Origin of the sequence: Streptomyces bambusae (assembly GCF_020532645.1) — a bacterium.
Lineage (GTDB): Bacteria > Actinomycetota > Actinomycetes > Streptomycetales > Streptomycetaceae > Streptomyces > Streptomyces bambusae.
In genome coordinates this window covers 1-41,167 of the sequence record NZ_JAJAUZ010000062.1, presented here as the reverse complement: position 1 = coordinate 41,167, position 41,167 = coordinate 1, and the positions used below count along the sequence as shown (strand labels likewise).

The window sequence follows — 41,167 nt, the reverse complement described above, 5'->3', positions numbered from 1 at the left end:
GGGGGTGGGGGGGGGGGGTGGGGGGCGCCCCCCCAAGAACGGCAACCCGGCCGGCGCCGGGCACCGGGCTCCGCCCGGACCCGCTCCTCAAACGCCGGAGGGGCTTGGGGTTACGGCGCCGGGCGCCGGCCTCTGCCCGGACCCGCCAAGCGCCAGAGGGGCTGGAATACCCCCGGCCCCGGAGGGGGCCGAAGGGGCCGGCCGGGTGTCCCTCGCCCACCTCGGCGGCCGCCCCGACGTCCCCGCCCTGATCACCCCGGCCGAGGGGGCGGCGGCATGACGCTCCTCGATCTGCGCGGTCCCGTACACGTCACCGTCGGACTGCACCGCCGCGCCCTGTGGGCCGCGCTCGTGCTCGTCCTGCTCGCCGCCTCCGCCTTGCCCGCCGGACGCTGGTACGTCCAGTACCTGGCCGAGGACCTCGCCGCGAGCGGGTGCCGGGTGGAGCACACGGTGCAGGGCTGCGGCATCCCGGTGCGCGGGTTCCTCTCCCGCAGCCTGTACGTCAAGAAGGCGTTCCACTTGATCGCGCTCGCCGTGAGCGCACTGCCCCTGCTCCTCGGGGCGTTCGTCGCGGGCCCGCTGACCGGGCGCGAACTGGAATCCGGCACCTACCGCCTCCAGTGGACCCTGTCGTCCGGTCCGGCACAATGGCTCGCCGCCCGGCTCGCGGTGCCGGCGGCCGCCGCCCTCCTCGTGCTGCCCGCCTTCGCGGCCGTGGCCGCCTGGTTCCGGCGGGGCACGCTGGACACCTGGTACCCGGTCGAGTGGTACGCCGCTCCCGTGTACGCGGCGGTCGGCCCGGTGGCGGTCGCCGGCGCCCTGCTCGGGATCGCCGTCGGTGCACTGGCCGGCCTGCTGATCGGACGCACCGTGCCCGCGATGGCCGCAGCCGTGACGGCCGTCGGGATCGTGCAGGCGACCGCCGTCCTGCTCCGCCCCCGGCTCTGGCCCGCCGCCGACGGGCCGGCCCCCGGCGCAGGGAGCTGGGAATTCACCGGCACGGTCGACCGCCTCGCGGCCCGGCACCATCCCCCGTCCCACTTCTGGCCGCTCCAACTCGTCGAGAGCGCCGTCCTGCTGGCCCTGGCCGCCGCGGCAGTCGGTGCGGCGTTCGCGGTCCTGCGCAGACGGCACGGCTGACCGGAGACCGCGTCAGTGCTCGTGCCCGTGACGCGGGGTGAGGTCCGCGGTGTCGAAGTAGAGGTCGGACCCGACGTCGAGGGTGATCGGGGTGGGACGGCCGTTCAGATCCGCCACCGTGCGCACCGTTTCGCCCTCCTTCAGCCGCCCGTCCGGGTCGTTGGGCCGGCCGGTCACGGTCAGGGGGATGCCCTTGCCGAGGGCGTCGGCGGAGAGCTGCGTGCCCTGGATCCCGACCGTCAGCAGGTGGTCGAACTCCTGCGGGTCGCCCGGGCGGAAGGGCCCGGTGATGCGGTGCGCCACGAACAGCTCCGTCCCGTGGCCGAACAGGACGTACGGCAGTTCCTCGGGCCGCTCGGCGTCGGGCACGAACCGGTGGTGCCAGACCACGTCCTCGACCTCGACCCGGACGCCGGTCAGGATCTCCACCGGCGGCGGGTCGGCGTGGGCGGGCGGCGCCTCGAAGTGGTTGCGGTGCAGGTTCGCCTTGAAGGACGTCCGTTTCGGGGGTGTGCCGTCGTCCCCGGGGAACAGGTCGGGCAGCAGGAACTTCTCGGGCTCGACCGTGTAGATCCGGGACTCCGGGTGCGCCTGCTTGTCGGAGAAGTAGGCGCCGTCGGACGCTCCGAAGGATCCGCGCAGGATCACCTGGTAGTCGTGCGGGGTGTGGGTCATCGGCAGGTGGGAGAGGAAGACGCACTTCTCCCCCACGACCGCCATGCCGTGGAAGCCCTCGGGGTCGGCTGCCGGGGCTCCGCCGCCGTGCGAGGTGTGCTCACCGTGCTCGGTCATGTCACCGCTCCCTGGCCGTGCTGGATGCCGCTCGTGGTCGGCCGTACCGGGTCCAGCGTCACCGCGGTGCGGCGGCCCCGCAAGCCGCCGCAGACGCGTTCGTACCCGGTTCCGCCGGATGCCGTCCGGGCATACCCGAATGGGGGCGGGGAGACGAGGGGGCGGATGCATGGGCGTGCTGCTGTGGGTGTGCGCGGGGGTGATGGCGGTCTCGTGTGCGTACCGGGCCGGCTTCTGGCTGTGGGCCCAGTGCCCGCCGGTGACGGCGGCGAGACCGGAGGGCGTTCCGCTGTCCCTCTACGAGGTCGCGGCGCTGAAGGCCGACGAGGAGGATCCGCGGCACCTGGCCACGACGCTGGTGGAGGCCATGGTCGAGTCGGGGATCCTGGGCCTCTCGGACGGCGGACGGCTGCGGGCCGGCACCCGGCCGGCGGGCGGGGACCCGCTCCACGCGGCGGTCCTCGCCGACCTGCCCGCACAGGGCGGCCTCCGGCCGTGGGAGCTGCGCGAGCGGGTGGCGCAGCTGGCCGAGGTACGGGCACTGGAGCGGGAGCTGGCCGCGGCGGGCCTGGTCACGCGCAGCCGCAACGAGCGTTCGTTCAACGTGCACCTGACCGTCGTGGTGGCCGTCGCGGCCGTGGGCGCCCTGGTCCTCATCTCCACCCGGTCGCCGCTGGGCACCGGTGTCCTCGCCGGGCTGGTCGCCCTGGGCAGTGCGGTCGTACGGCTCTGCCCGGAGCGCCGCGGCAACGCATCCCGCCGCGGTCGCCGGCTGCTGGCCGGCCTGAACGCCGTGGCGCCGCGGCCCACGCTCGGACCGGGCCTGGTCCTGTACGACCGACAGCACGCCGCCTTCACCCTGATGGCCCTGTACAAAATGCCGGTCACGGGCCTTTTCCGCTCCGGCGGCAGCTCGACCAGCGGGGCAGGCGGGGCAGGCGGGGCAGGCGGCGGCACCGTCCACGAAGGCCCCGGCCTCGGCGGCCTGTGAGCCCGGGACCCGCCGCCCACCCGCTCCGGGCCCCGGCTCCTAAGGGACGCGCCACACGTTCGCGAACGCCGCCGCCTCGATGGAACGCCGCTGCCGTACGGCTTCCAGCTCCATCACCGCGTCGTTGACCGCGGCCAGCACGGTCGTGACCGGCCCGTCCCCGAGGTCCGTCCCCTCGTCCGGCCCGTCCCCGTCCGGGTCGATGCCGATCGCCGAGGCGAGCGCGCAGAGCACCGGCTCCGCCACCGCCAGCCGGCCCTCGGCCCGCTCGCGCGCCGGCGAGTCCACCGGTTCCACCCGTACGGCGCCCAGGCCCAGGCGGCCCCGGCGCTGCGGGGACAGTGCTCCGTCCGCCTCCAGGGTGCGCTGGTAGACCGCCGCGAGATCCCGCCCCCGCCGCCACAGCCACTCCTGCACCTCCTCGTACGGTGCCTGCCGCAGCAGCGCGGCCGCCGCCTCGTCCAGGAGGCCGTCCTGCTGGCCGGCCGGTGCGCCCGGCACCACGCGGTCGCCGTCCAGTGCGACGGCCTGCGTGCCGATGAGGTCGACCAGTTCCGCGCCCGCCAGGGCCAGGGACAGGTCGCCCTGCCCGACGGCCTCGGCGAACCGCGGGTCCAGGGCGATGATGAACAGGTCCTTCGCCGTCGACATCCGTTTCTCCTCTCGTGTACGCCCAGTGTGGCCGCCGGCGGCCCGTTCGCGCAGCCGTCCGGCGGATCTTCCGGGCGGCCGGGACGCGCTCCCCCTGACCGCGGACGCGCACGTGCCGACCGGCAGAATCGTCGGCATGGAGATCCGAGAGGTCCGATCCGAGGAACTGCCCCTGCTCCAGGACATCGAGCGGGCCGCCGGCCGGTGCTTCCGGGACGTCGGCATGCCCGAGATCGCCGACGACGAGCCGCTGCCGCTCGACGAACTCGCCCGCTACCGGCAGTCGGGGCTGGCCTGGGCGGCCGTGGGCGCGGACGGTGCCCCCGTCGCCTACCTCATCGCCCAGCACGTCGACGGGAACCTCCACGTCGAGCAGGTCTCGGTGCACCCGGACAGCGCCCGCCGCGGCATCGGGCGCGCCCTCCTCGACCACCTCGCCCGGCGGGCGGCGGCCCACGGCATCCCGGCGCTGACCCTCACCACCTTCGCCGACGTGCCGTGGAACGCCCCCTACTACGCCCGCTGCGGGTTCACCCCGCTCGACGACGCCGGCCTCGGACCGGAGCTGCGGGAGATCCGCGCCCGGGAGGCGGCCCACGGCCTGGACCGGTGGCCGCGGCTGGCCATGTACCGGGCCGTGTGACCCCACCCCTCCCCGCGCAGGCCCGTCGATCAGGTCCGCAGGGGGCCCGCGTACGGGTTGGACAGCGGCAGCCCGGTGTCGGCCGGCGTGCTCCGCGGGTCGGCGGGGCGCGGGACGTAGACCGGGGAGTCCGACTGGTAGAAGAGGTCGATGTCGGCTTCCTCGCCGCCGACGATGAGGGTGTCCCAGGCCCCGCTCTCCCGGAGGGTGCGGAGGGTGGCGGGGGCGATCGTGGCGAGGTGGGCGCGCAGTTCGGCGTCCGTCGGCATGCCGGGCAGCCGGGGCGCGAGCCGTTCGCGGATGGCGGCCATGCGGTCGAGCAGGGCGGCCGCGTCGTCGGACGGGCCGGCGCCGGGCGGCGTCTGCGCGCTGTGGGCGATGATGTCCTTGATCGCGCGGGTGACGCCCTGGTCGTCGGTGGTGACCATGGCGTTCCAGGCGCGGCTCTTGTGCCGGTACTGGAGCATGGACATCGCCGCCTCGTGCCGGATGAAGTCGGCGTCGCGCAGCGGCCTGCCGCGCCAGGTGCGCCCGAGCGAGCGGGCCAGGGAGGTGGCGGAGGCGAGGCCGCTGTTGAGGCCGCGGCCCGGCCAGAAGTGGATGGCGTTGGCCGCGTCGCCGAGCAGGAAGCCGTACGTGCCCGGGGTGGTCGCGGTGCGGCGGCTCAACTGGGCGGTGAACCGCGGGCGCTGGACCATGTCCAGGCGGAACGAGGTGATCGCGGTCAGGTCGTCGTCGGCCACGCCGAACAGGCGCAGGCCCTGCCGGATGTCCTTCCACAGCGGTGAGCTGCGCAGCAGCGCGGGCAGGAACAGGGTGCCGTGGGTGGGGCAGCGGAACTCGTGGTCCTCTTCGCGGCTCATCAGGCAGGGGCGGGAGGCGATGCACTCCTCGAAGACCTGCCGGACGGGGTCGATGCCGATCACGTTCCGGGCTTCCTCGCGGGTGAGGCGCATGTTCAGGAAGCCTTCGCCGCGCAGCGAGTTGAGCAGGAACCGGTTCTGGGAGACGGTCAGCAGGACGCTCATCGGGTCCGGCAGCTTCGACTTGACGCGCAGCCCGAGGACGACGTCCTGAAGGTGTTCGCCGTCGAGGGAGTAGACGGAGGTGTCGGCCGTGCCGAAGCGGTCGGCGAAGTGCTCGCGGGTGCGGGAACGGCCGCCCTCGCAGATGGCCAGCACGTGCTCCCGGTCGATCCGCGGCTGTTCCGCCACGTCGAAGCGCTTCGGTACGAGCCGGATGGCGGTCCTGGTGTTCGCGAGGGCCAGCAGCCGGTCCTCGATGTAGGCGATGGGGATGTTGCGCGGCGGGCGGCCGTCGACGGAGTCCGGGCCGACGGGCCACATCTCCGAGTACGCGCCGGCGTCGTCGAACAGCGCCGCCCGCACCTCGTCGGACAGGGCGAGGTACTGCCGGCTCTGGACCGTGACGACCTGCCGGCGGCGGATGTTGCCCTGGTCGTCTCCCTTCCAGACGACCCGGGAGCCCTGCCGCGTCCAGCGGCCGTCGTAGAGGGTGACCGCCACCCGGCCGGGCAGCGCCTCGTCGAGGGCCAGGGCGAAGGCCAGACCCACCGGGCCGCCGCCGGTGACGGTGACCCGCAGCACGCTGGGGTCGGTGGTGCTGCCGAGGCTGGGCAGGTCGAGCTGGGAGAGGTTGACGACCGTCTCCATCGAGTCCTGCGCCTCGTAGAGGAAGGTCTCGTCGCCGATCCGGACCTCGTCGTTCGGGCGCAGCACGTGCCGGGTGACGCGCTGCTCGTTGACGTAGGTGCCGTTCCTGCTGTCGCGGTCGTAGAGGACGAACCCCGCCTCCTCGGCCACGATTTCGGCATGCAGCCGGGAGGCGCTGGGGCTCACGATGACGACGTCGTTGTCGCCCTTGCGGCCGAAGGTGAGGGGAGCACTGCCCAGGACCACGCTCTGTCCCGCGAAGGGACCGGTGCGACCTACGATGACCGATGGCACGCCACACTCCTTAACTGAAGCATCCCCGTGTGCGGGGCCCGTCCGCCGCGGCCGTTTCCGCCGCGGCATTGCCCGTACGTCATCGGACACGTCGGTGCGGGCGGTTCGGTTCGCCTCGATCCGGACGCGTCGTCTCCCCCATCCCTACCCTGCTCGCGACCGCGGACGCCCGGTCCCCGTGGCGCAGTCCTCGTAGCGCAGTCCGCCGGGTGTGTCGTCATCCCACAGGGCGAGGGGTTCTCGTTCCCCGGTCGCAGCCGGTCCCGACCCGGGGATGATCCGCGGCCCGGCAGGCAACGCACCCGGCGTGCACGCACTCTTCCGGCCCGACATGCCATCCCCCATGAGAGGAACCGAGTTGGCTACGAGCCATGTGCGACGGACGACCGTCGCGATCACCGCGATCGGGGCCGTGCTGGCGCCCGTTGCGCCGGTGTTCGCCGCCGAGCCGCCCCGGGTCGATCTGCGCGCGGACGTGAACCGGGACGGGCGCGTGGACGTCACCGGGACGACCGACACCGCCGGCGAGGACCGCTGGAGCCCGGAGCGGGGCGCGGTCTTCCTGCCGAACATCGACGACGACACCAAGCGGTGCAAGACCGTCGGCCCCGGCGGCCGGAAGCTGTCGGACGCCGAGCTGGCCGTGTGCAACGACGCGGCCGACGCGGTGGTGAACGGAGCCGGGGACGCCGCCGATCTGGCGCGGGTGCGCTCCGTACCCGTGGAGGGCGTGTCCGGCTCCGCGACCGGGTCGCTGAGCGTCGTCGCCGGGGGCAGGAAGTCCCGGGTGTTCCTCAAGCGCGGCACCGGCTGGACCCCGGTCACGGCCCGGACCCGGCTGACGGCGGCCGAGCTGCGCTCCGGTGTGGAGCTCGGCGTCGAGGGCACCGACGTGATACGCGACACGGCGGTCTGGGACGGCCGCGCGGTGATACGCCTGACGGTGACCGACCGGGGCAGGAGCGCCTCCGACGACGTCACCCTGCGGGTCGCGCCGCTGCTGACGCACCACCACCTGCAGCAGGCCCAGCAGGTGATGGTGACGAAGATCCCCGGCCGCGAGGGGTACGCGCGGCGCCAGCAGGCCTTCGTCAAGGGGCTGGCCGCGGAGGCGAAGGCGTCGGGCATCGACAAGCCGCTGGTGACGTTCGAGAAGTACGGCGACGTGTGGGCGCAGGACTTCGTCGAGCCCGGCTACGTCAGCATGACCGGGCCCGGCGGGCGCCGCCAGGTGATCCGGGTGATGCTGCGCTCCGCGCAGGCGGACCGGGTGGCCGGGCGGGAGCTGTTCGAGAAGCTGCGCGGCAACGGCGTGGGCGTCGTCCAGGTGTCCGGGGTCCGCGACTCGGAGGAGTGGACCCTGAACTCCATGGGCAACCTGGAGACCGTTCCCCCGTACGCCCACGGCGGCCGGGCGTTCCCGGCCGGGCGCATCATCATGGGCGAGCGGAAGGACAGCGGCTCCCGGCCCGCGCAGGCGATGCGGACGCTGCTGAAGTCCCAGGGCTTCCAGGACCCGCTGCTGCTCGACACGTCGTGGCTGCACGTGGGCCACGTCGACGAGTTCGTGCAGTTCCTGCCGGCGGACACGCCGCGCGGCTGGAAGATCGGCATCGCCGATCCGGAGGCGGGGCTGAAGCTGCTGCGGGACGCGCAGCGGGCGGGGCACGGCCGGGTCCGGATGTTCTCGGTGCCGGGCAGCGAGGAGGCGCCGGCGCCGAAGGAGACCATCGCGCAGGCGCTCGCCTCCAAGTGGCTGGTGGCCGACAACGTCCTGGCCGCCCGGCGGATCAAGGCGAACCTGGCGGTCCTCCAGCGCGAGACAGGCGCGACGGACGCCGAGGTCGTACGGGTCCCCGCGCTCTACACGCGCGGTACGGAGGAGGGCGAGCGGGGCGACCGCGTGCCGCGGCTGTCGCGGTTGGGCGCCGGCGACCTGCCGGTGCCGGACGTGGTGCGCGAGTACGGTCAGCAGAAGCAGCTGGGCGGGCCCGCCGGCCGCGCGGGCCGGGGCACGGTCATGACGAGCGCGTACGTGCCCGGCGCGGTCAACGGCATCCTGCTCGGCCGGGGCCGCTACCTCGCACCCCGGCAGTGGGGCCCGGTCATCGGCGGCAAGGACGTCTTCACCGCTGCGGTGACCGCCGCGTACACGCGTGAGGGGCTGAAGGTGTCGTACATCGACGACTGGTACACCTACCACCTCGGCATGGGCGAGGTGCACTGCGGGACGAACACCCTGCGGGACGCCTCCGGCGCCTGGTGGAAGCGGTAGCCGGGACGGCGGCCCGGGCGGCGTGACCCCGGACGGACGGTCCGGTCACGCCGCCCTCGGGGGCGCCGGGAACCGGATGGTGCCCGGTTCCCCGGCATGCGCTCACCGGCGCTTCCGCTCGCGCCTCCAGATGAGCGGCAGGGCGAGTCCGGCGACGATGCACAGGAGGCCGGCCGCGAAGACGGCCCGGCCCGTGCCGGTGGCGGCGACTTCCTGGTAGGCGGCGGTGATGGCGTTGCGGGTGGCCTCGTCCACCCCGGCGAGGATCTTGTCGTACAGCTCGGAGTCCGTGACCGCGTTGCCCAGTTCGTCGACCTGGTCCTCCGACAGGCCCGCGGCCCTGGCCTTGTCGACCGCCTGGCGGGTCTCCAGCTCCTGCTGGACGGCGACCAGTACGGCCACTCCGAAGGAGCCGCCCAGCATGCTGGTCACCTTGAAGAGGCCCGAGGCGGTCCCGGCCAGTTCCTCCGGCGGGCCCGCGACGGCCGTGTCCGAGAGGGGGATCGACATGATCCCGAGGCCGCAGCCGAGGAGCAGCAGGCCGAGGACGAGCACCCAGTAGTGGTAGTCGTGCACGGCCACGCCGGCGACGACCGTGCCGGCGCCGAGCAGTACGACGCCGAGCCGGACGGGGAGGCGTGGGCCAAAGCGGCGGGCGATCTTCCCGCCGATCGGGTTGAACAACAGGATGGTGACGATGGACGGCAGGAGCAGGAGCCCGCTGACGAGGGCGCTGTACCCGCGCACCTCCTGCAGGTAGAGGGCGAGGAGGAAGCTGACGCCGCCGAAGGCGAAGTTCATCGTGAAGTTCGCGGTGAGCGCCCCCGAGAAGGGCCTGAGCCGGAACAGCGAGAGGTCGACGAGCGGATCCCGGACGCGCTTCGCCGAGAGGACGAACAGCGCGCCGAGGACCACGGCGCCGCAGAACAGGGCGATGATGAACGGGGCGCTGAACCCGTATTCCTGGCCCGCCGTGCAGGCGTAGAGGAGGAGGAAGGCGGCACCGGCGCTGGAGAGCAGCCCCCACGGGTCGACGTGCCGTCCGGCGCCGGGATCGGTGGACTCGACGGCCGCCCGCCGGACCAGGACGTAGGCCAGCAGGGCCAGCGGCAGGTTGACCCAGAAGATGGAGCGCCATCCGAACGCGCTGGTCAGCACCCCGCCGAGGGCCGGGCCCGCGGCCTGGGCCACCCAGGCCACCGCCATCCACATCCCGAAGGCGCGGGGTTGTTCCTTCGGCGGGAACATCGGTGGGATGAGCGCGAGGGTCCCCGGCAGGACGAGTGCCGCGGCCACGCCCATCAGCCCTCGTCCGACGGTGAGGCCCGCGGAACCGGGGACGAGCGCCGGAACGAGCGAGAACGCGCCGAGCGCGGCCACGCCGATGAGCAGCAGCCGCTTGCGCCCGTACACGTCTCCCAGCTTTCCGCCCGCGAGCACCAGCGCCCCGGCGGCCAGGCTGAAGGCGTTGTTCGCCCACTGGAGATCGGTGAGCGACACCGCCAGGTCACGGGAGATCGTGGGCACCACCACCGCGAAGTCCGCGAAGGCCAGCCACACCAGCGAGGCCGCCAGGCACATGCCCCAGAGCGCCGTCCAGCGCTGCGGGCTGTGGGTCGCGGGGGAAGACGGTTCTTCGAGCACGGGCGGTCGGCGTCCAATCCCACATGCGAGGCCCCGGGCGGGCCTGCGGGATTGCGAGAGTAGAGGGCCCGCTGCACACCGGCCCCCGTCCGGCGGCGGCCGGGGGGCAGGTTGACCCGAGTGGGGGCAGCTTCCGCGGCGGGCAGCGGCCGCCCGGCCGGGGGGCGGCCGGGCGGGCGCCGACTGCCGTCAGGAGGTCCGGCCGGGGACGTCGAAGGTGGTGAAGGCGCTCCGTTTCGGCAGGCGGTAGGTTTCGCGTCCGGTGACCGGGTTCAGGATCGCGGCGTTGCGGACGGCTCCGATGTCCAGGTTGGGCGAGGAGACTCCGTGGGAGTGGACCTCCGCGCTGGCCACGAGGATCCGCCCGGTCACGCCGGCCGCGAGTTCGACGGAGTGGTCGATGCGCACGCGGGGCCGGCCGCGGGCGTCCCGCAGGACGAGGTCTTCCACGGGCTTGAGGAACGCCGGCGTCCTGTTGCGGTAGCCGGTGGCCGCGACGACGAGGTCGGTGGTGTGCTCGCTGCCCGGCACGTGCCGGCGCCGCACCCGGGCCACTGCCCCTTTCCCCCGTCGGCGCCTTCCCGCCCACCGCCCAGTGCACCAACCCCCACGTGCCCCCACCGGGGGCGCCTCTACTCCCTCACCAGCCCCCTCCGGCTCCTCACTGCGGTCGGCGGCCTCCTCCGCAGATCCCGAAGCCCGGTCCGGCCGGCCGGTGGGGCACCCGCTGCCGTCGTGTCGGGCGGGCCGATGGCGCCCGGGCTGACGAGGATGGTTGCCCGGGTCCGGCCGGTGTCGGGCGGGCCGTGTGCGTACGGCAGGGGAACGGAGCGGTCATGGCAGGGAGCGAGGGGGTGCTGGCGGAGCTGCTGGCCAGGTCGCACCGGGTCTCCGCACGGGAGATCCCCGTGCTGATCAGCGAGGCGGGCCGGCGGCTCGGACTGACCGGGGCCCTCGTGTACGTGGCCGACCTCCAGCAGCGTCAGCTGCTCGTCCTGCCGCACGCCCCGGGCGGGCCGGACGAGGAGGCTCTGGGCATCGATTCCTCCGTGGGCGGGCTGGCGTACCGCGTGCAGCAGGTCCAGCAGCCGCGCAACGGCGGTACGGCCTGGGTGCCGATGATCGACGGTGTCGAGCGGGTCGGCGTCATGAGAGTCACCGCGCCCGTCCTCACTCCGCAGCTGCTGGAGGCGAGCCGGGCCCTGGCGGGCCTGGCCACCCTGCTGATCATGTCGAAGGCGCCCTACATGGACCTCCTGGTCGCCCGGGAGCGGTCCCGGGCGATGACCCTCCAGGCCGAGCTGCTCTGGGCGTTCCTGCCGCCGCGGACCATCGGCACCGAGTCGGTCACGTCCTCGGCAGTGCTGGAGCCGGCGTACGAGATCGGCGGGGACGCCTTCGACCACAACCTCACCAACGGCTCCCTCCATCTGACCCTGCTGGACGCCATGGGGCACGACCTCGCGTCGGGAGGGGCCAGCGCGGCAGGGCTCGCGGCGTGCCGGGCCACCCGCCGTTCCGGGGGCGGCCTGGCGGACATCGCCACCACCATCGACCGCACCCTCGACCAGTGGATCCCCGGCCGGCTGATGACCGCCGTCATCGCCGACCTCGACACCACCACCGGCCGGTTCGCCTGGATCAACTGCGGCCACCCGGCGCCGCTGCTCATCCGCGACGGACACGTCCTGCCCCACGTCCTGGAACGGGCCCCGCAGCTGCCGCTGGGCCTCGGCTTCCACCGCGACGCCCCGCCCACCCGGCACCACGAACGCCTCCAGCCCGGGGACCGCGTCCTCATCTACAGCGACGGCGTCACCGAAGCCCGCGCCCCCGACGGCAGCCTCTTCGGCGAAAGGCGCCTGGCCGACACGGTCATCCGTTCCATGGCGGCCGGGGAATCCGCCCCCGAGGCACTGCGCCGCCTCGTCGAGGTCCTCCTGCGCCACGAGGACCACCTGCTGCGCGACGACGCCACGATCCTCCTGGTCGAATGGCACCCGTCCTGACGGCCTCGGGCGGGATGCATACCGACCGCCCCGGCGGGCAGGCGCGTGGTCCGAGAGGACGGAGCAGCGCAGCGGGCGCGCTGCGGGCGGTGCAGGCTGCCAGGGACGAGGGAGCGGTGCCCATGTCGGTGCCCATGTCATCGCCATCGAACACCGCGGCCGGCGTCACGGCACGTCTCCCGGCACCGCCGGTCTGCTCGCACAACGAATGGGACCCCCTGGAAGAAGTCGTCGTGGGGCGCCTGGAAGGGGCGACGTTCCCCTCCCGGCATCCGATCGTGACGTGCAACGTGCCCACCTGGGCGGGGCGGCTGCAGGGCCTCGTCGCCGGACTTCCGTACCCCCGTGCGCTGGTCGAGCCGGCGCTGGAGGAACTCGACCGGTTCATCGTCCTCCTCCGGTCCCTCGGGGTGACCGTCAGGCGCCCGGACCCCGTCGAGCACCGCCGGCGCCACGCCACCCCGGACTGGTCCTCGCGGGGTTTCGCCAACAGCTGCCCGCGCGACAGCCTCCTGGTGATCGGCGACGAGATCATCGAAACGCCGATGGCGTGGCCCTGCCGCTACTACGAGGCCTTCTCCTACCGCGCGCTCATCAAGGACTACTTCCGCCGGGGGGCGCGCTGGACGGCGGCGCCGAAGCCGCAGCTCACCGACGATCTCTTCGACGACGACTACCGCATCCCCCGGGCCGGCGGACCGGTGCGCTACCTCACCACCGAGTTCGAGCCGGTGTTCGACGCGGCGGACTTCGTACGCGCCGGCCGCGACCTGTTCGCCCAGCGCAGCAACGTCACCAATCGCATGGGCATCGAGTGGCTGCGCCGTCACCTCGGTCCCGGCCACCGCATCCACGAGATCGAGAGCCGCTGCCGTACGCCCATGCACATCGACACGACGTTCCTGCCCCTCGCACCGGGCAAGGTCCTGGTCAATCCCGAGTACGTGGACGTGGACCGGCTGCCCGCGGTCCTCGACGGATGGGACGTCCTGATCGCCCCGGAGCCCGATCCGCTGCCCGACCGCCTGCTGAAGATCACCTCCCTGTGCGGCAAGTGGCTGAGCATGAACGTCCTCGTCGTGGACGGTCACCGCGTCATCGCCGAACGCCACCACACCGGCATGCTGCGGGCCTTGGAGCGATGGGGCTTCGACCCCGTCCCGTGCGACCTGATGCACTACGCCCCCTTCGGCGGCTCGTTCCACTGCGCGACCCTCGACGTCCGGCGGCGCGGCGCACTGGAGTCGTACTTCCCCTGAGCACGAGCACGCAGGGGCCCGGTGGCCCGCCCGAGGACTGCCCCGCCGCTACGGACCGTCACCCCGCGGGTCCGCGGCGCTGATGAAGGTCTGCCAGGTGACGGTCCGGCAGCGGCGTTGTCAGTGGGGCCCGCTACTGTCTCGCCCATACCGCAGCTCAGGGGAGTCTGAACCCCCCTGTTTCGGGCTGCGCCGGGACTGATCGGGCACACCGAGGGGGCAGGGGATGGGCTGGCTGGCAACGGGCGAAGGGTATGAAATCGCCTTGGTGGAGGGCCGGGTGGCGGCACGCGCAGTGAGCGGGCGGTCTGCGGGGCGGCAGTTGAAGACGCTGCCCAAGGCGCTGCGCGACCACCCGGAGGTGGACCGGCTGCGCCGCCTGGCCGAATGGCTGGAGCGCCACGAGGCCGCCTGTGTGGCACAGGTGGACGGCTGGATGGTGTCCTCGCTGCCCGTTCCCACCGCGCTGATCGCCCGCGTCTGGCCGGACGAGGCCTGGCAGGGTGCGCTGCGGGACGTCGCGGTGGTCGGCGAGGACCCGGACGAGGTGGGCTTCCTGCGGGACGTCGGGGCCTCCGGCGAGCTGAAGGTCGTCGACCTCGACGGCGAGACCGTACGGCTGTCCGCCGCGACGGTGACGCTGCCGCACCCGGTGCTGCTGCCCGACCTGGAGGACGTACGCGAGTTCGCGGCCGAACTCGGCATCGTGCAGCGGGTCGAGCAGATCCACCGCGCCACCTGGACCCGGCCCGCGGACCTCCGGGCGGAGGCGACCGAAGTGCGCGAATTCGCCGGCGGCTCCTACGCCTCCCGGTTCCGCCTCGCGGCCCGCGCCACCGGCCTCGGGTACCGCGTCTCCGGCGGCTACGCCACCTGCACCGTGCGCGACGCGGGCCGGAGCCTGGAGGCAGCCGTCTGGATCGGCGAGCCGTACTGGGACGGGGACTCCGCGACCGGCGCCCTGACCTGGCAGGACGAGGAGGGCCGGGCGGTCCCGCTGCGCGAGGTCGGGCCGGTGGCCTGGTCGGAGGGGATGCGGATGGCCGCGGCCCTGTACGCCGGGCGCCGCATCGAGGAGGACGGGAAGGCATGAGCACCACGACGACCACGGACCCGGCCACGACGACGAAGAAGAACGCACCCATGACGACCACCGACACCGCCGGCTCCCCCGCCGCCCGCGAAGCCGAACTCCTGCTCAAGGCCGGTGCGGTGCTCCCGCACGGCACCCGGGACGCCGGCCCCGAGGCCGTCGGCCTCACCGCGCGCGCCTACCGCCACCCCGCCCTCGCCGACGACCGCGTCGTCGTACGGCTGGCCGCCGCCGAACTCGGCGTCGCCGAGGACCTCGCCGCCGGCTTCCTCGGCCTGGTGCCGGACGGCGAGCCCGCCGTGGTCGGCCTCGGCCGCCGCCAGGCGCTCGGCTTCCCCGAGTGGGTGCTCGTCCACCACCCCGAGGACGGCCACCACGCCCTCGCCCTCGTCCCCGAGCTCGACCGGGTGACCCGGCAGGCCAAGACCAAGCCCAAGGCCGCCATGGAGGCCTGCCAGGAGCTGGCGGACCGGCTCGCGGGCGCCGTCCCGCACTTCCTGCCGGTCTTCCTCGAAGAGACCGCGCGGATCTTCCTCACCGTGGAGAACCCCGCCTTCGCGGCCCAGCTGTTCACCAGGGCCCGCAAGGCCGAGGCGACGCACGGCCTGACCGTGGACCAGGACCGGCTCGACGCCGTCTTCCTGGAGTTCGCCCTCGCCGGCGCCCTGCCGGTGCGCGTGCTCGTCTCCTACGCCAAGGAGCTGGAGGCGCGGCTGCCCGCGGCCGAGGCCTACGAGCGGTTCCGGCGCCTGTGCGTGCGTCGCACCTCGGGCGGCATGGTGCCCTCCTCGCAAGTCGCCCCCGCCCTGCGCCGGCTGGCCCGCGCGGCCGGGCTGGACCCCGCCGTGGCGGAGCAGGACCACCTCGCCGAGCTGCTGCCGCTGCCCGCCACCGTGCGCGCCGGCGCGGGCTGGTGGAAGGCCCACCGGACGGCGCTGGCCGCGCTGGGCCGACGCGAGCCGTCCGTCCGCGGCACCCTGCTGACCCTCATGCCGCCGAACGCCGGACACGACGAGGAGCTCACCCGCCTGTGGCTGGACCTCCTCGACGAGGCGGGCGCCACGGCCGGCCTGATCTCCCCGACGGCCCCGCCCGAGGAGCGCTGCGCCGACGGCACCGCCGGCTGGCTCGAACGCTTCGTGGCGGCCCGCCATCACCACTGGAGCCGGCACCCCGGCCTGCCGCTGCTGCTCGACGTGGTGGAGCGCGCCGCTGACCGGCTCCGTACCGAACTCGCCGCACCCGGGCGCGAATCCGGGCTCAAGATCGGCCTGCAGGACGTCGGCCTGCTCGACCTGCTGCTCTCCCTGGGCATCCCGGTCGCCGACCAGAACACGCCCGGCGTGCTCAACCTGGAGGGCTGGGCCCGGACCAAGGAGCGCCGCGACCTGGTGGCCCTCGCCGCCGACGAGCGGTTCCGGTCCGCGTTCCATATCGCGGCCGACGGCTTGTCGGACTGCGACCCGCACCGGGATGCCGTGCGGCTCCTGGCCGGTTCGCCCGGCGGCCGGCCGATGCTCACCGAGTGGATGCGCAAGGTGGCCCGGGGCGTCGCCGACGTCGGCCTGCCGGTGCTTCCCGACGCCGTGGCGCGGCTCACCTGGCTGCCGGCCGAGGCGCTGGCCCTGGCCCCCGAGGAGGTGGCCGCCGCGGCCGCCACCGACCTCGGCGCCCTGCTCGGCCGCACCCTGCGCGGCGGCCTGCTCGCCGAACTGACCTGGCCGGCCTGGGAGGAGGCACTCGCCGAGCTGGACCCGCGGGGTCTCGGCAGGGACCTCAACGTGGTCACCGCATGGCCGCACCTGATCGTCGCCAACAACCGGCAGGTCCGGGTGATCGACGCCGACTCCACGGTCCTCGTCCACGACCTGCGCATCCCCGGCGACGACCGCCGCTCGACCGGCTTCGCGTACGTGGACGGCGCCCTCATGGTGACCTGGCGGCACTGGCACGGTGGCGGTCCCGCGCAGGGGTACTGGCACACGGCGCCGGACGACGTCTTCACCCTGGACAACGGCGGCCAGCCGTGGCGCGTCGGCCTCGCGGGGAACGGTCTGCCGCTCCCCGACGGCGGGCTGGCCACCGGTGAGGGCGTACTCCACCGGGGCGACACGCGGCTGCCGGTGGAGCGGGCGACCATCTCCGACGGCACCTCGTACTGGGCCTGGCGCGGAGAGGAGCGGCCCCCGGGCTGGGTCGAGTTCGACCCGGCCACCGGAAGCCAGGGCAGGCGCTCACTGCCCGGGTTCCTCGCCGACGCGCTCCACGGGCAGCCCGAGGGCAGCACCCTCTGCCAGGACTCCAGCTGGCTGCGTCCCGCGGCCGGCTGCGAGGGCTCGGTCCTCGGCGCGCCCGTGGACGGCCTGCTCGGCTGGCGGGTGGTCACGCTGCCCGGTGGCGGCTGGCGGGCGGGCGACACCGCCGGACGCACCGTCACCGTGCCCAAGGGCGGCGAACTCCCGCTCGCCGCGGTCACCTTCCCCGGCGACGACCGGCCGCGGTCGCTGTCGCTGTGCTGGCAGACGTTCCGGATCACCGATCCGGACGGGGCGGTCACCACCTCCGGAGCCGCCAACCCCGGCTCCGGCCGCGGCGGCGACCATCACCACCTCCCGCCCGCCGGGCACTGGTACGCCCTGCGCCCCCGTGACACGGCCGGTTCCCTGGCCCTGCGCGCCGTGGACACGGCGGCGGCGTCCGCGCTGTTCGCCTCCGCCGCCGCATTCGTCCCGGTCCGGACCGACGACACGAACGGCACCGGCACCGCGCGGCGGGTGACGGACCGGCTGACCGCCCTGGTGCGGTCCGCGCTCCCGCAGGTCACCGCCGAGCAGCTGGTCCGGGGCGTCGTCGAGGAGCTCGCCTACGCCCTCGACCAGCGCGCCACGCTCCGGACCATCGCCGACCGCCTGGCGGCGGGGACCGACGCCGAGGCCGAGGGCCGGGCCCCGCACGGCCCTTCCGACGTGGTCCTGTTCGACGCGGTGTGCGGCCTGACCGGACGACCCCGCTACGTACGCCACCCGGAGAACACGTACGCCGTCTCGGGCGCCCTGCGCGCCTTCGCAGACGCCGTCGCCGACACCGGGGCGACCGCCGTGCCGGGCCGGCTGCACTGCGAGATGCCCGGCCTGTCGTACGGCGGCCGACTCCATGAGTGGGCGGGTCTGCTGGAGCACCCGGCCGCGCTCGCCTACCGCGCGGTCGTGGCGACCAGCGGCGAGGAGCACCGGCAGGCCCTGCTGGCCGTCCTGGCCGAGACCGACGGGCTGGGCCTGGCCGCCGCGGCGACCGGCCGCTGGCGGCGCACCACGGTGCACCTGGCCCAGCAGGACCTCCGCGGTCCGGACGGGAGCACGTACAACGCCCACCACCGCAGCGTGCTCCCGCTCGGCGGGGGAGCGTTCCTCACCACCGGCGAGGAATGCACCTCGACGCCCGACGGCTTCCGGATCGGAATGCTCCAGCACGACCCGGACGGCCGGTTCGACGTGCCCGGGCCGTACACCGTCCGGACCTCCTCGCCGCTGGGCGACCCCGCGCGCGGTGCCGACTGGCTGACCCGCTTCCTGAAGGAGGCCGCCGAGCGCGGCCCGGCGCCCTGGTGGCCCGGGGCAGCCGAGGAGTTCACCCGCCTCACCGGCGTGTCCGAGGCCCTCGCGCGGCTGCTGCTCGCCGGGCTGCCCGGCGTCGACGCCTGGGAGCGGAGCTTCCTCACCGCGGAGCAGCGGACCGTCCTGGGCGTCAAGGTCGCGGACGCGGCCGTGGCCAAGGACGACATCTGCCGTGTGCCCGGCGAGGTGCGCCAGGCCGTGGTCGGCGCTCTGCTGCCCGAGGACCCGGCCCTGCTGTGGACGGACGGGCCCGACGTGTCCGCCGCCGCCGCGGAGTGGAACCGGCGGGTCGGCCGCCGCGTCGCCGTTCCCCAGTGGCTGGCCACCGAGGCGCACAAGGCGGTGAGGGGGCAGTGGGGCGCTCTGCGCGCCCTGTCCGCGGTCCTCGACCCGGCGTCCTCGCGCGCGCTGAGCACCGATGTGCCGTGGCACGTGAAGAGCGACCGCGTGGTGCCCCGGGAGGGCGCCGCGGGCGACGCCTTCTCGGCGGACGTCCTGACCGGCGCGGTCGCGATGATCGCGTGGCTGGCCCACCGTCTGCCGGCCGGCGATCCGCTGCGTTCCCTGCTGCCCCCGGCCCTCACCGAGATCCGTACCAGGCTCGCCGCCCCGGAGCTGATTCTGAGCGTGGGCTGGTACACGGGGCTCAAGGAGTTCCGCAAGGCCGCGGGTGCCCCGACGCGCACGACCGAGACCTTCGAGGAGTACGGGGCCCTGGTCATGGCGACGGCGGACGACCGTCCGCTGCCGGCCGTCCGGCCGCACCTGCTGGACTCCGCCGGCGGTGACCCGTACCTGCCGCTGCTGCGGGCGTCCGGGCAGCAGCCCTTCCCCGTGGAGGTCGCGCTGCGGCTCGTGGGCGACGCCCGCTTCGCCGCACTGCTCGCCGACCCGGGAGCGCCCGCGGCGGGCGAGCGGGACGCACAGGGCACCTGGTGGCCGCAGGATCCGACGCGCTCGGTGCCGGACCTCGTGGCCGAGGCTTCGGACACGTACGGCCTGGGTGCGGACGCCGCCGCGCTGTACCTGATGCTGCTCGCGATGTGCGACCCCACCGACCGCAACACCGCGCGGTGGACGGGCTGGAAGCCCGCCCGGCTGAAGGCGGCACGCGCCGAACTCGCCGCCACCGACCTGGTGGTGGAGGCGAGCCGGACCCGGGCCGGCCGGAGCCTGTTCCTGCCGGGCGGCTGGGTCGAGGTCTCCTCGCCGACACTGCCGGTGGAGGAGTGGAAGGCTCCCCTGTACGGGCTGCTCTCCGGCCGGGCCGCGAGCCTGGACGTGCTGGTGCCGGCGGAGCCGGTGGCCGACCTGTACCGCAAGGCCTGGCAGCGGCTCCGCGAAGGCGACGTCCCGCGCTTCGCGGAACTGAAGGTCCGCCGCCGCCCGAGGCGCCGCTGACCTTGGCCCGGCGGGCCGCGCCCGGCGGCCGGGGAGGCGACTCCGCTCTCCCGGTCGGCTGCCCGCGGGGGGGCAACTCCACCCTGGCGGGTCCCCGCCCACCGGGGGTGACTCCACCCTGGCGGGCCGGCACCCACCGAGGGCAACTCCCCCTGGCGGGTCGGCTGCCCACCGGGGGAACATCCAGCCTCTCCGGCGTTTGAGGAGCGGGGTCCGGGGCGGAGCCCCAAGGCAGGCCGGCTGTGCCGGCTCCCTGGCTCCGCCCGGACCCGCGCCTCAAACATCCCCGGCCCCAGAGGGCTGGGAGGTGCCCCCTGGCGAGGCTGAGCTCGCCCAGGGCACCGGCTGCCCGCCGGGCGGGAATTCCAGCCCCTCCGGCGATTGAGGAGCGGGGTCCGGGGCGGAGTTCCGGGGCGACCCGGCCGGGCAGGACCCGGCCCACACCCACACACCACGACCGAAGGACAAACGCACGATGACCGTCACCGACCAGCCCGGCCTCCCGGACCTGCCCGAACAGACCGCCCCCGCCGACCGCCCCGCCCGCCAGGTGCTGCCCGCAGAAGAGCGGTACGCGGCAGAACTCGCCTTTCTCGCCGCCCAGGACACCGGCCCCCGCCCGCCCGGCTGGGCCCTGACGCCCCGCGCCGTCGTGACCTTCGTCTGCGGCAGCGGCGGCGAGGAACTCGCCCTCCCCCGCCGTCGCGCCGGCCTGCCCGCGAAGCTGGTGATCGCGCCCAAGTTCGTCGGCGAGCGCGCCCTCGTCGAACGCTGTGTCGTGACCCTCGCCGGCGAACGCGGCCTGCTCCTCGTCGGCGACCCCGGCACCGCCAAGTCCATGCTCTCCGAACTCCTGTCGGCCGCCGTCTGCGGCACGAGCGCCCTCACCGTCCAGGGCACCGCGGGCACCACCGAGGACGCCTTCCGGTACGGCTGGAACTACGCCCGGCTGCTCGCCCAGGGGCCCACCCCGGACGCGCTGGTCGATTCCCCGGTCCTCACCGCCATGCGCACCGGCCGGGTCGCCCGTATCGAGGAGATCACCCGCTGCCTGCCGGAAGTGCAGGACGCCCTGGTGTCGATCCTGTCCGAGCGCCGGGTCACCGTGCCCGAGCTGACCGCCACCGAGGACGCGGTGGTCAGCGCGGCCCCCGGCTTCACCGTCATCGCCACCGCCAACCTGCGCGACCGCGGGGTGTCGGAGATGTCCGCGGCCCTCAAGCGCCGGTTCAACTTCGAGACCGTGCAGCCGATCGCCGACGCCGACGCCGAGGCCGACCTGATCCGCCGCCAGGCCGTGGCCGCCGTACAGCGGGCGGGTGCCGGGTTCGCCGTGGACGATGCGGTGCTGGACGCCCTCGTGACCGTGTTCCGCGACCTGCGGACCGGCCGTTCCGCCGAGGGCTGGGACGTGGAGCGCCCCGGCACCGTCATGTCGACGGCGGAGGCGGTCCAGGTGGCGGCCTCCCTCGGGGTCGCAGCCGCGTACCTGCCCGGCGGCGACGTCCTCGACCTGCTGCCGGGACACCTGCTCGGCGTGGTCCGCAAGGACGACCCCGCCGACCACGAGCGCATGCTCGGCTACTGGGACGGCCCGGTCCGCCGCCGCGCCGAGGACGGCTCCGCGATGTGGCGCCGTCTGTGGGACCTCCGGGGGAACCTGCGATGACGGCCTCCCGTACGCATCCCCCGACGCCGGGCGCGGCAGCGCCCGACGCGATGAACGCCCCGGCAGCTGCATCGGCCGCCGGGACCGGCCCGATCGCGGGCCCGATCGAGGCTGCCGTCGTGCCGGACGGTCCCCGGGCCGTCGTGGACGCGCTGGCCGCGTCCGGGCAGCCCTTCCTGCTCGGGGTCCGCCACCACAGCCCGGCGCTGGCCGCGGTGATCCCCGCCCTGCTGGACGCCTCCGGCGCCGACGTGGTCTGCGTGGAGCTGCCCGCCGACTTCCAGGACTGGCTCACGCACCTGGCCGACCCCGAGACCACGGCTCCGGTGGCCCTGGCGGGCGCCGGTACCGACGGCCGCCTCGCCTTCTACCCCTTCGCGGACTTCTCGCCCGAGCTGGCGGCGATCCGCTGGGCCCGCGACAACGGCGCCGAGGTGCTCTGCTGCGACCTGCCGCTGGACGACGCGGGCTGGACCGCCGGGGGCGGGTCCGCGGAGTCGGTGCACCCGGAGGCGACCGGCCACCCCGCCCCCGCCCCGGTGACGGCCGCCGGGCGGTCCTTCGCGGACGCGCTCGCCGCCGCCGGTACCGGGCGTGCGGGCGAGGACATGTGGGACCGGGCCGTGGAGGTCATGGCGCCCGGCTGCACGCCCGAGGCCGTGCGCCGGGCGGCCCTCGGCGTCGGCTGGGCGCTGCGCAGCGACGCCGCGGCCGCCGGTGGCGTCCCCGCCACGGACCTGGCGCGCGAGGCACACATGCGCCGCGTGATCCACGCTGCCGCGGCGACGGGCCGTACGGTGGCGGCGGTCATCGGCGCCTTCCACGCCCCGGCCCTCCTCACCCCGGCGGCCGGCACCCCCGTCGTCCACCCCGGACAGGTGACGGGCTCCCCCGGTGCCGCGCGAGCGCACGCCGCCGCGGTCGCCCCCGCACAGGAGACCGCGCCGGGCCCCGCCGGCCGACCGGAACCGGGCCGCGACCCACAGCCGGTCGCGCCGGGCCCTCGGTCCGGGCCGGTGTCGGCCGCATCGGGCGCGGAGTCCCAGCCGGAACCGGCCGCAGCGGGCCCGGAGTCCGAGCCTGCCACCGCGGGTGGTGAAACGGGGCCGGAAGCGGTCACGTCAGCCCCCGGTCCCCTCGACGGGCCCTCCCCCGCGGCCACACCAGGCCCGGCACCCCGCCCCCGGACCGGGGACCGGCCGGACTCCGGCCGCCCCGCCGCCGGCCGGCCCGGCCGGGACGGCGACCTCGTGACCTCGCTCGTCCCGTACTCCTTCGACCTGCTCGACTCCCGTTCCGGCTACCCCGCCGGCATCCGCGACCCCCTCTGGCAGCAGGCCGTGTTCCGTGCGGGCGGGGATCCGGAGCGGCTGTACGGCGCCGCATCGCGGGCCGTGACCGACGTGTGCCGCGAGCTGCGCGGTGCCGGGCATCCGGCGGGCACGGGGGAGGCCGCCGAGACGCTGCGGCTGGCCGGGGACCTGGCGCGGCTGCGCGGTCTGCCGGCGCCGGGGCGCGGCGAGCTGCTGGAGGCGGTCACCACCGTGCTGGGCCAGGGTGAACTCCTCGGCCGGGGGCGGGCGCTGGCCCGGGCGCTGGACGCCGCGTTCGTCGGCACCGGCCGCGGCCGCCTCTCCCCCGGCACCCCCCGCTCGGGGCTCGGGCCGTCCGTGGAGCGGGAGCTGGCCGCGCTGCGGCTGCCCGGCCCCGACGACCCCGACTTCCGCGAGGTCCGCCTCGAACCGCTGCGCTCGCCGCTCGACGGCCGCCGCGAGGTGCTGCTGCAGCGGCTGCTCGTCTGCGGTGCCTCGTACGGCGACCCCGTCAAGGTGGCGGGCACGGGTGACGGCACTGCGCTGGGCACCAAGTGGCGGCTGAAGTGGACGCCTTCCGTCCAGGCCCGGCTCGACCTGGCCGGTGTCCGTGGCGTCACCGTGGCCCAGGCCTGTGCCGGCACGCTGCGGGCCGCCGCCCGCCGCGAGGCGGCCGAGGGCGGCCCCACCTGTGCGCAGATCCTCGCGGGACTGGCCGCCGCCGCCCGCTGCGAGCTGCCCGACCTGGTCGGCGTACGGCTCGCGGAGGCGGCCGTCACCCTGCCCGCGTCGGCGACCCTGCCCGAACTCCTGGAGGCGCTCGACCTGCTGGACGCCCTCCACCGCGGCCATCTGCCCGGCGCGACGGACGAGGGCCGCACCGCGGCGGCCGCGCTCGCCGCCGAGCTGCTCGAAGCCGCCGTCCGCACCCTCCCGGGGCTGGCGGGCAGCGAGGACCCCGCGGATGCCGCCGCGCTGGTGGCGCTCGCCGACCGGGCCGCCGACCGTCACCTCGGTCTCCGGCTGGACGGGGCGCTCGCCGAACTCGCCGGCACCGCCTCCCCGGTGATGCAGGGCGCGGCCCTGGCCGTACGGGCGCTGCTCGGGCTGGACTCGACGGCGGACCTGGGCGGCCGGGCGGCGGGGTGGATCGACGCCGCCGCCGATGCCGACGGGCGCCGTCGGCTGACCCGTCGGCTCGCAGGGCTGCTCACCGCCACCGGACCGCTGCTGCAGGCGTCGTCGGCCGCCCTCGACCCGCTGCTGGACCGGATCGAGACCCTCGGCGACCAGGAGTTCCTGGACCGCCTGCCCGCCCTGCGCGGCGGGTTCGACGTCCTGGCACCGGCCGCCCGCGGCCGTCTCCTCGACACCGTCGCGGGACGGCTGGGCGAGCGCCCGGACCTGTCCCTGGCGGCGCCGCCCGCGCTGCTCGCCCTCTGGGCGGCGGCCGACGCCGCCGGCGCGGCCGCGCTCAAGGCCCTGCCCGCTCCTTCACCCGCGCCCGCATCCGGCCCCCGCCCCGTGCCGGCGGCATCCGACGGCAGCGCGCCCCGGGAGACCGGTACGACCCCGCCCCACCGCATCGCCACCTCCGACCGCTGGCGGCTGCTGCTCGGCCGCGAGCACGACCGCCTGCCCGACGCGGCCCGCCGGCACGCCCGTGCGCTCGACGAGCTGTACGGCGCGGGGCGCGGCGAGGGCGCCGCGGACCTGGACCGGGGCGGGGTGCCGGGCGCGGGCGGCGGGCAGCAGGCGTCGTTCCCCACGGCCCGGGAGTGGGCCGGGGAGCTGGAGGCCCTGTTCGGCGCCGACGTCCGTGAGGAGGTGCTGGCCGCCGCGGCCGACGCGGGCCGCACCGATGTGCTGACCCAGCTCGACCCGTCCTCCGTCCGCCCGTCCGTGGAGCTGCTGACCTCCGTGCTGTCACTGGCAGGCGGCATGCCCGAGCACCAGCTGGCCCGTCTGCGGCCACTGGTCAAGCGGCTGGTGGAGGAACTCGCCCGGGAGCTGGCCACCCGGACGCGCCCGGCCCTGTCCGGGCTCACGACCCCGCGTCCGACCCGCCGCCCGGGCGGCCGCCTCGACCTCGCCCGTACCCTGCGCGCCAACCTGGCGCACACCCGTCGGACGGCGGACGGCCGGGTGCAGGTCGTGCCCGAACGCCCGGTGTTCAGCACCCGGGTGCGCAAGGAGGCCGACTGGCGGCTGATCCTGGTGGTCGACGTCTCCGGCTCGATGGAGGCGTCGGTCGTCTGGTCCGCGCTGACCGCGGCCGTGCTGGGCGGAGTGCCCGCCCTGTCCACGCACTTCCTCGCCTTCTCCACCGACGTGGTGGACCTCACCGACCGGGTCGACGACCCGCTGTCCCTGCTGCTGGAGGTACGCGTCGGCGGCGGTACGCACATCGCGGCGGGCCTCGCGCACGCCCGTTCCCTGATCACCGTCCCGAGCCGCACCCTCGTCGTCGTGGTCAGCGACTTCGAGGAGGGGTACCCGATGGGCGGCCTGCTGGGCGAGGTGCGGGCGCTGGCCGCGTCCGGCGCCCACCTGCTCGGCTGTGCGGCCCTCGACGACTCCGGCGCGCCCCGCTACTCGGTGCCCGTCGCCCGCCAACTCGTCGCCGCCGGCATGCCGGTGGCGGCGCTCAGCCCGCTCGCCCTCGCCCGCTGGGTGGGCGACCGTCTCCGTGGAGAGGCCCGTTGACCCCCGAACCGACCGTCACCCTCCCTCCGGTCGCCCCGGCCGTCCTCGCGGAGGCCGTCGAGGGCCTGACCGGCCGGCTGCGCAAGAAGCTGGACGCGGCGATCGCCGACTGCGCCGGGTCCGCGGTGTCCGCGCCGGACGGTTCCTTCGCGGTCCGTTTCGGCGAGGACACCGTGGTGACGCTGCGCCCCGCCGCTTCGGGGGCGGTCACCGCCGCCGACCAGGCGGTGTGCGGCTGCCTCCTCGCCCCGCGCTGCCTGCACCGGGCCGCGGTCCTCGGCGCCGCCCCGATCGCCGACCTCCCGGCAGCCGGGGCCGAGGACCCGTTCCAGGAGGAGCCGGCCGCGGAGTCGGCCCCGGTCGGCCCGGACGCCGGCGCGGCCCACGCAGGTGCGGCCGCAGAGGCACGCCCCGCCACACACGGCGACGCCGAGGAATCCCTCACCGGCACTCCGGAACCGCTCACCGACGCCCAGCGCACCGCCGCCGGTGCGCTCTGGCAGGCGGCCGCCACCGCCCTCGCCGGCGGAGTGTCCGCGTCCGGCGCCGTCGTCCAGGCGGAACTCCTCCGCGCCGCGCACAGCGCCCGGGTGGCCGGGCTGCCGCGTGCCGAGGCCGCCGCCCTGCGTCTGGTGCGCGGCCTGCGCGCCGCCCGCGACCGCAGCTCGACGCAGCGGCTGTCCGACCTCACCGCCGCCTTCCGCGAACTCCTGCGGATCAGCGCCGTCCTGGCCGCCGGTACCGCCGACCCGGACCTGTCCGGCGGCACCCGGCGTGCCTACCGGCCGGGCGGCAGCCTGCGGGCGTACGGCCTGTGCCGCGAGCCGGTGCTTTCCGCGACCGGATACGGCGGGGTCGTCACGCACCTGCTCACGCCCGACGGGTTGCCCCTGTCCGTCTCCGACGTCAAACCGGGCGGTCTGGCCCGTGCCCGGGGCGCCGGTTCGGCCTCGGTGGCGATCGGCGGCGCGGTGCTCGACCACGCCGGACTGGCGCGCGGCGGCCTGCTGGTCGTGGGCGCCACGGTCTCGGCCGACGGCCGTCTCGGGGCCGGACGCGGGGTCAAGGCCACCCCGCTGCGCGGGATCCCGTGGACGGAGGAGCCCGCCGCCGCACTGTTCGCCCGGCCCGCGGCCGAGGCCGTCACCGCCCGGCAGGCCGACGCGGCCGCCGACGGCCGGTCCGGGCTGCTCGGCTGCGACGTGGAGGTGACGGGCGCCGCGGGCGACCACCTCCTGGTGCGCGAGCTGTCGCCGGACGGCACGGTCCGGGACGGCGCGCCGTTCCTGCGGCTCGTGCCCGCTCATCCGCACCCCGAACTGCCGTACGTGGCCAACCTCCGCCGCCTCGCGGGCTGCCCCGGGCTCCGCCTTCGGGTGATCGGCCGGCCCGACCTCGACCGGGCCGCCACGCTGCGCGCCGTGTCCGTCGGACCGGTCCCCGGGGCGGCGGACACGCTGCGGCTTCCCGCGGAGTGGCTCGGCCGGGTCGACCTGGGCTACGACCGCATCCAGGGCGAACACCTCCCCGCCGGCACGCCCGGTCCCGTGCCTCGGGCGGTCGATCCCGGCCCGGACCTGCTCGCCGACTCCCCGCTCTGGCGGGTGCGGCGGCTGCTGGAGACCGGGGTGGCCGGCGGGCGCCGCGCGGTGGCCGAGGCCGCCCGCGGCGGCGAGCCGGTCAGCCGCCCCGACCTGCTGCGCCGTGCCGGGTTCGGCACCGCCGCCGACCTGGCGGACGCCCTGGCGGCCGAGGCGGACTGCCGTACCCGCGACGCCTTCGGCCGCCTGACGGACACCTCCACCGACCGCTACGCCCACGCCTGGCTCGCCTCGTCCGTCCACCTCGCGGCCTCCGAACGCGCCCTGATCACGGCCTCCTGGTCGTAGGACGGCGGGGCGGTGCCCTTCCGACAGCGGGGCGGTGCCGGCTGCCGCATCGGCGCCACCCCGCCCCGGCCGCGCCCGTGCGACGGTGACTGCAGGTCAGCTTCTGTGGCTGACTGCACAGTTGCGGGGCTGGCGTGAGCGTCGCCGGTTCTGCGATGCTTCGGGCGACAAGCGACGGCGGAACGAGGAAGCCGGTGAGATTCCGGCACGGTACCGCCACTGTGTAGGGGGAGCGACTCCGCCCATGGCCACCGCCCCATACGGGGACGGGAAGGCCGGAGAAGCTGTGATCCCGAGTCAGGAGACTCACGCCGTCGCACCTCGATGTACGGGGCGGATTTCCCCAGGAGAGGCGGTGGCACTCGTGTGCCTGCACATGTGTGGTGGCGGTTTCGCGCTGCCCTGGGTCCTTGGACGGCGACCCGCCCGGGCTGATGCCCGCGCCGGTTCCCCGAAGTTCTGACGGCCTCCTCCCCCGGCGGTTCCCTCCCGTACGCCGCATCACGCGCGCCGCCCCGCGGTCGCGCGCTGCCCACGCATGCCACCAGGAGTCACCTTGTCCGTACGATCCGTCATGCCCGGCCGCCGTCAGGCCGCCGCAGCGGCCTTCCTCGCCACCGCCCTCGCGCTCACCGCGTGCGGCGGCGGCTCAGGCACGGCCCCCGAGACCAGAGCCCGGGCCGCCGGGGAGGGCTGCATCGAGGACTTCGACCCGGCCAAGGACTACTTCCCGGTCAAATCGACAGTGCAGCACGCCGAGAACTTCACGCTCCGGTACGAGAAGAGCTACCAGGTCCTGACCGTCAAAGAGCCCTTCCCCAAGGGCAAACCCGAGTCGTACGTGCTGGTCAAGTGCGGTGCGCCGAAGCCGAAGCTGAGCGGTGAGCTGGCGACCGCGCAGCAGGTCACCGTGCCCGTCAAAAGCCTGTACTCCGCGTCCACCACGCATCTGCCGCTCCTGACCGAGACCGGCACCCTGGACGTCCTGACCGGCGTGGCGAGCAGTGCGAACATCTCCTCCGCCCAGGTCCTCGACCGGGTGAAGGCGGGCAAGGTCACCGAGTACGCCAAGGACCGGACCCTCAGCGCCGAGACGGTCATCGGCGCGAAGCCGGACGTGCTGATGACCCAGGGCACCGACGACCCCCAGTACCCCAAGCTGCGCGCGGCCGGCATCGCCGTGGTCGCCAACGCCGAGTGGCTGGAGGCCAGTCCGCTCGGACGCGCCGAGTGGGTCAAGGCGATGGCCGCCCTCACCGGAGCGGAGAAGCGGGCCGGCGAGGTCTTCGACACCGTCGAGCGCGACTACCGGAAGGTCGCCGAGAAGGGCGCGCAGGCGGTCGAGCGGGGCAAGCCCGTCGAGGTGCTGCCCGGCACGATGTACCAGGGCACCTGGTACATGCCGGCCGGCGGCAGCTACGCCGCCCGGCTCATCAAGGACGCCGGCGGCACCTACCCGTGGGCCGGCGAGGCGGGCACCGGCAACGTGCAGCTGAACTTCGAGGCCGTGTACGCCAAGGGCGGGGCGGCCCCGGTCTGGATCGCCGACCAGCAGTGGAAGACGACCGCCGACGCGGTGAAGGCCGACGACCGGTACGCGGAGTTGAAGGCCCTCTCCGGCGGTGCGGTCTGGACGAACACGAAGGCGCTCGGCCCCGGCGGCGGCAACGACTACTTCGAGCGCGGGGTGCTGCGCCCCGACCTGGTCCTCGCCGACCTGTTCGCGCTGCTGCACCCGGAGCAGGCCGAGGGCCACTCCTTCACCTTCTACACGCAGGTGCCCAAGGCGTGACGGCGCACACGGCAACCGCTCCCGCCGCGGCGCCGGACGCACCGCGGACGCCACGGGCGGGGCGGCGGCGTACGGCCGTCGTCCTGGCCCTCGCGGCCGGCACCGCCGCGCTGTTCGTCCTCACCATCGCGACCGGCTCCCACCCGGTGCCGGTCGCGGAGGTGGTGCGGATCCTGGGCGGCGGCACCGCCGACGACCCGCGCTGGGCGGTGATCGTCGAGCAGGTCAGGCTGCCGCGGGCACTGACCGCCACCGCCGTCGGCGCCGCGCTCGCGGTGGCGGGCGTGCAGATGCAGACCCTGTTCCGCAACGCGCTGGCCGACCCGTTCTCCCTCGGGGTGAGCTCGGGTGCAAGCATGGGAGTCGCCGCCGTGGTGGTCGGCACCGGCGGCGTCGCCGGCAGCTTCACCGGGGGCCTGGCCGGGCTGGGGCGCGTCGGTGTCGTCCTGGCCGCCTCGTCGGGTGCCGCCGCCGTACTGGCCCTCGTCCTGCTGCTCTCGCGCTGGGTGCGGTCGGCCGTCACCCTGCTCGTCATCGGCGTCATGATCGGCTCGGCGGCCACCGCCGTGGTCGGCGTGCTGCTCGTCTACGCCCGTCCCGAACGCGCCCAGCAGTTCGTCGTGTGGGGCCTGGGCAGCTTCGGCGCCACGACCTGGCCCGACCTCCACGTGATGCTGCCCGTCATCGGCTTCGGCCTGCTGACCGCCCTGCTGGCGGCCAAACGTCTCAACGCCCTGCTGCTCGGCGAGGACTACGCCCGCACCGTGGGCCTGAACGTGCGGCGCAGCCGGGACCTCGTGCTGTTCGGCACCTCGCTGCTGGCGGGCGCGGCGACCGCGTTCTGCGGACCGGTCGCCTTCCTGGGCCTGGCCGTCCCGCACCTGACCCGGGTGGCGCTGGGAACGTCCGACCACCGGGCGCTGATCCCCGCCTCGATGCTCGCGGGCGCGTTCCTCGCGCTGGCGTGCGCGCTGCTGAGCCAGCCGCCCGGCACGGATTCTGTGCTGCCGCTCAACGCCGTCACCTCGCTGTTCGGCGCGCCCGTCGTCATCGCCTTCCTGGTCCGCAGCCGTCGCGGCGTACAAGGGGTTTCCTCGTGACCGACACCATGACCGCACCCGCCACGGGCACCGGCCCGGGCGGCGGACCGGACCGTCCCGGCGGGCTCACCACCCGGGGACTCGCCGTCGGCTACCGCAGCAGGTCGCCGCGCCGGCGGCAGGCAGGGCGGCGGGCCGTCCTGTCGGGGCTCGACCTCCAGGCGTGCGCCGGCGAGCTGACCGTGCTGCTCGGCCCCAACGGCGCCGGCAAGTCCACGCTGCTGCGCACCCTGTGCGGGCTCCTGCCGCCGCTCGACGGCCGGATCCACCTGGGCGGCGCCGATCTGGCGCAGACGTCGCCGACCGCGCTTGCCCGGCGGCTGGCGGTCGTCCTGACCGACCGGGTGGATCCCGGACTGCTGTCCGTGCGGGAACTGGCCGGGCTCGGCAGGCACCCGCACACCGGGTTCACCGGCCGGCTCACGGCCGCGGACGATGCCGCCGTCGCCTGGTCACTGGCGGCGGTGGGGGCGGGGCACCTGGCGGACCGGCCGGCCGCCGAGCTCTCCGACGGCGAGCGCCAGCGCGTCCTGACCGCGCGCGCCCTCGCCCAGGAACCCGAGGTGATCCTCCTCGACGAACCGACCGCCTTCCTCGACGTTCCCTCGCGGGTGGCGCTGACCGTCCTGCTGCGCGACCTCGCCCGCGACAAGGGGCTGACCGTCGTGGTCAGCACCCACGACCTGGAGCTGGCCCTGCGGGTGGCAGATGCGGTCTGGCTCCTCGACCGCGGCTCCCGCGTCCATGCCGGGGCGCCCGAGGACCTGATCAGCAGCGGAGCCGTCGCCGCCGCCTTCGACGCCGATCACCTCGCCTTCGACGCGGCTTCCGGCACGTTCGGGCTGCGCCGTACGGCACGCGCCGAGGTGGCGGTGGACGCGCCCGCCGAGGTGCTCCCGCTCCTCGAACGCGCCCTCGCCCGGGAGGGACTGGCCGCCGCGGGACCACCCGGTGCGGCCGGTGTCCGGGTGAGCTGGGAGGGAGCGGACCGGTTCACCCTCACCGGGCCGGACGGGCGGGCCGTCCCCGCACGGAGCTTCCACGAGCTGACCCGAACGGTGCGGACGTGGTGACCGCGGCCCTGACCCCCGCCGCCCTGGCGCGGATCTCCGCGATCGGCCCCTACTTCGCGGTGGCCACCGGCCCCCGCCCCGAGGGCGGGGGAACCTCCCCGGCCGAAGGCCCCGGGGCGGGTTTCCGGCCGCTGACCGACCTGTACACCGACACGGGCGCGCTGGAGGACTGCGTACGGGCCGTCTCGGCGCGGCTGGGCACCGGCGGGCTCCGGGTGGCGGCGTCCACCCTGCACCTGGGCACCGCCTCCCGGCTCTGGTCGATCGCCCTGGCCTGTGCCGCGTTCACCGGCCGGGTCCCCGACCTGGGCCCGGGCCGGCTGTGGTGGCGGCAGCCGGCCGCCGGCCCCCTCGACCTGTGGCTGCCCGACGTACGGGAGGCGGGCCCGGAACCGGACCCGTCCACGGCCCTGCACCACACGGTCGCCGTCCGGAACCTGGCCCCGTGGGCCGACGCCGTACGCAGCGTCTCCGGCGTGTCCCCGCACACGCTGCGCGGCAACGCGGCCTCGGCGCTGATCGGGGCCCACCGCGTCCTGCTCACCCGGGCGCCGGACGCGCCGTACCCGGTCGTACCCCTCGTCCGCGCGCTGCTGGACCGGCCGCCGCTGGCGGATGCCGGCACCTACCGCGCCACCGCTCCCGGGCCGCTCGCCTACCAGCGCCGCAGCTGCTGCCTGTACTACCGGGTGCCGGGAGCGGGCACCTGCGGCGACTGCGTCCTCAACCTCAAGGAGAAGACCGCATGACAACCACCACCGAGCCGGCCGTCGTCGAAGCACCCGGCGGCGGCACCCAGCACGTCTGGCCCCTGCCGGTCGACGAGGCCACCCTCCTCGACCTCGTCACCACGGTCTTCACCGACCACTGGCGGCACATCCACTTCGGTCCGATCATCGAGGGAGCCGCCTGGGAGGTCGGCGCCCCGGGCGCGCCCACCGCCATCACGATGAACGACGGTTATGTCACGGTCGACTTCGGGGCCTGGCACTTCCACCTGTGCATCGGCGAGCACACCGCTTCCGGGCCCGAACTCGGCCGCATCCGCCGCTGTGCACGGGCGGAGCTGTACCGCAGCCTCGGCTCCGACGGCGCCCCCGTCAGCTGGGGCGCCCGGCTGTTCAACGGACGCGACGAGCAGATGATGACGGTCCTGCTGCCCAACCCGTTCCTCACCGACCGCCAGGACATCCTCGACACCCCCGACTTCACCCGCCTCACGGCCTGGGACGGGCTCCGCAGCCGCTTCCTCGGCCTGGCCCCCGACCCCCTCGACCGCACGGGCAGGGGCTTCCGGCACGGCGGCTGATCCCGCATCACCAGGTCAGGCGGGGGTCCTGGGCGTACTCGGGGCGGTGCCGGGAGGGGTCGTAGTACGGGGTGTCGGTGCGTTCGAGGCAGCCGGGGTCGGGCTCGTCGTCCGGGGGGTGGCCGAAGACCCGCTGGACACGGGCGAGCGGGACCTCGGTGAGACGGCCCTCGTGGAACATCCACAGCGCGAAGCAGTCGTCGTCCTCGTCGTGCAGGAGCACCTGGACGCACTCGGGCTGGTTCCACGGCAACGCCTCGAGGTCCGCGAGGACGCCCCGCCGGCCGTTCCACTTCCCGAACTCCAGGTACCAGCCGCCCACGAACCAGTCGGGGATCTGCCGGAAGACTCCGTGCCAGGTGCGGTTCTCATCGGGCCGGGTCAGCGGCTCCATCACCTCGTCCTCGTACCTCGCCAGCACCAGGACCTGCGCCATTCTGCTCATGAGGGCCAAGCATCGGCCATCGGGGGCCTCCGCACGAAGCCGGTTTCGGAGCGGCCCGGTTTCACAGGAAGCGGGTGGCGCCGACGAACGGGCGGTTCGACAGGGGTTCCTCGCGGACCTTCTCGCCCGTCCGGGGGGAGTTGATCATCATGGGTTCGCCCTGGGCGTTCCTGCCGACGTAGATGCCCACGTGGGTGACGTTGGAGGTGCCGGCGCCGAAGGCCACGATGTCGCCGGGGCGGAGGTCGGCCGTCGAGGTGATCCGCTCGCCCTCGGCCGATCCGGCGGGTGCCCTGCCGCCGCCGGCGTCGTACTGCGGCTGGCTGTCGCGCGGGATGGTGATGCCGAGGGCGGAGTACACCTGGCTGGTGAGGCCGGAGCAGTCGTAGCCGAAGCCGGCCGTGCCGGACCACAGGTAGTCGAGGCCGGTGAACTTGCGGGCCTCGGCGACGACGTCCGCACCGGTCACGCCGGAGGAGGGGACTTCCTCGAAGTCGTCGCGCTCGAAGTAGATCGGGCTGCCGTCGTTCGCACGCGCCTCCACGAGCGACGGCTCGCCCGGGACCGGCTTCACGGCGAACTCCGTGTTGTACGAGTACTCGGTCGCCCCCTCGGCCGGCGCGCCCGCCGCCAGGGACTCCGGAGTGGGGTGCCCCCAGGCCGTCGCGCTGGTGATGCGCTCCGGGGTGGTGCCGTACGGGTCCTTCTTGCGGTGCTTCGTCAGCAGCCGGTCGGGCACCCAGCCGGGGTAGCCGCCCGCGTCCCTGGGGGTGGGCTGGCCGTGGACGAGGACCTTGTCCCAGAGCACCCCGTTCCTGGTCGTCGTCTCGACCACGGTGACCCGGCCGCCGTACAGGGCCTGCGTCTCGCCCGGCACACCACGGCGCAGGTCGAGGTCGTGGGCCATGGCGGCGAACCAGCCGCGGATGTCGACGGGGTTGGTGAGCGCCTTGGCGTCCACGGGGCGCACCTTGTCGGGGCTCTCCCAGATCTGGGCGACCGACACGTCGACGTAGCAGGTCCGGGCGCCCTTGCAGGCAGCTGTGGAAGCGTCCGCGGCGGGTGCGGGGCCCGCCAGGGGCACAAGGGACAGGACGGCGCCGACGGCGACGGGGAGTGCGATGTCCGAGAGGGGCATACGACGATTGTCCCGCGCAGGCGAAGGCGTAACAGGGGGCGACCGGCCGACGATGTGAGCGATCCGGACATCGGGGGCGCGGGGGCATGGGCGCGGCGGGGGCATCGGAACCGGCTCCGCAGGGCCGCTCGGGCGCCCGGCCTGGAAGCGGGGTCCCTGTGCGAGGCGTGGCGCAGCCGCACTTCCCGTGCGCACGGTGCGAACGGGAACGCAGTCCACGCGTGGTCTTCAAACCGCCTGCATCGGCCGTAGACGATCACTTTGGCGCCGCCGTAGGAGTGGCCGACGAGCAGGACCGGGCCGTCGGCCTGCCGGACCATCTTGCGGGTGCGCTCGGCGTCGTCGGCGAGCGAGGTCAGCGGGTTCTCCACCGCGTGCAGGTCGGTGAATCCGCGCTTGTCGAGCTCGACGATGACGTTCGCCCAGCGGGCGGCACCGCCCCAGAAGCCGTGGACCAGAACGATGGAGGGCTTGGGTGCCATGAGTGTGGACCGCCCTTCGAGGCGTGGGTGTGTCCGCGTCCCCCGGGCTCCCCCGGGCTCCCCCGGGCTCCCCCGCGCCCACGCTATGCGGGTGGTGACGGGATGTCAGGGGCCTGTACGGGTTGTTCCTCCCTCGCCCTCGCCGACGCCGCCTGCCTGCCTGCCTGCCCGCCCGCCCGCCCGCCCGCGACGGACACTCCTTCAGAACATCGTGTTGTCGTTCTTCGAGGTCGGCGGAATGACCTGGAGTACGTCCCAGTGCTCGACGATCCTGCCGTCGGCGTCGAAACGGAAGATGTCGATGCCGGCGTACTCCTCCTCGGGCCAGACCTGGTGGCAGTGCAGGACGACGTGGTCGCCCTCGGCGACGGCGCGCTTGTACGTAACGCGTTTGCCGGGGTACTCGGCGGCCATGCGCTCGAAGTACTCGATGAACGCCTGCTTGCCGTCGCCGACGTGCGGGTTGTGCTGGATGTACGTGGCGCCGGCGTACCGCTCGATGGCCTCTGCAGGCCGGCACTGGTTGAACATCAGGTCGTAGAAGGCCAGGGCCGTGGCCTTGTTCTGCACCGGGTCGCTCATGAGGCCACCGTAGGGCCGGGCACGGGGTGCGGCACGGCGGGTACGTCGGGCAGGTGGCGGCGGTCGGGTGGGCACGGGGGCGTTGTCAGTGGTGCCGCCTAGGTTGTGGGTACGCGGCCCTGGCGGCGGCCGGGCCCAGGTGGGTGAGAGGGGGAAGGGTGGCGCTGTTACGGACGCCGGTGGCGGGCGAGGTGGACGTCCACTACGGCCAGATCTGCGTGGAGAGCGACGTGGGCACGCCGGGGGTGGACTTCTCGGGGGCCTTCGCGGGGCAGCGCACGGGCCTGTGCGGGGCGGCCGGGCCCGGCGCTCTCCTGTTGCTGACCGGCATGCACACGGGGAGCGTCGGGTTCACGGTCGAGGTCCACGACCAGGCGCCGCCCCTCGATGCCGGGTGGGAAGACGTGGTGGAGGTGTCCTTCCGCCCCGCCGCCGAGGGCTGCGGCCTGTTCGAGTGGGGCGGCGCGTCCTGGGAGCTGGGGCTCGCGGTGACGGACTACCGCGTGCGCTACAGCGCGCGGGGCATGGACGAAGGGAACCGGGCGGACACGCGCCACGAGGGCGACCCACCGCTCGACTCCTACCTGCTGCAGTTCTGGCCGGCCCCGCCCGCCCCCGACGCCCTGCTGCGGCACACCGCGGAGGTCTCCGCGTACTGGCACGACTGGGCCGTCCGGCTCCCGCCGCCACCCACGCCTGCCGAACGAGCCGAAGCCGAGCGTCTCGACGCCCTCGCCCGCGAGGAGGCCGAGCGGGAGCGGGAACTCGCCCACGAGCGGTGGGAATGGGGCGGCCGGCTGCCGAGCCCGGCCCTGCGCCGCGTGGGCGGAAACGTGAGCGGGCTGCTCGAGTTCGATCCGGAACTCGTCCACGCCCTGGACGACGCCGGACCGGACGTCCAGCGCGCCGTGGCCGTCATGGCCGCACACCGCGCCTGCGAAGCGGCCGGGCTCGCCGGCATCGACTGGATCGCGGCGGGCCTCACCGCACTCGCCCACGGGCGCCCGCTGCCGCCGCCCCTGGACGACGAGGGACGCGCCTGGCGGGTCCTCGAAGCCGACCCGCGCGTCCCGGACCGGGACGTCGGCGAAGCGGTACCCCCGCCGCGCCCGCCGTTCGAAGGCAACGCGCCCACGGCCGCGGACCTGTTCGTCGGCCCGGCGGCCGCCTACGCGGCCCTGCACACCGCAGAACGGTCCGCCCCGCCCCGTCCCCTCCGCTACTCCCAGCCGCACATGGCGCTCCCCGCCCTCTTCCGCGCCGCCCACCCCGACCCGCTCCAGGCTGCCATCGACGCGGTCCACGCAGCCGTCACCGCCCACGGCGAGCACTGGCCGGCGTTCCTGGAGCAGGCCTGGGCCGCCTGCCGGACCTGCTGTCGGAGCCGCTCCATAAGCCCCGCACCAGACCTGGCACCTGCTGGACTTCCTGCTGAGGCGCTCGGCGTTGCCGGTGGGCATCGTGTTCGGCGAGGAACTCCTGGCCGAGGCCGATGACTGGGGCTACGAGCCGCCGCGTCATGTGACTGCCGACCGTGCGCAGCCGGCCGCCCGCGCGCTGACGCGGACGACCTACGACCAGCTGATCGACGGCGTCGAGCGCTCCGAACTCGGCAGCCGAGATCCGCCCCCCGCGGCTCCGCGGCCGGTCCGGGTGTCGTTACGGCACCTCGTAGCGGACGAGGGCCTTCGACGCCGGCTCACCGCTGCGCTCGGCGTACGTCAGACGCTCGCGGACTTCGCGGACGGTGCGGGGGCGGAATCCGGGGCCGCCGCAGCAGGACTTGTGGAAGCCGACGCCGGCGTTGAGCAGCACGGTCAGGGTGCGCCAGGCAGCCTTGTCGCCGCGCCGGGGAGTGGCGAACGCCGAACCGGCGTGGATCATCGGCTCGGCGCACCGCGGGCACAGCCGCCGCCGGGCCCTGTCGTAGGGCTGCTTGTACGAAGCACGACAGGGGAGACACACGTACGACGTCTTGCAGTGAGCCATGGGGCGCAGCGTAGGCAGTGCCGGTCCGGTGTACCAACGGTTTACGCGGCGACCGGCCGCGGCGTCACGACTCCTCGGCCACCGGGTCGCCGGAGGCCGGGGCCGCCCTTCTCCTGCGGTAGGCCGCCGCTCCGATCGCCGCGAGGACGAGGGCGGCCACGGCGGACGCTCCGAGGGCCGGCCGCTCGGCGAAGAGACTGCTCAGCACGCCGAGCACGCCGAGGCCCGCGGTCGCGTAGATCAGGGCCCAGGCCGCTCCGCCGACGAAGAGGGCGGGAAGGTAGCGGGACAGCGGCATGCGCATGCTGCCCGCGAGGAAGTTCGCGGCGGTCTGGAAGCCGACGGTCAGGAAGGAGACGGCCACCACCGGCGCACCCCAGCGCTGGATGGCCCGCTCGGCGCGCTGGAACTTCTCCGAGGAGATCCGTCCGCCGAACCGGCTGCGCCGGGCTCCGGCACCGGCGAGCCACCCGACGGCGAACGTCCCTCCGGCCCGGAGCAGGACGATGGCGTACAGGGCTCCGGCCGTGAGCGCGATCTTATCCACGAGGCCTCGCCGTGGGCTCGGGAGCGGCGCCCCGGACACATGTCACCTGCGCGGCCGTCCCGCCCCGGCGGGCGCAAGCCCGGTCGTCGTCTCTCACCTGCACCCCGCCCCTGCCCGTTCCGTCCCCCGGGTCGCCGCTTGCGGCCCCGGAACCCAAGCCTGTACGACCACACGCCAGGCAAGGCAAGCCTAACCGAACTCCCATACGAAGGGATGGGGTGGGCCCCGACCGGTTCGGGACCGCTCGTCACAACCGGACGGGCAAGCTCGCCAGGCCGCGCATCAGCCGGGTCCGGCGCCACCGGAGCCGGTCCGCGGGAAGGGCGAGCTGCATGCCGGGGAAGCGGGGCAGCAGGGCCCGCAGGACGATCTCCGTCTCTGTCCGGGCGAGCGGGGCGCCGAGGCAGCGGTGGATGCCGTGGCCGAAGGCCAGGTGGGGCGCGGCCTCCCGGGCCAGGTCGAGGCGGTCGGGGCCGGGGAACGCGGCCGGGTCCCGGTTCGCCGCCCCGGGCGCGATGAGGACCGGCACGCCCGCGGGGATGTCGGTGCCGCCCAGGGTGAACGGTTCCGTGCTGTAGCGGAAGGTCGCGATCCCGACGGGAGGGTCGAAGCGGAGCAGCTCGTCGAGCGCGCTCGGGACGAGGTCCGGGGCCGCCCGCAGCCGGGCTGCCGCTCCGGGGTTCTCCAGCAGCGCGAGGAGGGCGTTGCCGATGAGGTTGGTCGTGGTCTCGTGCCCGGCGACGAGCAGGAGTATCGCGAGGGAGACGACCTCGTCCCCGGTGAGCCGGCCGTCGTCGCCGCCGGCGACGAGGTCGGAGAGGAGGTCGGAGAGGAGGGCCTGGTCCGGTGCGGCCCGCTTGGCCGCGACCAGCTCGGTCATGTAGCCGGCGAGGGCGTGGGACGCGGCGTCGATGCGATCCGGCCGGCCGGCTGCGAACAGCTCGTCCGACCACTGCGCGACCAGGTCGCGGTCGCCTTCGGGCACGCCCAGGAGTTCGCAGATCACGGCGACGGGAAGCGGAACGGCGAGTGCCGCCACCAGGTCGACCTGCCGGCCGGCTTCCCAGCCGGCGAGGATGCCGTCGACGATCTTGCCGATGAACGGCCCCAGGCGTGCGGCGCGCCCCGGCGTGAAGGCGGGGCCCACGGCCCTGCGCAGCCGTGTGTGCTGCGGCGGGTCGCTGGCCAGCATGTTCTGCGAGACCAGCGGGTGCAGGTTGCGCTGCGAGGCCCGGCCCGCGAAGAAGCGCCCGGCGTCCTTGGAGAGGCTCGCCGAGGCGAACGCCTCCCGCGCCTCGGCGTAGCCCGTCACGAGGTAACTGCCGTGCCCCGCGGAGCCGGTCGGCACCCACTGCACGGGCGAAGCCGCACGCAGCCGCTCGTACACGGGGTAGGGGTCCTGGTGGAACTGGGGGTCCTGCAACGGGTTGTCCATACCACTGAGCCTCCGCCGGCAGCCGCCGACTCGGCGACAGCGACGCGCGGAGGCACGGCCGGGCGGGAAATTCCTTTGGCGCAGTGCCCTCGGGCCGAGAGAATCCGTCGTCATGGGAGCGGACATACACGGGTACATCGAGTGCCGCAGCACGTACGGCAACCTCGACGAGGAGGATTCGAGCTGGCATGCCGCCATCGATCTGATCCTGCTGTACGGCGGGCGGAACTACGACGCCTTCGGCTGCCTGTTCGGTGTCCGCAACTACGCCGGCTTCCGGCCCCTCGCCGAAGCACGCGGACTCCCGGCCGACGTCTCCGAGGAGGTCCGGCGCGATTACGAGAGCTTCCCCGACCTCCACCACAGCGCGTCCTGGATCGGCTGGGAGGAACTGGCCGCCGTCGACTGGGACGAGCACGCCCTCACCCCCGACAACCGGGTCCGGACGTACCGGCACAGCCCCGAGCACGGCTGGTACCAGTCGGGGAAGGCCCTCAGGGACCTCGCCGGGCGGTCCGAGGGCGACGAATGGACGGAGGGGGACGTGCTCATGCGGGTGGGGCGCATGACCCGCCGGGAAGCCGTCCAGGAGGGCGGCGAGTGGTCCCCGGTCTGGGCGACGATGAAGGCACTCTCCGACGTTCACGGCCCGGAGTACGTCCGTCTCGTCGTCTGGTTCGACAACTGAGGGCTCACGCATCGCCGGCCGTCCACGACAGGCCGGACCCCCTGGCCGACGCGGCAGCCGCCGTTCGGCTCGCGCAGCTGCACGGGCAGCACCTGCCGCAGTTCGTCCTCGGCGTAGTCACGTGCCTGCCGGTCCGCCGCGCCCAACGGGACCCGGACCGGGGCCCGTCGTGCAGGTTGGCTGTTTCGCGCTGCTGCGGGTGCGGGCGGGTGCGTGTCAGCATGGCGGGGTGGACAGGGAAGCCGGAGGTCCTGCCGTGGCGGGGGACGGGCTCTACACATGGCCGTGCACGGGGGTTCCGGGACCGAGGGCGGGTCGGCGGTGCTGACGGTGGGCGTGGAGGAGGAGTACCTCCTCGTCGATCCGGTCACCCGCCAGGTCAGCCCGCAGGCGCCGAAGGTCGTCGCGGATGCCGCCGCGCACGGGCTGGGCGACCGGGTCGGGGTGGAGCTGACCTGCTATCAGGTCGAGGTGCGGACCCGACCGCACCGCACGATGGCGGACCTGGGCGAGGAGGTCCGTTCCCTGCGGGCCGCGGTCGCGGCGGCCGCGGGCCGCCAGGGCCACTGCATCGTCTCCACCGGCACCCCCGTGCTCGGCCAGGCCACTCCCCCGCCCCTGACGCCCGGACCCCGGTACGCACGCAGCTTCGCGACGTTCCGCGCGCTGGACGACGAGCAGACCGTCTGCGCCTGCCACGTCCACATCGGCATCCCGGATGTCGCGCGGGCACTTTCCGTCGCCAACCACCTCCGGCCGTGGCTGCCGGCGCTCATTGCGCTGACCGCCAACTCCCCGTACTGGCAGGGCCGGGACACCGGGTACGCCGGCTGGCGCACGATGGCGCTGAGCCGTTGGCCGGTCGCCGGTCCGCCGCCGTACGTCGAATCCCCGGCGCACTTCGACGAACTCGTCGCCGCGCTCGTCGAGTCCGGGGCGGTCATGGACCGCGGCGGGCTGTACTGGGACATCAGGCCCTCCAGCCACGTCCCGACGCTGGAGTTCCGGATCGCCGACGCCTGCGCCACCGCCGACGGGACGGTGCTGCTGGCCGCGCTCGTCAGGGCCATGGCCGCCACCGCGCTCGCCGCGGTCGACGCGGGGGATCCGGCCGGCCGGCCACGGCCGGAGCTGCTGCGGGCGGCCTGCTGGCGCGCGGCCCGCGACGGACTGCGCGGGCATGCGGTCGACCTGCCGGGCAGCCGTCTGATCCCGGCGACCGAGCAGATCGAGCGGCTGCTGTCCTGGGTCCGGCCCGCCCTGCACCGCCACGGCGACCTGGAGCTCGTACGGACGCTGTGGGCGCGGGTACGGGCCGGGGGCGGCGGTGCCGACCTCCAGCGGGCCGCGCACCGGCGGCACGGCAGGGTGACGGACGTGGTCGACCACCTGATCGCCGCCGCGACCCGCACCGGCTGACGGCGCGGTCCGGGGCCGGCGCACTCGGCTGCGGCCCCGGACCGCACGACGGCCTCCGCCGGCGCCGGGGTGGGCCCCGCCCGGCGCCCCCCCCGCCGGGGCCCCCCCC

The 41,167-nt window shown here is 74.9% G+C and carries 30 protein-coding genes, 1 pseudogene and 1 riboswitch; of the genes and pseudogenes, 20 read left to right on the top strand and 11 right to left on the bottom strand.

Translation table 11 applies throughout. From position 1 onward, the window contains the following. The first annotated feature begins 276 nt into the window (after nucleotides 1–276). On the top strand, nucleotides 277–1,143 hold the full coding sequence (locus LG634_RS30660; RefSeq protein WP_226738566.1) for an ABC-2 membrane transporter-related protein: 867 nt from the start codon (nucleotides 277–279) through the stop codon (nucleotides 1,141–1,143). Nucleotides 1,144–1,155: 12 nt separating this feature from the next. Here LG634_RS30660 and LG634_RS30655 read toward each other — a convergent pair whose 3' ends face one another. Then, entirely contained in the window at nucleotides 1,156–1,935 is a 780-nt protein-coding gene (locus LG634_RS30655; protein ID WP_226738565.1) for a hypothetical protein, read from the bottom strand. A gap of 169 nt (nucleotides 1,936–2,104) precedes the next feature. Between LG634_RS30655 and LG634_RS30650 the strand changes: the two genes are divergently transcribed. Beyond that, nucleotides 2,105–2,926, top strand: coding sequence for a TIGR04222 domain-containing membrane protein (locus LG634_RS30650; RefSeq protein ID WP_226738563.1), 822 nt, complete (start codon nucleotides 2,105–2,107; stop codon nucleotides 2,924–2,926). A 39-nt stretch (nucleotides 2,927–2,965) separates the two neighbouring features. Here LG634_RS30650 and LG634_RS30645 read toward each other — a convergent pair whose 3' ends face one another. Then, nucleotides 2,966–3,577, bottom strand: a complete 612-nt coding sequence (locus LG634_RS30645; protein ID WP_226738561.1) for a GOLPH3/VPS74 family protein — start codon at nucleotides 3,575–3,577, stop codon at nucleotides 2,966–2,968. 136 nt (nucleotides 3,578–3,713) lie between these two features. On the opposite strand from LG634_RS30645, the gene LG634_RS30640 reads away from it, so the two are divergent. Continuing rightward, nucleotides 3,714–4,220 carry a GNAT family N-acetyltransferase gene (locus LG634_RS30640; protein ID WP_226738559.1) on the top strand — a complete coding sequence of 169 codons (507 nt, stop codon included), beginning with the start codon at nucleotides 3,714–3,716 and terminating at the stop codon, nucleotides 4,218–4,220. A 29-nt stretch (nucleotides 4,221–4,249) separates the two neighbouring features. On the opposite strand, the gene LG634_RS30635 is transcribed toward LG634_RS30640, so the two are convergent. After that, complete coding sequence (locus LG634_RS30635) at nucleotides 4,250–6,187, bottom strand: FHA domain-containing protein (protein WP_226738557.1); 1,938 nt, start codon at nucleotides 6,185–6,187, stop codon at nucleotides 4,250–4,252. A gap of 358 nt (nucleotides 6,188–6,545) precedes the next feature. Here LG634_RS30635 and LG634_RS30630 point away from each other — a divergent pair, with 358 nt between their 5' ends. Then, on the top strand, nucleotides 6,546–8,462 hold the full coding sequence (locus tag LG634_RS30630) for a protein-arginine deiminase domain-containing protein (RefSeq protein WP_264203804.1): 1,917 nt from the start codon (nucleotides 6,546–6,548) through the stop codon (nucleotides 8,460–8,462). Between the two features lie 102 nt (nucleotides 8,463–8,564). Here the strand turns inward: LG634_RS30630 and LG634_RS30625 are convergent, their stop codons facing one another. Beyond that, nucleotides 8,565–10,106 carry an MFS transporter gene (locus tag LG634_RS30625; RefSeq protein WP_226738555.1) on the bottom strand — a complete coding sequence of 514 codons (1,542 nt, stop codon included), beginning with the start codon at nucleotides 10,104–10,106 and terminating at the stop codon, nucleotides 8,565–8,567. A 189-nt stretch (nucleotides 10,107–10,295) separates the two neighbouring features. Further along, nucleotides 10,296–10,661, bottom strand: a complete 366-nt coding sequence (locus LG634_RS30620; RefSeq protein ID WP_226738553.1) for a hypothetical protein — start codon at nucleotides 10,659–10,661, stop codon at nucleotides 10,296–10,298. Nucleotides 10,662–10,942: 281 nt separating this feature from the next. Between LG634_RS30620 and LG634_RS30615 the strand changes: the two genes are divergently transcribed. From LG634_RS30615 to LG634_RS30560, 12 genes are all read left to right on the top strand, one after another. Then, nucleotides 10,943–12,115, top strand: coding sequence for a PP2C family protein-serine/threonine phosphatase (locus LG634_RS30615; protein WP_226738551.1), 1,173 nt, complete (start codon nucleotides 10,943–10,945; stop codon nucleotides 12,113–12,115). 134 nt (nucleotides 12,116–12,249) lie between these two features. Beyond that, nucleotides 12,250–13,374 (top strand): amidinotransferase, encoded by a 1,125-nt coding sequence (locus LG634_RS30610; RefSeq protein WP_226738549.1) that lies wholly within the window; start codon nucleotides 12,250–12,252, stop codon nucleotides 13,372–13,374. A gap of 226 nt (nucleotides 13,375–13,600) precedes the next feature. Beyond that, nucleotides 13,601–14,467: a DUF4132 domain-containing protein gene (locus tag LG634_RS30605; protein WP_226738547.1), complete on the top strand. Its 867-nt coding sequence runs from the start codon at nucleotides 13,601–13,603 to the stop codon at nucleotides 14,465–14,467. Between the two features lie 50 nt (nucleotides 14,468–14,517). Continuing rightward, nucleotides 14,518–19,482: a DNA-binding protein gene (locus tag LG634_RS30600; RefSeq protein WP_226738568.1), complete on the top strand. Its 4,965-nt coding sequence runs from the start codon at nucleotides 14,518–14,520 to the stop codon at nucleotides 19,480–19,482. Between the two features lie 475 nt (nucleotides 19,483–19,957). Then, nucleotides 19,958–21,151 carry an ATP-binding protein gene (locus tag LG634_RS30595; RefSeq protein ID WP_226738545.1) on the top strand — a complete coding sequence of 398 codons (1,194 nt, stop codon included), beginning with the start codon at nucleotides 19,958–19,960 and terminating at the stop codon, nucleotides 21,149–21,151. Continuing rightward, entirely contained in the window at nucleotides 21,148–25,170 is a 4,023-nt protein-coding gene (locus LG634_RS30590; protein ID WP_226738544.1) for a vWA domain-containing protein, read from the top strand. The genes LG634_RS30595 and LG634_RS30590 overlap by 4 nt, the downstream gene beginning before the upstream one ends. Next, nucleotides 25,167–27,059 carry a hypothetical protein gene (locus tag LG634_RS30585; RefSeq protein ID WP_226738542.1) on the top strand — a complete coding sequence of 631 codons (1,893 nt, stop codon included), beginning with the start codon at nucleotides 25,167–25,169 and terminating at the stop codon, nucleotides 27,057–27,059. Before LG634_RS30590 ends, LG634_RS30585 begins: the two co-directional genes overlap by 4 nt. Nucleotides 27,060–27,203: 144 nt before the next feature. Beyond that, nucleotides 27,204–27,389, top strand: a riboswitch (cobalamin riboswitch). Between the two features lie 226 nt (nucleotides 27,390–27,615). Further along, on the top strand, nucleotides 27,616–28,851 hold the full coding sequence (locus LG634_RS30580; protein ID WP_226738540.1) for an ABC transporter substrate-binding protein: 1,236 nt from the start codon (nucleotides 27,616–27,618) through the stop codon (nucleotides 28,849–28,851). Beyond that, nucleotides 28,848–29,951 (top strand): FecCD family ABC transporter permease, encoded by a 1,104-nt coding sequence (locus tag LG634_RS30575; protein WP_226738538.1) that lies wholly within the window; start codon nucleotides 28,848–28,850, stop codon nucleotides 29,949–29,951. Before LG634_RS30580 ends, LG634_RS30575 begins: the two co-directional genes overlap by 4 nt. Beyond that, nucleotides 29,948–31,024: an ABC transporter ATP-binding protein gene (locus LG634_RS30570; RefSeq protein ID WP_226738537.1), complete on the top strand. Its 1,077-nt coding sequence runs from the start codon at nucleotides 29,948–29,950 to the stop codon at nucleotides 31,022–31,024. Before LG634_RS30575 ends, LG634_RS30570 begins: the two co-directional genes overlap by 4 nt. Continuing rightward, nucleotides 31,021–31,773: a (2Fe-2S)-binding protein gene (locus LG634_RS30565; RefSeq protein WP_372482521.1), complete on the top strand. Its 753-nt coding sequence runs from the start codon at nucleotides 31,021–31,023 to the stop codon at nucleotides 31,771–31,773. Before LG634_RS30570 ends, LG634_RS30565 begins: the two co-directional genes overlap by 4 nt. Then, the gene (locus LG634_RS30560; RefSeq protein ID WP_226738533.1) at nucleotides 31,770–32,333 is read left to right on the top strand and encodes a DUF7676 family protein; all 564 of its coding nucleotides are present in this window, start codon (nucleotides 31,770–31,772) and stop codon (nucleotides 32,331–32,333) included. The genes LG634_RS30565 and LG634_RS30560 overlap by 4 nt, the downstream gene beginning before the upstream one ends. Before the next feature lie 7 nt (nucleotides 32,334–32,340). Here the strand turns inward: LG634_RS30560 and LG634_RS30555 are convergent, their stop codons facing one another. The 3 genes from LG634_RS30555 to LG634_RS30545 form a co-directional block, all read right to left on the bottom strand. Then, nucleotides 32,341–32,778, bottom strand: coding sequence for a hypothetical protein (locus LG634_RS30555; RefSeq protein WP_226738531.1), 438 nt, complete (start codon nucleotides 32,776–32,778; stop codon nucleotides 32,341–32,343). 61 nt (nucleotides 32,779–32,839) lie between these two features. After that, the gene (locus tag LG634_RS30550) at nucleotides 32,840–33,916 is read right to left on the bottom strand and encodes a C40 family peptidase (RefSeq protein ID WP_226738529.1); all 1,077 of its coding nucleotides are present in this window, start codon (nucleotides 33,914–33,916) and stop codon (nucleotides 32,840–32,842) included. A gap of 683 nt (nucleotides 33,917–34,599) precedes the next feature. Beyond that, entirely contained in the window at nucleotides 34,600–34,980 is a 381-nt protein-coding gene (locus LG634_RS30545) for a nuclear transport factor 2 family protein (RefSeq protein ID WP_226738527.1), read from the bottom strand. A gap of 158 nt (nucleotides 34,981–35,138) precedes the next feature. On the opposite strand from LG634_RS30545, the gene LG634_RS30540 reads away from it, so the two are divergent. Both LG634_RS30540 and LG634_RS38040 read left to right on the top strand, forming a co-directional pair. After that, a complete protein-coding gene (locus tag LG634_RS30540) occupies nucleotides 35,139–36,476 on the top strand; it encodes a hypothetical protein (protein ID WP_226738525.1) in 1,338 nt (445 codons plus the stop codon). After that, nucleotides 36,433–36,531: pseudogene (locus LG634_RS38040) on the top strand (DUF1877 domain-containing protein); the annotation flags it as partial. The gene LG634_RS30540 and the pseudogene LG634_RS38040, both read left to right, overlap by 44 nt. A gap of 108 nt (nucleotides 36,532–36,639) precedes the next feature. Here LG634_RS38040 and LG634_RS30530 read toward each other — a convergent pair. The 3 genes from LG634_RS30530 to LG634_RS30520 all read right to left on the bottom strand — a co-directional run bounded on the left by LG634_RS30530 (nucleotide 36,640) and on the right by LG634_RS30520 (nucleotide 38,951). Then, nucleotides 36,640–36,969 (bottom strand): deoxyxylulose-5-phosphate synthase, encoded by a 330-nt coding sequence (locus tag LG634_RS30530; protein ID WP_226738523.1) that lies wholly within the window; start codon nucleotides 36,967–36,969, stop codon nucleotides 36,640–36,642. Nucleotides 36,970–37,033: 64 nt separating this feature from the next. Continuing rightward, complete coding sequence (locus tag LG634_RS30525) at nucleotides 37,034–37,516, bottom strand: DedA family protein (protein WP_226738521.1); 483 nt, start codon at nucleotides 37,514–37,516, stop codon at nucleotides 37,034–37,036. 247 nt (nucleotides 37,517–37,763) lie between these two features. Further along, nucleotides 37,764–38,951, bottom strand: a complete 1,188-nt coding sequence (locus LG634_RS30520; RefSeq protein WP_226738519.1) for a cytochrome P450 family protein — start codon at nucleotides 38,949–38,951, stop codon at nucleotides 37,764–37,766. Between the two features lie 112 nt (nucleotides 38,952–39,063). Here LG634_RS30520 and LG634_RS30515 point away from each other — a divergent pair, with 112 nt between their 5' ends. Both LG634_RS30515 and LG634_RS30510 read left to right on the top strand, forming a co-directional pair. Continuing rightward, nucleotides 39,064–39,639, top strand: coding sequence for a hypothetical protein (locus LG634_RS30515; RefSeq protein WP_226738517.1), 576 nt, complete (start codon nucleotides 39,064–39,066; stop codon nucleotides 39,637–39,639). 279 nt (nucleotides 39,640–39,918) lie between these two features. Then, nucleotides 39,919–41,058 (top strand): carboxylate-amine ligase, encoded by a 1,140-nt coding sequence (locus LG634_RS30510; protein WP_226738514.1) that lies wholly within the window; start codon nucleotides 39,919–39,921, stop codon nucleotides 41,056–41,058. Nucleotides 41,059–41,167: the final 109 nt, after the last annotated feature.

Coding starts and splice junctions, on each gene's coding strand:
- LG634_RS30550 (WP_226738529.1), bottom strand. CDS start 33,916: ATGCCCCTCTCGGACATCGCACTCCCCGTCGCCGTCGGCGCCGTCCTG.
- LG634_RS30660 (WP_226738566.1), top strand. CDS start 277: ATGACGCTCCTCGATCTGCGCGGTCCCGTACACGTCACCGTCGGACTG.
- LG634_RS30560 (WP_226738533.1), top strand. CDS start 31,770: ATGACAACCACCACCGAGCCGGCCGTCGTCGAAGCACCCGGCGGCGGC.
- LG634_RS30545 (WP_226738527.1), bottom strand. CDS start 34,980: ATGAGCGACCCGGTGCAGAACAAGGCCACGGCCCTGGCCTTCTACGAC.
- LG634_RS30615 (WP_226738551.1), top strand. CDS start 10,943: ATGGCAGGGAGCGAGGGGGTGCTGGCGGAGCTGCTGGCCAGGTCGCAC.
- LG634_RS30515 (WP_226738517.1), top strand. CDS start 39,064: ATGGGAGCGGACATACACGGGTACATCGAGTGCCGCAGCACGTACGGC.
- LG634_RS30555 (WP_226738531.1), bottom strand. CDS start 32,778: ATGAGCAGAATGGCGCAGGTCCTGGTGCTGGCGAGGTACGAGGACGAG.
- LG634_RS30530 (WP_226738523.1), bottom strand. CDS start 36,969: ATGGCTCACTGCAAGACGTCGTACGTGTGTCTCCCCTGTCGTGCTTCG.
- LG634_RS30655 (WP_226738565.1), bottom strand. CDS start 1,935: ATGACCGAGCACGGTGAGCACACCTCGCACGGCGGCGGAGCCCCGGCA.
- LG634_RS30650 (WP_226738563.1), top strand. CDS start 2,105: ATGGGCGTGCTGCTGTGGGTGTGCGCGGGGGTGATGGCGGTCTCGTGT.
- LG634_RS30590 (WP_226738544.1), top strand. CDS start 21,148: ATGACGGCCTCCCGTACGCATCCCCCGACGCCGGGCGCGGCAGCGCCC.
- LG634_RS30610 (WP_226738549.1), top strand. CDS start 12,250: ATGTCATCGCCATCGAACACCGCGGCCGGCGTCACGGCACGTCTCCCG.
- LG634_RS30640 (WP_226738559.1), top strand. CDS start 3,714: ATGGAGATCCGAGAGGTCCGATCCGAGGAACTGCCCCTGCTCCAGGAC.
- LG634_RS30600 (WP_226738568.1), top strand. CDS start 14,518: ATGACGACCACCGACACCGCCGGCTCCCCCGCCGCCCGCGAAGCCGAA.
- LG634_RS30595 (WP_226738545.1), top strand. CDS start 19,958: ATGACCGTCACCGACCAGCCCGGCCTCCCGGACCTGCCCGAACAGACC.
- LG634_RS30510 (WP_226738514.1), top strand. CDS start 39,919: ATGGCCGTGCACGGGGGTTCCGGGACCGAGGGCGGGTCGGCGGTGCTG.
- LG634_RS30520 (WP_226738519.1), bottom strand. CDS start 38,951: ATGGACAACCCGTTGCAGGACCCCCAGTTCCACCAGGACCCCTACCCC.
- LG634_RS30645 (WP_226738561.1), bottom strand. CDS start 3,577: ATGTCGACGGCGAAGGACCTGTTCATCATCGCCCTGGACCCGCGGTTC.
- LG634_RS30605 (WP_226738547.1), top strand. CDS start 13,601: ATGGGCTGGCTGGCAACGGGCGAAGGGTATGAAATCGCCTTGGTGGAG.